This window comes from Streptomyces sp. NPDC085524 (assembly GCF_044541755.1).
GTDB lineage: Bacteria > Actinomycetota > Actinomycetes > Streptomycetales > Streptomycetaceae > Streptomyces.
The window spans coordinates 56626-114296 of sequence record NZ_JBITTH010000018.1; the positions used below are offsets into that span (position 1 = coordinate 56626).

A 57671-nucleotide genomic window follows, 5' to 3' on the forward strand; every position below is an offset into this window, starting at 1 on the left:
CAGCACCTGCTGGTCGGCGGGGTCGCCCTCGGCGGCCTCGACGAGCAGGGAGCCCGCGTGGATCCCGGCCACCCGGCGGATCTGGATCCCCTCGCCGGTGAGCAGTACGCCGCCGACGGCGAGCGCGCGGGCGGCTGCGCCGGGGGTGTCGGCGCCGGTCAGCATCCGCCCGTCGGGGAGCCGGGCCGGGGTGCCGGGGAGCAGCGGGTCCACCCACTGGGCGTGGACGGTGCGGGAGAGCTCCCGGGTGCGGCCGGTGGCCGGGTCGGCGGAGAGCAGCAGGACGCGCTGCTGGAGGCGGTCCTGGACGGTGAGCAGGATCTCCGACGCCGACTCCCATCCCGCGTCGGAGACGTACGGGTAGGTCCCGGAGTCCCAGTCGAGCCGTATCCGCTCCCCGGCCGGGCCCAGCACCCACAGCTGGACGTCGGCGTTGGGCCCGCCCGCTTCGGGGTAGGCGAAGTCCTCCGGCGGCAGCTCGGGGTGGGCGGGATCGGTGAAGTAGCGCCGCTGGAGGCCGGATTCGTCGACGCGGGCGGCCAGCAGGGCGACCCCGTCCGGCGACCACCAGTGGCCCCGGGCCCGGCCCAGCTCCTCGGCGGCGGCGAACTCGGCCACCCCCCAGCGGGCCCCGTCGTCGGGGCTGACCCGGCCGCCGGGGGACACGTACAGGGCGTCGTCGCTGACGTACGCGGTGCGGGTGCCGTCGGCGTTGGGCCGCGGATCCCAGGCGGGGCCCGCGGCCGGGACCTCCTTCGGCGCTCCGGATCCGGCCGCGCCGACCTCGTACAGCCGCCCGTACAGCGCGAAGACGGCGCGCAGGCCGTCGCCGGAGAGGGCGTAGGAGCCGATGCCGGCCGCGACGAGCCGGATCCGCTCGCGCAGCCGGCGCTCGGCGGTGGGCAGGGGGCCCGGTTCGGGGCACAGCCCGCGGGGGTCGGCAAGCCGGGTTTCGGCCCCGGTGGCGGTGTCGAGCACCCAGAGGGAGTCGAAGGCGTCGGTGGGGCCGCCCGAGCGGAGGAACCAGAGGAGCCGGCCGTCGTCCCCGAAGGAGAAGGCGCGCGGGGCTCCGTAGGTGAACCGGGCCGTGTCGGCGGAGAGCCTGAGGAAGTCGTCCATGGATGAAGTTTGACATGTGAAATGGCACTACCCCAGGGTGCGGGACTAGGCCGTTCGAGTGGTGACCCCGTCGGAGCGGGCTTAGCGTCGAAAGGGTGGACGCGAACGCATCGCCGAACACCAAGGGGACCGACGGCAGGGTCCGAGGGAGCGGGAACGGTCTCGCGCTGTTCGTCATCGCCTCCTGCCAGCTCATGGTGGTCCTCGACATCACCATCGTGAACATCGCGCTGCCGCACATCCAGACCGCGCTCCACTTCTCCACCGAGAGCCTTTCCTGGGTCGTCAACGCCTATACCCTGGCCTTCGGCGGCCTGCTGCTCCTCGGCGGCCGGACGGGCGACATCCTCGGCCGCAAACGCGTATTCATCTTCGGCGTCCTGCTCTTCGGGCTCGCCTCCCTCCTCGGCGGACTCGCCCAGAACGAGGGCCAGTTGATGGCCGCCCGGGCCCTCCAGGGCGTCGGCGGCGCCATCGCCTCCCCGACCTCGCTCGCCCTGATCACCACGACCTTCCGCGAAGGCCCGGCCCGCAACCGGGCGTTCGGCGTGTTCGCCGGAGTCTCCGCCGCCGGCGGCGCGATCGGCCTCCTCGCGGGCGGCATCCTCGTCGAATGGCTCAACTGGCGCTGGGTGTTCTTCGTCAACGTCCCGATCGCCGTGCTGATCGCGGTGCTGGCCAGGAAGGTGATCCGCGAGTCCGAACGCCACCCCGGACACTTCGACCTCGCCGGAGCGCTGCTGTCCACCACGGGCATGGTCGCCCTCGTGTACGGCTTCATCCGGGCCTCCCAGGACGGCTGGCGGGACCCGGTCACGCTCGGGTCCTTCGGTGCCGCGGTGGTCCTGCTGACCCTCTTCATCCTCAACGAGCGCCGCTCGCCGCAGCCGATCACCCCGCTCCACATGTTCGCCGACCGCAACCGGGCCGGGACCTACGGGATCATGCTGATGCTCGCCTGCGCGATCTTCGGCATGTTCTTCTTCCTCACCCTCTTCGTGCAGATCGTGCTCGGCTTCAGCCCGCTCCAGGCCGGACTCGCCTTCCTGCCGGTGAGCGCGATCATCGCGGTCGGCGCCGGCGCCACCTCGCAGCTGCTCCCGAAGTTCGGGCCCAAACCCTTCATGGTCACCGGCGCGCTGTGCACGGCCGCGGGACTCGCCTGGCTGACGCAGACCGACATCCACTCCACGTACCTGGGCAGCATCCTCGGCCCCCTGCTGATCTTCGGCCTCGGCATGGGCCTGCAGTTCGTCTCGCTGACCCTGATGGCCCTGTCCAACGTCCCCGACCGGGAGTCGGGCGCCGCCTCCGGACTGCTCAACTCGATGCAGCAGATCGGCGGTTCGCTCGGCCTGTCGATCCTGGTGACCGTCTTCGGCACGGCCAGCCGCAACGAGGCGAGGGAACAGGCGCCGGGCTTCCTGCGCAGCGCCACCCCCGAACAGCTGGTCCAGTTCAAGCGCACGGGGCAGTTCCCGAAGCCGTGGAGCGACCAGGTGCTCACCTCGGGCATCAGCGCGGCCTTCGTGGTGGCGGCCGCGTTCACCCTGGTCGGCGCGCTGATTGCACTGTTCGTCATCCAGGTCCGGCCTTCGGACCTCGAACGGCTCCAGGGCAACCACACTCCGACGAGCGTGTAGCCGCACCGGATGCTGCGTGCCTGCGTGCCTGCGTGCCTGCGTGCAGGCCTGCCGGACCTACGGCCGGAGGAGCGCCCGGAGCCGGACGGCGTCCGCCCGGGTGTTCATCCGCAGCGACAGCCACGAACCGTCCGCGAAGAGCAGGTCCACCCGGGCCGGCCGGCGCAGCAGCGCCGGTACCGCCCGCAGTGCGCAGACGGCGGAACGGCTCTCCCGGGCCGGGTCCCCGCGGCCCCAGGGCGGCCGGACGGTGATCTTGCCCGGGGTCGCGGTGAACGTGCCGCGCGGCCCCCGCGTCTCGGCGTGCCAGCGCGTCCAGTGGAAGCCGTGCAGGGCCAGCGCGAACCGGCCGGCCTCGCTGCCCCAGCCGCCGCGCAGGGCCGGACCGTGGAAGAGCCGCCCGATCAGCCGGGCGGCCCGTTCGAACGGGTCGAGGAGCGCGGCCACCGCATCGGCGAGGTCGTCGGGCAGCGCCTTCAGGAAGCGGATGAGGAAGAAGTCGCCGATCCGCCGCGGCAGCGGCGCCCTGGCCGGCGACCCGGGCAGCAGTGCCCGCGCGGGCCGCCGTACATAGGTGGACAAACGCCCTGGAATCTCCTCGTCCATCCGGCCATGATGGCCGGGCGCCCCTCAGCCTTCCAAGCTCCGGACCCGGCAGCGCGTCGGGCCCTGGGTGACCAGGGTGATGCCCGCGCTGACCGGGATGTCGGTGTCCACGGCCTCGAACTCGTACGCCCGCAGGATCATGGCCAGCGCGATCACCGACTCCAGCATCGAGAAGTGCTGCCCGATGCAGGCGCGCGGACCGCCCCCGAAGGGGAACCACGCGTAGCGCGGACGCTCAGCCTCCGCCTCCGGGGTGAAGCGCTCGGGATCGAAGCGCTCCGGATCGGGCCAGTAGTCCGGGTGGCGGTGCGTCACCCACGGCGCGAGTATCACGTTCGCACCGGCCGGGATGGTGTGCCCCCCGATCTCGGTGGCGGCGACGGCGTTGCGGCCGATGACCGGCGCGGCCGGGTAGAGCCGCATGGCCTCCTTGAGCACCTGGGTGAGGTACGGGAGCCGGTCCAGGTCGGCCGCCTCGGGCGTACGGTCGCCGAGCACCCGGGCGATCTCCTCGCGGGCCCGCCGCTGCTGCTCGGGGTGGCGGGCCAGCAGGTGGAGGGTGAAGGAGAGGGAAGTGGCGGTGGTCTCGTGCCCGGCCAGCAGGAAGATCAGCACCTGGTCGCGCAGCTCGGAGGCGTCGAACTCCCCGTCGTCCGAGCTCTTGGCGGCGGCGAGCAGGCTCAGCAGGTCCTTGGCCTCGCCCTCCTCGGATTCCGCGGCGCGCCGCCGCCCGGAGATGATCTCGTCGCAGACCCCGTACAGCTCGTCCATCGCCGAGGCCGCCCGCCGGTTGCCGGGGCTGGGCCAGGCGCGCGGGATGTTGACGGGGGAGTAGCCGCGGCGCAGCACGTAATCGGTGATGACCGGAAAACACCGGTCCACGACGTCGACGGTGGCCTCGACGTCGGTGCCGAAGAGGATCCTGGCGACCGCGCGCAGCGCGAGGTGCATCATCTCCTCCGACACGTCGACGACTCCGTCGGCGGCCTCCTTCCACGCCTCTATCACCGACGCGGTCTCGGCGGCGACGGCCCCGGCGTAACCGTCCACCCGCCGCTTGGTGAACAGCGGCTGGACCAGGCGGCGCTGGCGCAGGTAGTCCTCGTCCTGGCTGGTCAGCAGTCCGTTGCCGAAGGACTCCCGGATCTCCTGGTAGAAGGGGTTGTCCTTGCGGAAGTTGGCCGACTGCGTGGCGAGCACCTGCTGGGCGCCCTCCGCCGAGAAGACGCAAGTCAGCTCGGCGCGCAGCCCGGGCGGGCCGACGCTCACCCGTACGACGTCCCCGTGCTCCCGCTGCGCCCGCAGGTAGGTGCCCAGCGCATCCGACTTCAGATCGAAGAGCGACCCGACCACGGGCACCCCCGCCAGCACGGGAATCTCCCCGCCGGCTTGCGTTTCCTTCGTACCCACTGCCATGGCCGCCCCCTCGTCCGTACCGAAGCCCCGATTCTGCCGTCCCCCGCCGTGCGTGGCGAGTGCCGTCCCCCGTGAGGCCGAATACCGGCCACGGCCCTCACCTCCCACCGCGGGCGATCTCCCCCATCTCGGCCTCCACGGAGGCGAGTTCCTCTCCCCGCCCCATCACCTCAAGCTGCTCCCGGTAGCGGCCCAGCGCCCCGACGAGCAGCTGCTCCCAGCCCGCCTCCATCCCGCACATCCGCCGCGCGGCGGCGACGCCTTCGGCCCGCAGGGCCAGTGCTATCTCCGGCCGGTGGGCGAACTCCATGCGGCTGTAGTCGTACAGGGCCGGCGCGAGCAGGGGCAGATAGGCGAGCGGACTGACCTGCACGAGGGTGCGGTAGGCGGCCACCTGATGCCGGATCGGCAGCGTCCCGGACCCGAGGAGGGCGACCCGGGCTCGCAGGACCTCGTCATGACTGATGTTCCCCGTGTGATTCATGACGCCGATTCTGAAAGCCGCAAGGGGGGTCGCACCAGGGCAAACGACTATGCCGTTCGTCCTACGAAAAACCCTTCTGACCTGTCATGATTGATACGTCATCACCCCTCCGCCCCCGGCGGGCGAGAGCTCCGGACCAACAGCCCCAGCGCTGGCCCGCGCTGCTGTCGGGACGGCAGCGGATCGTGCGGCCGTTGGCGTCGCGCCCGGACGTACCGGCATCGGCCTTCCGGCACCGCATTCGGACGAACGGACGGGAAAACACCGGGGCCCCGCCACCCTCCGCGTGGAGTGACGGGGCCCAGGCCCTGCGGGGTCCGGTCGTACGGCTGTCGTCAGCTTCGCCGGGGCTCCACCATCACGGCCCTTCTGCACCGTAAGCGGTGCGGGGGGTCGGGCGACGGTGGGTCCGACTGCCTAGATGTCCCTGAAGATCTCGATCTGTGCGCCCACCGAGTTGAGGCGCTCGGCCAGTTCCTCGTAGCCGCGGTTGATCACGTAGACGTTGCGGAGCACCGAGGTGCCCTCGGCCGCCATCATCGCCAGGAGGACGACCACCGCAGGGCGCAGGGCCGGCGGGCACATCATTTCCGCCGCGCGCCAGCGGGTGGGGCCTTCGACCAGGACCCGGTGCGGGTCCAGGAGCTGGAGGCGGCCGCCCAGGCGGTTCAGGTCGGTGAGGTAGATGGCGCGGTTGTCGTACACCCAGTCGTGGATGAGGGTCTGGCCCTGGGCCACGGCGGCGATGGCCGCGAAGAACGGCACGTTGTCGATGTTCAGCCCGGGGAACGGCATCGGGTGGATCTTGTCGATCGGGGCTTCGAGCTTCGAAGGGCGGACCGTGAGGTCGACCAGGCGGGTGCGGCCGTTGTCCGCGTTGTACTCCGCCGAGCGGTCGTGGTCCAGGCCCATCTCCTCCAGGACCGCGAGCTCGATCTCCATGAACTCGATCGGGACCCGGCGGATGGTGAGTTCGGACTCCGTGACCACCGCGGCGGCCAGCAGGCTCATCGCCTCGACCGGGTCCTCGGAGGGGGAGTAGTCGACGTCCACGTCGATGTTCGGGATGCCGTGGACGGTGAGGGTGGTCGTGCCGATGCCCTCGACCTTCACGCCCAGCGCCTCCAGGAAGAAGCACAGGTCCTGGACCATGTAGTTGGAGGAGGCGTTGCGGATGACGGTGACGCCGTCGTGGCGGGCCGCAGCCAGCAGCGCGTTCTCGGTGACCGTGTCCCCGCGCTCGGTCAGGACGATCGGGCGGCCGGGGCTGACGCCGGGCTCGACCTTGGCGTGGTAGATGCCCTCGGTCGCCGTGATGTCCAGGCCGAAGCGGCGCAGGGCGATCATGTGCGGCTCGATGGTGCGGGTACCGAGGTCGCAGCCGCCGGCGTAGGGCAGGCGGAAGCGGTCCATGCGGTGGAGCAGGGGGCCGAGGAACATGATGATGCTGCGGGTGCGGCGGGCCGCGTCCGCGTCGATCGCGTCCATGTCGAGGCGGGCCGGCGGGACGAGCTCCAGGTCCACGCCGTCGTTGATCCAGCGGGTGCGCACCCCGATGGAGTTCAGGACCTCCAGGAGGCGGTAGACCTCCTCGATGCGGGCCACGCGGCGCAGCACCGTACGGCCCTTGTTGAGCAGCGAGGCGCACAGCAGGGCGACGCACGCGTTCTTGCTCGTCTTGACGTCGATGGCGCCGGAGAGGCGCCGACCGCCGACGACCCTCAGGTGCATCGGGCCGGCGTAGCCGAGGGAGACGATTTCACTGTCGAGCGCCTCGCCGATGCGGGCGATCATCTCAAGGCTGATGTTCTGGTTGCCGCGCTCGATCCGGTTCACGGCGCTCTGGCTCGTGCCCAGGGCGTCTGCGAGTTGACTCTGCGTCCAGCCGCGGTGTTGCCGGGCGTCACGGATGAGCTTGCCGATGCGTACGAGGTAATCGTCTGCCATGGGTGCACCGTATCTCAGATATGAGATGTTGATCGCGACGGGTGTGGCATTTGGGTGTTATTGACTGTCAGGTCCCATAGTGGGGCCGCTCATGGCGTGATGCTCGACGAGGCGGCCGAGGAGCCGGACGAGTTGCTCCCGCTCCGGTGCGGACAGGGGGGAGAGGAACTCCTCCTGGGTGGCGTCGAGCAGGTGTTCCAGCTTGCGGAGCCGGCGCCGGCCGAGCGGCGTGAGGGTGATGACGTTGCGCCGCCGGTCCGCGGGGTCGGGGGTCCGCTCGACCAGGGCGCGCTCGGCGAGCTCGTTGATGACGGCGACGAGGTCGCTGCGGTGGATGCCGGTACGGGTGCTCAACGCCGCCTGGCTCACCGGCCCGGACTCCTCCAGGGCGACCAGTGCCGCGTAATGCCATTTGTGTGCATCTGCACTGCCGAGGCTTTCCGTCACCAGCCGCTGCGCCTGCGCCGAGGCCTGGGCGAGCAGTCGGCTGGGCAGCTTGCGCAGGCGCGCCGGGACGGCCTCGTTCTCGTGCGTGGTCATGGGGCGATGGTAGCCCTTGCGTTGGTCCCACTAACGGTTTACATTCGTTCGTGTCACAAACGTTAGTCGCCCGAACGAATACTGGAAGGGGCCTCCCATGGCCACGATCGGCGTGCTCGACTCGACGATGTACTACGAGGAGGCGGGCAACCCCGAAGGCGTTCCGTTCGTCTTCCTGCACGGCAACCCCACCTCCTCCCACCTGTGGCGGGGCGTACTGCCCCGGATCGAGGGGCCGGTCCGCATCCTCGCCCCGGACCTCATCGGCATGGGCCGCTCGGGCAAGCCCGGCGGCGAGTACCGCTTCGAGGACCACGCCCGCTACCTGGACGCCTGGTTCGAAGCCCTCGGGCTGGACCGGGTCGTGCTGGTCGGCCAGGACTGGGGCGGGGCGCTCGCCTTCGACTGGGCCGCCCGGCACCCGGAGCGGATCCTCGGGACCGCCTTCATGGAGACGATCCTGCGGCCGATGAGCTGGACCGAGTACTCGCCCGAGGGGCGCGCCCGGTTCGAGGCGATACGCACCCCGGGTGTGGGGGAGGAGATGGTCCTGGAGCGGAACCTCTTCATCGAGGACAGCATCGGCAAGACGATGATGAACCCGCTGGGCGAGGCCGACCACGCCGTCTACGCCGCCCCTTACCCGACCCCCGAGAGCCGGCTCCCCATGCTCCGCTGGGCCCGCTCCCTGCCGATCGACGGCGACCCGGCGGACGTGGTCGCCGTGGTCGAGCGGTACGACGCCTGGCTGGCCGCCAGCCCGGAGGTGCCCAAGCTGCTCCTCACCTTCGACGGCGGGCCCGTGCTGATGGTCGGCCCCGAGCACATCGCGTGGTGCGAGGAGAACATCTCCGCGCTGGAGACCGAGTACTGCGGCCGGGCCGCCCACCTCTGCCCGGAGGACCGGCCCGAGGAGATCGCCGCCGCGGTCAACTCCTGGGCGAAGCGGCACGACCTCCTCGGCTGAGGACCTCGCCGAAGCCGGCCGCCCCCCCGCGGACTCCGCTTCGCGCACCACCCGTCCGCCCGCCGGGGGCGCCGTGACCCCGGACGCGGCCAGGACACTCTTCGGTCAATTCCCTGACCGGAACCCACCCCGGACGACGGAATCCGTACGATGACCCGCGTGCCAGGACCCACCAACGCCGACACCGCGTGCCGCGGGACCCGCATACCGGGGACCTCCTGCCGGCCTGCGCGGGCCGGGTTCCGGCGTACGGGGAGGCCGGTCCGCCCGTGACCACCGTCACCCCGAACCCGGAGCGGACCGGGGTACCGGCGGTGTCCGCGCCGGTCGCGCCGGTGGAATCGGGGCAAGCGGAAGCGGCCGCTCGGCTGACCGCCCCGGCGGGCCTGCGGGTGCGCGCCTCGTCCCTGCCCCCGGACATGTACTAGAGTTATCTCGACATCGAGATATCTGCCGAAGGCGAACCGCAGCCGCCCCCGCTGGTAAGGGTTACCTAACTTAGCCTTACCTTAGCGGATTGGCCAAGGGGCGTGGCGGCAGGATGCGGTAATTACGCGCGAATTCATGCATGAAGGAGACTGTCGTGTCGGCGAACAGCTTCGACGCCCGCAGCACGCTGCAGGTGGGCGACGAGTCGTACGAGATCTTCCGGCTGGACAAGGTCGAGGGCGCCGCGCGCCTTCCCTACAGCCTGAAGGTCCTGCTGGAGAACCTGCTCCGCACCGAGGACGGCGCGAACATCACCGCCGACCACATCCGGGCGCTCGGCGGCTGGGACTCCCAGGCACAGCCCAGCCAGGAGATCCAGTTCACGCCGGCCCGCGTGATCATGCAGGACTTCACCGGCGTCCCCTGCGTCGTGGACCTCGCCACCATGCGTGAGGCAGTGAAGGCCCTCGGCGGCGACCCGGCGAAGATCAACCCGCTCTCGCCCGCCGAGATGGTCATCGACCACTCGGTCATCGCCGACAAGTTCGGCACGGCCGACGCGTTCGCCCAGAACGTGGAGCTGGAGTACGGCCGCAACAAGGAGCGCTACCAGTTCCTGCGCTGGGGCCAGACCGCCTTCGACGACTTCAAGGTCGTCCCCCCGGGCACCGGCATCGTCCACCAGGTCAACATCGAGCACCTGGCCCGTACCGTCATGGTCCGGGGTGGCCAGGCGTACCCCGACACCCTCGTCGGCACCGACTCGCACACCACCATGGTCAACGGCCTCGGCGTGCTGGGCTGGGGCGTCGGCGGCATCGAGGCCGAGGCCGCGATGCTCGGCCAGCCGGTCTCCATGCTGATCCCGCGCGTCGTCGGCTTCAAGCTGACCGGCGAGCTGCCCACCGGCACCACCGCCACCGATCTGGTGCTCACCATCACCGAGATGCTGCGCAAGCACGGCGTCGTCGGCAAGTTCGTCGAGTTCTACGGTGAGGGCGTCGCCGCCACCTCCCTCGCGAACCGCGCCACCATCGGCAACATGTCGCCGGAGTTCGGCTCCACCGCCGCGATCTTCCCGATCGACGACGAGACGCTGAAGTACCTGCGCCTGACGGGCCGCGACGCCCAGCAGGTCGCCCTCGTCGAGGCGTACGCCAAGGAGCAGGGCCTGTGGCTGGACCCGGCCGCCGAGCCGGACTTCTCCGAGAAGCTGGAGCTCGACCTCTCCACGGTCGTCCCCTCCATCGCCGGCCCGAAGCGCCCGCAGGACCGCATCGTCCTCGCCAACGCCGCCGAGCAGTTCGCCCAGGACGTGCGCAACTACGTCGAGGACGACGACGAGGCGGGCAAGGAGTCCTTCCCGGCCTCCGACGCCCCGGCCGCCACCAACGGCGTGCCGACCCGCCCGACCCAGGTCACCCTGGCCGACGGCACCTCCTTCGAGATCGACCACGGCGCCGTCACCGTCGCCGCGATCACCTCCTGCACCAACACCTCGAACCCCTACGTCATGGTCGCCGCGGCGCTCGTGGCCAAGAAGGCGGTCGAGAAGGGTCTGACCCGCAAGCCGTGGGTCAAGACCACCCTGGCCCCGGGCTCGAAGGTCGTCACCGACTACTTCGACAAGGCCGGCCTGACCCCGTACCTCGACAAGATGGGCTTCAACCTCGTCGGGTACGGCTGCACCACCTGCATCGGCAACTCCGGTCCGCTGGACGAGGAGATCTCGAAGGCGATCAACGAGCACGACCTCGCGGTCACCTCGGTGCTCTCCGGCAACCGCAACTTCGAGGGCCGGATCAACCCCGACGTCAAGATGAACTACCTGGCCTCCCCGCCGCTGGTCGTCGCGTACGCCATCGCGGGCTCCATGAAGGTGGACATCACCACGGACGCCATCGGCACCGACACCGAGGGCAACCCGGTCTTCCTGAAGGACATCTGGCCCTCCGAGGCCGAGGTCAACGACGTCGTGGCGAACGCCATCGGCGAGGACATGTTCTCGAAGTCCTACCAGGACGTCTTCGCGGGCGACGCCCAGTGGCAGGCGCTGTCGATCCCGACCGGCAACACCTTCGAGTGGGACCCGCAGTCCACCTACGTCCGCAAGCCCCCTTACTTCGAGGGCATGACGATGGAGACCACCCCGGTCTCCGACATCGCCGGCGCGCGCGTGCTGGCGAAGCTGGGCGACTCGGTCACCACCGACCACATCTCCCCGGCCGGTGCGATCAAGGCCGACACCCCGGCCGGCAAGTACCTCACCGAGCACGGCGTCGAGCGCCGCGACTTCAACTCGTACGGTTCCCGCCGCGGCAACCACGAGGTCATGATCCGCGGTACGTTCGCCAACATCCGCCTGCGCAACCAGATCGCGCCGGGCACCGAGGGCGGCTTCACCCGCGACTTCACCGTCGAGGGCGCGCCGGTCTCCTTCATCTACGACGCCTCCCAGAACTACCAGGCCGCCGGCATCCCGCTGGTCATCCTGGCGGGCAAGGAGTACGGCTCCGGCTCCTCCCGCGACTGGGCGGCCAAGGGCACCGCGCTGCTCGGCGTCAAGGCCGTCATCGCCGAGTCCTACGAGCGCATCCACCGCTCCAACCTGATCGGCATGGGCGTCCTGCCCCTGCAGTTCCCCGAGGGCGCCACCGCGGCCTCCCTGGGCCTCACCGGCGAGGAGACCTTCTCCTTCACCGGTGTGGAGGAGCTGAACAACGGCACCACCCCGCGCACGGTCAAGGTGACCACCGACACCGGTGTCTCCTTCGACGCGGTCGTCCGCATCGACACCCCCGGTGAGGCGGACTACTACCGCAACGGCGGCATCATGCAGTACGTGCTCCGCAACCTCATCCGCGGCTAGTCACCGCAGAGCAGAGCGGCGCCAAAAGGGCCGTATCCCCGTCAAGGGGGTACGGCCCTTCCGCTTGTGCCGCGGCCGGTCCAGATGACGGACAGGTCTCAACTCGGAAAAGCCGACGGCCATACGTGTGCATGATCTTGCTCACACGAGCGGAAGTGGACTATACCTGTGCGCGTCCGGATCACCGCGAGACGAGCGGCCCGGACCCGGGGGATGGGCGGGGACCTGCGGCGATGTCCGCATGCACGGCAACCGCCGTGACTTCCGGCCTCCTTCACACTTCTGACGAAGGCGAGGACATGAGCATGGGATCCACGGGTGAAGGCCTCGGACGCCGCGATCTGATCAAGCGTTCCGCAGCACTCGGACTTATCACGGTGCCGACGATGAGCTTCCTGTCCGCCTGCGCCTCCGGCGGCGAGGAGTCCACGAAGGGCCCGGACAAGGGCGTCGTCTCCAAGGAGAACCCCTTCGGTCTGGCCAAGGGCAGCAAGGTGGACGTGGTCGTCTTCAAGGGCGGGTTCGGCGACGACTACGCGAAGGCCTGGGAGGCCGCCTTCGACAAGAAGTGGGGCACCACCAGCTCCCACCTGGGCACCCAGGAGATCACCGCCAAGCTCCAGCCCCGCTTCAACGGCGGCAACCCGCCGGACGTCGTCGACGACTCCGGTGCCCAGAAGATCCCCCTGGACGTGCTCGCCAAGGGCGGCCAGCTCGCCGACCTCAACGCGGTGCTCGACGCGCCCTCCCTCGACGACCCGACCAAGAAGGTGCGCGACACCCTGGTGGACGGGGCCGTCGACCAGGGCATGCTGGGCGGCAAGTACGTCGTCCTCAAGTACGTGTACGCCGTGTTCGGCTTCTGGTACTCGGGCAAGCTCTTCAAGGAGAAGGGCTGGGCGCCGCCGAAGACCTGGGACGAGTTCCTCGCCGTCTGCACCAAGGCCAAGGAGGCGGGCATCGGCGGCCTCGCCCACCAGGGCAAGTACCCGTACTACATCAACGTCGTCATCATGGACCTCATCGCCAAGAAGGGCGGCATGGACGCCGTCAAGGCGATCGACAACCTCGAGCCCAACGCCTTCGAGGGCAACGCGGCCGCCCTCGCCGCGGTCGAGGCCGTCTACGAGGTGGTCGAGAAGGGCCTGCTGATGCCGGGCACCAACGGCCTGACCCACACGGAGTCCCAGACCGCCTGGAACCAGTACAAGGCCGCCTTCATCCCCTCCGGCTCCTGGCTGGAGAACGAGCAGCTCAAGCAGACCCCGGACGACTTCGACATGAAGTTCCTGCCGGTCCCGGTGCTCGCCGACAGCAAGCTGCCGCTCGAGGCCATCCGGGCCGGCGTGGACGAGCCCTTCATCGTCCCGGAGAAGGCCGCCAACAAGGCCGCCGGCCTGGAGTTCCTCCGCTCGATGCTGTCCCGCGAGTGGTCGACGATCTTCGCCCAGCAGGCCAACTCCCTCACGGTCGTCAAGGACGGCGTGGACCCGAGCGTCAAGCTCCGGCCGGGCACCCAGTCCGCGGTGGAGGCGCTCAAGGCCGCCGGGAGCAACACCTTCAGCTACCGCTACCCCGACTGGTACAGCGAGATGGACACCGAGATCCAGAACGCGTCCAATGAGCTGATGGCCCAGCGGATCCAGCCCAAGGAATGGATCAAGCGGGCCCAGGCTGCGGTAGACAAGGCGGCCAAGGACCCGAACGCCAAGAACAACAAGCGCAGCTGACCACCCAGGGGACGGACACCATGAGCCATGTAGCCCAGGGGAGAAGGAAGGGCGGCTTCATCGCCGCCTTCCTCTTCGCACCCCTCGCGCTGTACCTGACCTTCGTCATCTGGCCGTACGTACAGACGTTCGGCTACTCCTTCACCAACTGGTCCGGTCAGTCACCGACGTTCGACTTCGTCGGCCTGGACAACTACTCGGCCCTGCTGGACGACGAGGTCTTCCGCGGCGCGCTCTGGCACAACCTGCTGCTCGTGGTGTTCGTCCCCGTGATCACCATCCTGCTCGCCCTCTTCTTCGCCTTCATGGTGAACGCGGGAGGGCGGGGCGGGGCCGGCGGGGTCCAGGGGGTCGCCGGATCGCGCCTCTACAAGGTCGTCTACTTCTTCCCGCAGGTCCTCTCGCTCGCCATCCTCGCCGTGCTGTTCGGGGCGATCTACCGCAGCGACGAGGGCGGCCTGCTCAACGGCTTCCTCGTCAAGCTCGGCCTGATCTCCCCGCAGCACCCCGTCGAATGGCTCAACGAGCCGGACTTCGTCCTGTGGTGCCTGCTGCTCGTCGTCGTCTGGCACGGCGTCGGCTTCTACCTCGTCCTGTTCTCCGCGGCCATGCAGTCCGTGCCCAGGGACATCTACGAGGCCGCACTGCTCGACGGCGCCGGACGCGCCCAGACCTTCTTCAAGGTCACGCTGCCCCTGCTGTGGGACTCTGTGCAGACCTCCGCGGTCTACCTGGGCATCGCCGCGATGGACATGTTCGTCCTGGTGTCGACCATGACCTCGGGCCAGTTCGGCGGCGGACCCGACCACCACAGCGAGGTCATGTCGACGGTGCTGATGCGCAACTTCCTGTACTTCGGCAAGAGCGGCTACGCCTGCGCCATGGGCGTGGTCATGCTGCTGCTGACCATGATCCTCTCCATCACCACGCTGCGCGCCACCCGCCGCGAGCGCATCGAGTTCTGAGCGGGAGACCTCCATGACCACAGTGATCAAGGCTCCGGGCGAATCGGCCGCGGAGCGGTCCGGCGGACCCGGACGGGCGAAGGAGCGGGACGGACGCCGCTCCGAGGGCGTGGTCCTCAACGTCTTCTCGCACGGCTTCCTCGTCCTCTGGGCGATAATGATCGTGCTCCCGCTGATCTGGCTGGCCCTCGGCGCGTTCAAGACCGACGCGCAGATCGGCGGCTCCGCCCTCAGCTGGCCCTCGAACTGGCACTTCGACGCCTTCGGCCGGGCCTGGACCAAGGGGATCGGCGGCTACTTCGCCCACACCCTCATCGTGCTGGTGTTCTCGGTCCCGCTGACCATGCTGTTCGGCTCGATGGCCGCGTACGTGCTGGCCCGCTACCCCTTCACGGGCAACCGGCTCATCTACTACTTCTTCGTCAGCGGGGCGATGTTCCCGGTGTTCCTGGCGCTCGTACCGCTCTTCTTCATGGTCAAGCGCTTCGACATGCTGAACACCTACCAGGGCCTGATCCTGGTGTACGTCGCCTACTCGATGCCCTTCACCGTCTTCTTCATGCACTCGTTCTTCCGGACGCTGCCGACGGCGATCCACGAGGCGGCCGTCATCGACGGGGCCTCCGACACCCGGATCTTCTTCCAGGTGATGCTGCCGATGGCCAAGCCCGGCCTGATCAGCGTCGGGATATTCAACGTCCTGGGCCAGTGGAACCAGTACATCCTGCCCGCCGTGCTGATGCAGCCGCAGTCGAGCTCGGACCCCGAGCGCTACATGCTCACCCAGGGCCTGATCCAGCTCCAGTACCAGATGGGCTACGAGACGGACCTGCCGGTGCTGTTCGCCGGAGCCACCATCGCCATCATCCCGATGCTGGCGGTCTACCTCTCCTTCCAGCGCCAGATCCAGGCGGGCCTCACCTCGGCGACGCTGAAGTAGGGCCCGCGTCAGGAGCCGCCGGCGGTCTTCCGCAGCTCGTACACCTTGCCCGGCCCCGGACGGCCGAAGTCCCGGAGGAGCCGGGGTTCCCGGGCGGTGCCGCCGACGGTCCACGCGGACCAGGAGCACTCCGGGACGCGGACCCGGACCTCCTGGGTCCGGGCGTCGTGACCGGGCTCGTACGACCAGGTGCCGGAACCCGAGCACCGCCGCGACGGGCCGCTCGGGTCGTCGTCGGGGGCGTGCTCGCCGACGCCGTCGGCCGTGACCCGGCCGTCCGGGGTGAAGACCAGCCGTCCGCTCGTGTGGTCGACCCAGGTGCCCGGTACGTCCTGCCGGCCGATCGCCGGCGGTTCGTACGAGGGCAGGAGGCCGACGGCGAGGCCGAGGGCGCCGAGCAGACCCGTCCCCGCGACCACCGCCGTGCCCCACACCGCCACCCGCCGGCCCAGTCCCCTCACCCGGGGCCGGGCGATCAGGGCCCCGGCGGAGAGCGATGCCGTGGCCTCGGCCCAGAAGACCAGCACGGGCCGCGTCTCCACGTGGTTGTACGACGCGAAGGCCCAGATCGGGGGCGCCGCGACGGCCGCCACGGTCAGCGGCACCCACCACCACGACTCGCGGCCGCCGACCCGGCGGCCGATCAGGTCGGCCAGTGCGACGGCCGGCAGTACGAAGACCAGCGACAGCAGGAACGCGATCACCGCGACGATCATCATGAAGTTGACCAGGGCGGCCGTGACGTCGGTCCAGTCGACCGGATGGTTCGGCGGCGGCTGCGTCCGGACGTACAGCAGGCCCACCACCACGGCGAGTGCGACCTCCAGACAGCCCACCATGGTCGAGACCACCAGCATCCGGCCGTACGACCGTCTCTGAGGCATGGTCAACCCCCCTCGTGGCACGGCGGACCAAGCGTCCGGCCCGGCTCGCAGCGGTACGGGTCCCATACTGCCAGCCGGGCTGAACGCGTTCAATTCATTCTCAGAGCCAGGTGTTGAACCTGCGGATGTACCAGGTCTTCACGAGCTGGGTCAGCGTGCAGTACGCGAGGAGCACGCCGACCAGCCACGGGAAGTAGCCCGCCGGCAGGGCGACGAAGCCCAGCGTGGGGGCCAGCGGTGAGAACGGCAGCCAGAGCCCGGTCAGCACCGCGAGGACGGTCATCGCCATCACCGGCCAGGAGGCGCGGGACTGGATGAAGGGGATCTTCCGGGTGCGGATCATGTGGACGATCAGGGTCTGCGAGAGCAGGCCCTCGATGAACCAGCCGGACTGGAAGAGGGACTGGCTCGCCTCGCTGTCGGCGGCGAAGACGTTCCACATGATCACGAACATCGCGATGTCGAAGATCGAGCTGATGGGGCCGATGGTGACCATGAAGCGGAAGATGCCCTTGGCGTCCCAGTTGCGGGGCTTGCGGAGGTACTCCTCGTCCATCCGGTCCCACGGGGTCGCCAGCTGCGCGATGTCGTAGACCAGGTTCTGGACCAGGAGCATGATCGCGAGCATCGGCTGGAAGGGGATGAAGGCGCTCGCCACCAGCACCGAGAAGACATTGCCGAAGTTCGACGACGCCGTCATCTTGATGTACTTGATCGTGTTGCCGAAGGTGGTGCGGCCCTGGAGGACACCCTGCTCCAGGACGGTCAGGTCCTTCTCCAGCAGGATGATGTCGGCCGACTCCTTGGCGATGTCGACGGCGGTGTCCACCGAGATGCCGACATCGGCGTCGCGCAGCGCGGCCGCGTCGTTGATGCCGTCCCCGAGGAAGCCGACCGTGTGCCCGTCGGCCTGCAGGGCCCGCACGATCCGGGCCTTCTGGACCGGGTTGACCTTGGCGAAGACCGTCGTACGGGCCGCCAGCCCGCGCAGTTCCGTGTCGTCGAGGCCGTCGGTCTCGGCGCCGAGCACCACCTGTCCGACCTCGATGCCGACGTCGGCGCAGACCCGGGCGGCCACGAGGTCGTTGTCGCCGGTGACCACCTTCACCGCGATGCCCTTGTCGGCGAGCCCCTGCAGGGCCCGGGCGGCGTCGGCCTTCGGCGGGTCGAGGAAGGCGAGGAAGCCGACCAGGGTCAGGCCGTCCTCGTCGGCGACCGAGTAGGTGTCGCGCGGGATGTCGACCGAACGGGTGGCGACGGCGAGGACCCGCAGGCCGCGGCGGTTGTTGTCCTCGGCGATCCGGGTGACGTGCCACCGCAGCTGCTCGGTCAGCTCGACCGTCTCGCCCCGGTCCCGCATGTGGGTGCAGAGCTCCAGGACCTCTTCGACCGCACCCTTGGTGATCATGACGTGCTCGGGGCGGCCGCGGTCGCCCAGCAGGGACCTGCGGTCGAGGACGACGGACATCCGGCGCCGGGCGAAGTCGAAGGGGATCTCGTCGACCATCGAGAACCGTGCGTCGACGACAACCTCCTCGGCCTCGTCCACGCGGTCGATGACCGCCTGGTCCATCAGGTTCCGCAGGCCCGTCTGGAAGTGCGCGTTGAGGTAGCCGTACTCCAGGACCTCGTCGTCCTCGTGGCCGTGCACGTCCAGGTAGCGGTCGAGGACGATCCGGTCCTCGGTGAGCGTGCCGGTCTTGTCCGTGCAGAGCACGTCCATCGCGCCCAGGTTCTGGATGGCGCCCAGCCGCTTGACGACCACCTTGCGCCTGGACATGGCGACCGCGCCGCGCGCCAGGTTCGCGGAGACGACCATCGGCAGCATCTCGGGGGTCAGCCCGACGGCGACGGCGATGCCGAACAGGAAGGCCTCGTTCCAGTCGCCCTTGGTCAGGCCGTTGACCATGAAGACCACCGGGACCATGACCAGCATGAAGCGGATCAGCAGGAAGCTGACCTTGCGCACGCCGTTGTCGAAGTTGGTCTGCGGGCGCTCCCCGACGAGGGAGCCGGCCATCGAGCCGAACCAGGTGTCGGAGCCGGTGGCGACGACGACGCCGGTGGCGGTGCCGGAGGTGACCGAGGTCCCCATCAGGCAGAGGTTGTCGGCCTCGACCGGGTCCGTGGTCTCCTGCTGTCCCAGGTCGTTCGTGCGGGTGTCGGCCTTGGCGACGGGCAGGGACTCGCCGGACAGGGCGGCCTGGCCGACCATCAGGTCCTTCGAGCCGACCAGCCGCAGGTCGGCCGGGATCAGGTCCCCGGCGGCCAGCTTGACCACGTCGCCCGGGACCACCTGGTCCATCGGCACCTCGAAGGTCGTGGGCGCGGATCCGCTGCCCGCCCGGCGCTGCACCGCACAGGTGGTGGTGACGAGCTTCTTCAGCGCGTCGGCGGCCCGGCCCGAGCGGTACTCCTGCCAGAAGCGCAGCAGCCCGCTGATCCCCACCATCACGGAGAGGATGACGACGCCCGGATCGGCCGGGTCCTGCCAGTACATGACGGCGGCCAGGAAGACCAGGACGCCGATGAAGGGGTTCCAGTACGCCTTCCCCAGCTGGACGAACCAGCGGGGGGTGCGCTCCTGGGCGACGGTGTTGGCGCCGTGGTGCTCGAGGCGCAGTGCGGCCTCGGCGTGGGTGAGGCCGTCCAGGGACGTGTCCACGTCCTGGAGGACCAGGGTGCGCGGGCGGGCGCTGGTCGCGGCGAGGCGCTCGCCGACGAGCCGGGTGCGGGACTCCAGCTCGGCGGCCTTGCGCTCGCGGCGGGCCCGGCCCGGCGGTGCGAGCTTCGTCGGGGTACGGGGGGTGAGCATGGTCATGACGAATACCTCCCTCCACGGTGTCCGGACAGCGTGGAGCCGGCCGGTCACGTGGAGTGGTCATGGGTCGGCGCGGTGCGGCACGGGAGGCCGAGGTCAGCGCCGGCGGGCACGGGTGACACATGCCTGACAGGACAGTCCGGGCATGCGGAGGGAATACTGAAGAGCACGGAAGCGCGGCGTACCGCGGCCGTGCGCAGCTCGATGAAGGGTCAGCCGATCACGAGGGGTCAGCGGACGAGAGCGCAGCGAAGACTTCGATCGGGACTCATCCCGAACACCTCCTCGCATAGCGCCGTCAACACGTGGCGCCCGATCCGGCCGGAAAGGCCGCAGAGGACCGGCGCCTCGTCGACCGTAACACGATCACAGCGGCCGGTTCTCTCCCCTTTTGGCCAGTAACGGCCGTTTCGTGGTGCGTCACCCTCTTGACGTGCCGATGCGCAAAGGCTCGACTTAAGGTTCACAAGTTGGAGAGACGCCGGGGTCTCGGGGCGCGAAGCCGCAACGGTTCCCGGCCGGGGGGCGACGCTGGACGTCGCTTATGGGCAGGAGTGGATGAGTCGTGCAGACTCCCGGATCGCAGTCCTCGCTGCATCGCGCGAATCTCGAACGGGTCGTGCGGGCGGTGCGGCTCTCGGGTTCGCTGACCCAGGCGGAGATCGCCCGCACCACCGGACTGTCGGCGGCCACGGTCTCCAACATCGTCCGGGAACTGAAGGACGGCGGGACCGTCGAGGTCACCGACACCTCGGCCGGCGGGCGGCGGGCGCGCAGCGTCTCGCTCAGCGGCGACGCGGGGATCGTCATCGGCGTCGACTTCGGCCACACCCACCTGCGGGTGGCGGTCGGCAACCTCGCCCACCAGGTGCTCGCCGAGAAGACGGAGCCGCTGGACGTCGACGCCTCCTGGACGCACGGCTTCGACCTCGCGGAATCGCTGGTCGGGCGGCTGGTCGCGGACATAGGCGTCGGCCTGGAGAAGGTCATCGGCGTGGGGCTCGGGGTCCCCGGCCCCATCGACGTGGAGTCCGGGACCCTGGGCTCGACCGCGATCCTGCCGGGCTGGGCGGGCATCAATCCCCGCGAGGAGCTCGCGCGCCGCCTCGGGGTGCCGGTCTACGTGGACAACGACGCGAACCTCGGAGCCCTCGGTGAACTCGTTTGGGGGAGCGGGCGGGGAGTGAAGGACCTGGCCTACATCAAGGTCGCCAGCGGCGTGGGCTCCGGCCTGGTGATCAACGGGCAGATCTACCGCGGACCGGGGGGCACCGCGGGCGAGATCGGGCACATCACGCTCGACGAATCGGGCCCGGTCTGCCGCTGCGGGAACCGCGGCTGCCTGGAGACGTTCGCCGCGGCGCGGTACGTCCTGCCGCTCCTCCAGGGCACGCACGGACCGGAGTTGACGATGGAGCGGGTGGTCGAGCTGGCCCGCGAAGGGGACCCGGGCTGCCGCCGGGTGATCACGGACGTGGGCCGCCACATCGGCAGCGGGGTGGCCAGCCTGTGCAACCTCCTGAACCCGAGCAGGGTGGTGCTGGGCGGGTCCCTGGCCGAGGCGGGTGAACTCGTACTGGCCCCCATCCGTGAATCAGTGGGGAGGTACGCGATCCCGAGCGCCGCGCGCCAGTTGTCCGTGCTCACGGGCTCGCTGGGCGGCCGTGCGGAGGTGCTGGGCGCGCTGGCCCTCGTGCTCAGCGAGATGGGCGATTCGACGCTTTTGTCGGACCATGGAAGTGGAGGGCGAGCTCCCGCCGTCTTGTCTTCAGGTAGATAACGGATGGCACCGTTGTCATCTCGTTAAGGATTCACTCCTTGACGGCAAAACGCGGCCGGGGTTGACTCACATCCACCTCGGCCGCAGTGTTGCGGCCTCGTCAGGGAGGTTCAAGTAATGAACACGCGTATGCGCAGAACCGCTGTTGCCGTCGCCGCCGGTGCCATGGCCGTCTCGCTCGCCGCCTGCGGCAGCGCAAAGGAGGCCGGAGGCGGGACCAAGGAGTCTTCCGGCGCCGCGAAGGGTGACGCGATCAAGGTCGGTCTGCTCCTGCCGGAGAACCAGACCGCGCGCTACGAGAAGTTCGACAAGCCGCTCATCGAGAAGCAGGTCAAGGCGCTGACCAACGGCAAGGGCGAGGTCGTCTACGCCAACGCCAAGCAGGACGCGACCACGCAGAACTCGCAGGTCGACACGATGATCACCAACAAGGTGGACGTCCTGATCGTCGACGCGGTGGACTCGAAGGCCATCGCCGGCTCGGTCAAGAAGGCCAAGGAGGCCGGCATCCCGGTCGTCGCCTACGACCGCCTCGCCGAGGGCCCGATCGACGCCTACACCTCCTTCGACAACGAAGAGGTCGGCAAGGTCCAGGGCAAGGCGCTCCTGGAGGCGCTGGGCGACAAGGCCAAGTCCGGCCAGATCGTCATGATGAACGGTTCCGTCACCGACCCGAACGCCGCGCTGTTCAAGAAGGGCGCGCACTCCGAGCTCGACGGCAAGGTGAACGTCGGCAAGGAGTACGACACCGTCGAGTGGAAGCCGGAGAACGCCAACACCAACATGGCGGGCGCGCTCTCGGCCCTCGGCAAGGAGAACGTCATCGGCGTCTACTCCGCCAACGACGGCATGGCCGGCGGCATCATCACCGCCCTCAAGGCCGCCGGCGTCTCCCCCCTGCCGCCGGTCACCGGCCAGGACGCCGAACTCGCCGGTGTGCAGCGGATCGTCGCGGGCGAGCAGTTCATGAGCGTCTACAAGCCGTACGCCCCCGAGGCCGAGGCCGCCGCCAAGATGGCCGTCGCCCTCGCCAAGGGCGAGAAGGCCGGCGGCACCTCCACGGTCGACAGCCCGAGCGCCAAGGGCGTCGCGGCCGTCCTGATCCCGGTCGTCTCGCTGACCAAGGCCAACATCAAGGACACCGTCGTCAAGGACGGCGTCTACACGGTCGACGAGATCTGCACCGACAAGTACGCGGCCGCCTGCGCCGCCATCGGCCTGAAGTAGCGGCCCCCGCCGCCTCCGCACGAGGCGGCCCCACGTACCTGACCGGCGCCCCGCCCCTCCTTTCCCCGCCACCCGGCGGGGCGCCGGGCAGAAACGTTCCCCCATTCGCCCCGCTCCTGCTCTTCTGCACGACATCCCCGCCGGTCAGGCGGCGAAGGAGATGGTTCATGTGTCCGCTGCGCCCGTGCTGGCGTTGCGAGGGGTCTCGAAGCGGTTCGGCGCCGTTCAGGCCCTGACCGACGTAGAACTCGAGATCCACTCCGGTGAAGTGGTCGCCCTGGTCGGCGACAACGGTGCCGGCAAGTCCACGCTGGTCAAGACGATCGCCGGCGTGCACCCCATCGATGACGGAGTCATCGAGTGGGAGGGGCGACCGGTTTCCATCGGAAAGCCCCACGACGCCCAGAACCTGGGCATCGCCACGGTCTACCAGGACCTGGCGCTGTGCGACAACATCGATGTCGTCGGCAACCTGTTCCTCGGCCGGGAGCTCAAGAAGTACGGAGTCCTCGACGAGGTGGAGATGGAGCGGCGCGCCCGCGAGCTCCTGACCACGCTGTCCATCCGGATCCCCAGTGTCCGGATCCCCATCGCCTCGCTGTCGGGCGGTCAGCGCCAGACCGTGGCGATCGCCCGCTCCATGCTGGGCGAGCCCCAGCTCGTCATCCTCGACGAGCCCACCGCCGCCCTCGGCGTCGAGCAGACCGCTCAGGTGCTCGACCTGGTGGAGCGGCTGCGTGAGCGCGGCCACGCCGTCATCCTCATCAGCCACAACATGGCCGATGTGAAGGCCGTCGCCGACAAGGTGGCGGTCCTGCGGCTGGGCCGCAACAACGGTGTCTTCAACGTCGCCGACACCTCGCAGGAAGAGATCATCTCCGCCATCACCGGTGCCACGGACAACGCCGTGACCCGCCGGGCGGCCCGCACCTCGGAGGCCGGCAAGTGAGCACCCAGAACCCTGCCACCGGTCCACTGGGCAAGGGCCCCGTCGACCAGCAGGAGCACATCGACCCGGTCAACCCGGCGGCCGCGCACGACGCGATCCCGGCCGTGGACCCCCGCCTGCTCGTCAGGGAAGAGGGCCTCGCCGGCTACTGGGGCGAGTTCAAGCACAAGATGAAAGCCGGCGACCTGGGCTCCCTCCCGGTCGTCATCGGCCTGATCATCATCTGGTCGATCTTCCAGGGGCTGAACTCGAACTTCCTCTCCCCGGAGAACCTGACCAACATCGCGATCACGATGACCGGCACCGGCATGATCGCCATCGGCATCATCTTCGTGCTGCTGCTCGGTGAGATCGACCTCTCGGTCGGCTCGGTCAGCGGTGTCTCGGGCGCGATCGTCGCCGTCCTCGCCGTCACCCACGGCGTGAACGAATGGCTGGCCATTCTCCTGGCCGTCCTCGGAGGCGCCCTGATCGGCTGCATCCACGGCTTCTTCTTCGCCAAGGTCGGCGCCCCGGCCTTCGCCGTCACCCTGTCGGGCCTGCTCTTCTGGCTCGGCGCGATGCTGCAGATCCTCGGCAGCAACGGCACGATCAACATCGACTCCGACGGCGTGGTCGGCCAGCTGACCACGTACTTCTTCTCTGACGTGGCCGTCGCCTACGGGCTGGCCGCGCTCGCGGTGGCCGGCTACTTCCTCGCGGCCTTCCTCGACGCGAAGCGCCGCGACGCCGCCGGGATGCCCTCCCGGCCGCTCGCCGAGATCCTGCTGCGCACCGGCCTGCTCGCCCTGTGCGCGTTCGGTCCCGCCGTGCTGTTCAACCAGTACAAGGGCCTGCCGCTCGCGGTGGTGCTCTTCCTGCTGGCCCTGGTCGTCACGGACTTCCTGCTGCGCCGCACGACGTTCGGGCGAAACGTTTTCGCACTGGGTGGCAGCGTCGAGGCCTCCCGCCGTGCGGGCATCAACGTCACCCGGATCCGCATCACGGTCTTCGCGATCTCCAGCACATTCGCCGCCATCGGCGGCCTGTTCTGGGCTTCCAAGATCGCGGCGGCCAACCAGAGCGCCGGTGCCGGCGACCTGCTGATGAACGTGATCGCGGCGGCCGTCATCGGCGGCACCAGCCTCTTCGGCGGCCGCGGTCGCACCTGGAACGCCCTCCTCGGCGTCATGGTCATCGTCTCGATCCAGTACGGTCTGGCCCTGGAGGGCATCGCCACTCCGATCCAGTACATGATCACCGGTGCGGTGCTGCTGGCGACCGTGGTCATCGACTCGGTCACCCGCAAGACCCAGAAGACGGCCGGACGCGCCTGACGGCCACCCCGCCGACGCGTCCGACAGCACATGCCCGGTGCCACCACGTGTGGCGCCGGGCATCTGTGCGTACATATGTACGTACGTCTGTGCGGGTATACGCCCGTATGTGAGGTATGACTTCACGCAGGTGCGTCCATGTATGACAAAGGTGTGACTCCGGCGGGACGGCCCGATGACCGCATCCGCGAGCGGAACATTAGACTCGACAGACCAGCAAGCAACTGCAAGGAGGCACGGGTGCTGCTGACCCGCATCAAGGGACCGCGCGATCTGGACCGGCTCAGCCAGGAGGAGCTCGAACAGCTCGCCGCCGAGATCAGGTCCTTCCTCGTCGACGCCGTCTCCAAGACCGGCGGGCACCTCGGCCCCAACCTCGGGGTGGTCGAACTGACGATCGCCCTGCACCGGGTCTTCGACTCGCCCAAGGACAAGGTCCTCTTCGACACCGGCCACCAGGCCTACGTCCACAAGCTGCTCACGGGCCGCCAGGACTTCGGCAACCTGCGCGCCAAGGGCGGCCTCTCCGGCTACCCCTCGCGCGCCGAGTCCGACCACGACGTGATCGAGAACTCGCACGCCTCCACCGTGCTCGGCTGGGCCGACGGCATCGCCAAGGCCAACGAGGTGCTCGGCCGCGAGGACCACCACGTCGCCGCCGTCATCGGAGACGGCGCGCTGACGGGCGGCATGGCCTGGGAGGCGCTGAACAACATCGCCGCCGCCAAGGACCGCCCCCTCGTCATCGTGGTCAACGACAACGAGCGCTCGTACGGCCCCACCATCGGCGGCCTCGCGAACCACCTGGCGACCCTGCGCACCACGGACGGCTACGAGCGCTTCCTGGCCCGCGGCAAGGACCTGCTGGAGCGCACCCCGGTCGTGGGCAAGCCGCTCTACGAGACCCTGCACGGCGCGAAGAAGGGCCTCAAGGACTTCATCGCCCCGCAGGGCATGTTCGAGGACCTGGGCCTGAAGTACATCGGCCCCATCGACGGCCACGACATCGAGGCGCTGGAGTCCGCCCTGCAGCGCGCCAAGCGCTTCAGCGGCCCGGTCATCGTGCACTGCCTCACCCAGAAGGGCCGGGGCTACGAGCCGGCCGTCCAGGACGAGGCGGACCGTTTCCACGCGGTCGGCGTCATCCACCCGGACACCGGTCTGCCCGTCAGCACCGACGCCGCCAGCTGGACCTCCGTCTTCGCCGACGAGATGGTCAAGCTCGGCAAGGAGCGCAAGGACATCGTCGCGATCACCGCGGCCATGCTCCAGCCCGTCGGCCTGAAGAAGTTCGCGGACGCCTACCCCGACCGCATCTTCGACGTCGGCATCGCCGAGCAGCACGGCGCCACTTCGGCGGCGGGCCTGGCGACCGGCGGCGCCCACCCGGTGTTCGCGGTGTACGCCACCTTCCTCAACCGCGCCTTCGACCAGGTCCTGATGGACGTGGCCCTGCACAAGTGCGGTGTCACCTTCGTCCTGGACCGCGCCGGGGTCACCGGCACCGACGGCGCCTCCCACAACGGCATGTGGGACATGTCCATCCTCCAGGTCGTCCCGGGGCTGCGGCTCGCCGCCCCGCGCGACGCCGAGCAGCTGCGCGCCCAGCTGAACGAGGCCGTCCTGGTGAAGGACGCGCCGACCGTGGTGCGCTTCTCCAAGGGCGTCGTGGGCCCGGCCGTCCCGGCCGTCGGCCGGATCGGCGGCATGGACGTGCTGCGCGCCCCGGCGCCCGAGGTCACCCGTCCGGACGTACTGCTCGTCTCGGTCGGCGCACTCGCCCCGATGTGCCTCGAGATCGCCGGCCTGCTCGACCGGCAGGGCATCTCCTGCACCGTGGTCGACCCCCGCTGGGTCAAGCCGGTGGACGAGGCGCTGGCGCCCCTGGCGGACCGCCACCGCGTGGTCGTCACCGTCGAGGACAACGGCCGCGCAGGCGGCGTGGGCTCGGCCGTCGCGCAGGCCCTGCGGGACGCGGGGGTCGACGTACCGCTGCGCGACTTCGGCATCCCGCAGCGCTTCCTCGACCACGCGACCCGCAAGGAGGTCATGGCCGAGATCGGGCTGACCGCTCCGGACATCGCGCGCCAGGTCACCGGCCTGGTGGCCAAGCTGGACGGCCGCTACGACAGCGAGCCGGCAGCGGCCGTGGACTAGTCCGGGCCGACCGGGAAGCGGCCACTAGATCGCCGCGCGGTTGCACGTCACGGGCCGGGAGATCACTCTGGAGGAGTGGGCCTCCCGGCCCGTTCGCGTGCGTCGACACCTGTTCGGAGGTGTGTCGGTGAGCAGGGATATGAACAGCCCCTTCCGCACCAAGACGGTGGAGCAGTCCATCCGTGACACGGAGGAGCCGGAACACGCGCTCCGCAAGTCGCTCTCCGCCTGGGACCTGACGGTGTTCGGTGTGGGTGTCATCATCGGCACCGGCATCTTCGTCCTCACGGGCATCGCGGCCCGCAACAACGCCGGTCCGGCCACGTCCCTGTCGTTCGTGGCGGCCGGCATCGTCTGCGCCCTCGCGGCGCTCTGCTACGCAGAGTTCGCGTCCACCGTCCCGGTGGCCGGTTCGGCGTACACCTTCTCGTACGCCTCGATCGGCGAGCTGCCCGCCTGGATCATCGGCTGGGACCTGGTGCTCGAATTCGCGCTGGGCACCGCGGTGGTGGCGGTCGGCTGGTCCGGATACATGCGCCATCTCATGCACACCAACCTGGGCTGGGACCTGCCCACCGCGCTGTCCGGCCCGGACGCGGGAGGCCACTTCGACCTGCTGGCCTTCCTGCTGATCCTGGCCCTGACCGCGATCCTGGTCGTCGGGACGAAGCTCTCGGCCCGCATCACCGCGATCGTGGTGGCCATCAAGGTCGCCGTGGTGCTGCTCGTCATCATCGCGGGCCTGTTCTTCATCAAGGCCGACAACTACTCCCCGTTCATCCCGCCGGCCCAGCCGCAGGAGGCGGGCAACGGCCTGCACGCACCGCTGGTCCAGCTGCTGTTCGGGTACGCGCCCACCAACTTCGGCGTCATGGGCATCTTCACCGCGGCCTCGCTCATCTTCTTCGCGTTCATCGGCTTCGACGTGGTGGCGACCGCCGCCGAGGAGACGAAGAACCCCCAGCGTGACATGCCGCGCGGCATCCTCGGTTCGCTGCTGATCTGCACCTTCCTGTACGTCGCGGTGACCCTGGTGGTCACCGGCATGCAGAAGTACTCGGAGATGTCACCGACCGCACCGCTGGCCGAGGCCTTCAAATCGGTGAACCAGCCGTTCTTCTCGGGTGCGATCAGCCTCGGTGCTGTGGTCGGCCTGATCACCGTCAGCATGATCCTGCTGCTGGGCCAGACCCGTGTGTTCTTCGCGATGAGCCGTGACGGACTGCTGCCGCGCACCTTCTCCGTCACCCACCCCAAGTACCGCACGCCCTACCGGGCGACCATCCTGCTCGGTGTGGTCATCGCCGTCCTGGCGGGTTTCACCAGCCTGGAGAAGCTCGCGGAACTGGTGAACATCGGCACGCTGTTCGCCTTCGTGCTCGTGGCCCTCGGCGTGATCATCCTGCGCCGGACCCGCCCCGACCTGCACCGGGCGTTCCGTTGCCCGTGGGTGCCGGTGATCCCCATCCTGTCGATCGCGGCCTCGCTCTGGCTGATGCTCAACCTGCCGGCCGAGACGTGGATCCGCTTCGCCGTGTGGATGGCGATCGGCTTCGTCGTCTACTTCCTGTACGGACGCAGCCACAGCCGCCTCGGCAAGGCCGGCCAGGAAGCGAAGTTCTAGCCGCGCAGCGGTGCGCGCGCACCACGCAGAAGCCGGCCGTACGGTTCACCCGTACGGCCGGCTCCGTGTGCGCGGGCCCCGTGTGCGGGGGCACGGTCCGTCAGCCGGTGCCCTTGGCGGGGGAGTCCTTCGCCGAGGCCGGGATCTTCTCGTCCTTGCGCAGGGCGTCCCACAGCTGGGTGGCCTGCGGCTCGGCGACGACCACGCGGTTCTTGTCCACCTTGTCGTAGGCGACCGGCAGCATGATCGTCTCCATCGTGTCCGGGTCCACGCCCTTCATGCTCTTGGCGAAGTCGGCCAGCGCGGTGAGGGAGGCGAGGTCGGAGTCGGTGGTCAGGGACTTGGTGCCGGCGTCGGCGAGCTTGTAGAGGCGCGCCGGGTTGCCGAACGCGTCCTGGTTCTTGATCTCCTTCAGCAGCCCCATCATGAAGGTCTGCTGGAGGCTGATGCGGCCGAGGTCGCTGCCGTCGGCGTAGCCGTGCCGGGTACGGACGAACTTGAGCGAGTCGGTCCCGTTCAGCCGGTGCTCGCCCGCTTCCAGGTTGAGCCCGCCCTTGATCGGCTTGTCCAGCTTGACGGTCACGCCGCCGAGGGCGTCCACCAGGCCCTTGAAGCCGGCGAAGTCGACCACGACGAAGTGGTCCACGCGGACGCCGGACATCTGCTCCACGGTGTTGACCACGCAGGCAGGACCGGCCACCGGGAAGATGCTGTTGAACATGACGCGCTTCTGGGACGGGACTGCCTTGCCGTCCTCGTCCTTGCACTCGGGCCGGGTCACCAGGGTGTCGCGGGGGATGCTGATCGCGGTCGCCTTGGAGCGGCCCTCGGGTATGTGGATCAGCATCGTGGTGTCGGAGCGGGCGCCGCTGACATCGCCGTGGTCGAGGTCGCCGTTGGCGCCGGCCCGGGAGTCGGATCCGAGCACGAGGACGTTCTGCGCGCCGGCGACCACCTTCTGCGGGCGGTTGTCACCGATCGCCTTGTCGAGGTCGACGCTGGAGATGTTGCCGTCGAGGTGGCTGTACAGCCACCATCCGGTGCCGGCGCCCGCGAGGAGGAGGACGACGAGGGTCAGCAGGACGACCCGCCTGACGCGCTGTCCGCGGGTCCGGACACGCTTGCGTCCGCGGCCCTCGGAGGAGTCGCGAGGAGTCTCGCGGCCCGGTGTCATGACGTCCTGGCTCATCCGGTGAGTCCTCAATGGTGTTGGTCGGCTCGGGCGTTGGGGGCGCGGCATCCGTGACCGGGACGGCGCGCCCGCGCTGGCCGTGCATTATAGACAGTAAATGGGATGGGCGTACGATTTGATGTCCTGATTCATGCGTGCGGACGTCCCACTATCATTCGGCTCGACGGTGGCCCCCGGGCCGTTCGGACAGGTCTAGGGAAGGGTCGCGGCACGGTGAGCGAATTCGTCGTCGACGGGCGCTGGCTCGCCCTGGGCAAGGACGGGCGGCTCACGGCCTTCGTCCGCACCCGCGGCGGTCTGCTGCGGTGGACGGAAGAGGCTCCGGGCGGACCGAAGTGGACCGGCCCCGACTTCGTGGAGACCCCCGAGCTCAGCCACGTCACGGTGGTCCAGGGCGCCGACTGCTACCTGCACATCCTGGGCCGCCGCACCGCGCGCGGCGCCGACGGGACGCCGGTCGTGGACTTCGTCCACGCGACCCAGTTCCAGACGGGGCGCCCGCTCACCGACTGGCGCTCCCTCGGCAACCCCTCCAAGGACCCGGCGCGCGCCGCGGTGGCGGGTCCGCCGGTCGGCACGGTCTCGGCGTCCGGGGCGGTGTACCTGTTCGTACGGCACGCCGGCGCCGGTGTGTCGATGCGCCGGGAGGGCCGCCGGGGCGCCTGGGAGTCGTGGAAGAACCTCCAGGGCCAGCGGGGGATCGACGGCCTGGCCGCGGTGACCGCCTCCACGGGGCTGATCGAGGTGCTGGCCCCCGCGGACAACGGCCGCACCATGCACTGGACGCAGTCGGTGCCGGACGGCGACGTCGAGCGGCGCCCGAACATCCGCATCGCCCCTGCCGCGGGCAGCGCCGTGGCCCTGGAGACCTCGCCGGGCCGGGTCACGTACTACTGGACCGACGCCGAGACCGGCGGCATCCTCGCCCACCGCGTGGGCGACTGGATCATCCCCCTCGGCGGTGCCCCGGCCGAGGGACGGCTCGCTGCCGTGCGGGCCGTCCTCGACGGGTACGACTGCACGGTGCTCGCGCACTGGGGGTACGACGGCCAGGTGATGCTGGCCGCCTGCGGCTCGGAGAACGAGGGCGCGGGCGTGTGGTGGTCGCCGACCGGCGAGGCCACGGTCTGCCCGCCGGCGCTGGCGCTCGACGGCTACGGGCGCGTCGTGATCGCCGCCGTGGACCCGGCCGGAGGGCTGCGCATCGTGCGGCAGAGCGACGAGCCCGGCCTGGTCATGAATCCTGCGGTTCAGGTGTAAATCCGCAGATTTTCCGTTTCGTCCACCTTGTGTGGCCGGAATTCGCCGACTGGATCTTGTGAGCTTGTTCACAAGATATTTGCCAAAGCTTGAACATGTCCTAATTGTGGGCCTGTTGAGGTGTCCGGGCGGCGGACAGTAGATGGACAACCCGTTAGTACAAGTGTGAAGATCCGATAAGCGTCCGGGGGGTCGTGGAGGAGGGGGCAAGCCCGCGGCGCGGCATACCGAGTCCGGAGCGACCGGTCAGATGTGACCACTTGCGATGTGGACGGATGCGGATACGTGGTGAGCAACCCAGAGGCCAGTAATCTCGTGGCGGGCTACCGCTCGCTGGTTCCCGTCCAGGCCCGCAGACGCATCGTGCGCTCGGTGCCCAAGCCCATGCGCACCGGTGTCATGAAGAGCATGACCCTCGTCGACTCCGCCCGCTCCGCCGTCGTCGTACGCGCCATGGGCGGCCACGCGGACCATGCCGGTGCGAGCGAGGACGCCTCCCTGCGCGTCGTCCGCGTCCAGGGCAAGCACGTCCACGCGATGGTCGTCGCCGGCGCCACGGAATGGGCCGCACAGGCCCGCAACCTCCACCTCCTCGTCGGGATGCTCGAGGAAGCCGGCATCGACCACTTCTGCGTCCGCGGCACCGGCAAGCCCAACCCGTGCGTCGCCGTGTCCGCCGCCCAGCGCGACGAGGTCGAGGACGTCCTCCAGTACGCCTTCGGGATCAACCCCGGCTACGTGGCCGAGGGCTCCGGGCAGTACCGGCCGGGAGCCTCCGCCAAGACCTGGCGCCGCAACCGCTCCCGTGAGGTCCTGCGCCTGTTCTGGATCGTCTGCGACCCGACGGGGAACCTGGTCTTCGCGCAGGAGTCCGGCGTCGACCTGGAGTTCTGGGAGGAGTCGGACGGCCGCCTCGTCGCGCCCCGGCCCAACAGCGTGGTCACCGAGGTCCCCGTGGACGGCCCCCGCACCTGGGCGCCGCAGCAGCTGTTCAGCCCGGTGCCCGCCCCCTACTGGAGCGGGGAGGCGCGCACCCTCGCCGAGTTCACCGCCCCGCTGCCCTCCGACCACCTCTTCCCGATCGACGTCGTCTACACCTGGGTGGACGACTCCGACCCGGTCTGGCGGGCCGGCAAGGACGCGGCCCGCCGCGGCATCACCTCCGGGGCGACCGCCCCGCTGCACGAGCAGGCGGCCAACGACGCACGCTTCACCAGCCGGGACGAGCTGCGCTACTCGCTGCGGTCCATCCACCAGTACGCGCCGTGGATCCGCCAGATCTTCCTCGTCACCGCCGGCCAGGCACCGGGCTGGCTCAACACCGAGTACCCGGGCCTGCGGGTCGTCGACCACCGCGAGATCTTCTCCGACCCGGCGGCGCTGCCGACCTTCAACTCGCACGCCATCGAGAGCCAGCTCCACCACATACGCGACCTGTCGGAGCACTTCCTCTACCTCAACGACGACGTGTTCTTCGGCCGCCCGGTGCGCCCCGGACACTTCTTCCACTCCAACGGGCTGTCGAAGTTCTTCATGTCCAAGGCGCTGATCCCGCCGGGCGGGGTCAGCTCCCAGGACCTGCCCGTCAACGCGGCCGGCAAGAACAGCCGCGGCCTGATCGCCCAGCAGTTCGGGACCTTCATCTCCCAGAAGATGAAGCACACCCCGCACGCATTGCGCCGCAGCGTCCTCTCCGAGATCGAGCACGTCTACGCGCAGGCCCACTGGACCACCCAGCACTCGCGCTTCCGCTCCCCGCACGACGTGCCGATCGCCTCCTCGCTGCACCACTACTACTCGTACCACTCGGCCCGCGCCACGGTCGGCGACCTGCGCTACGTGTACATCGACATCGGCGACAAGGCGGCGCAGCAGCGCCTCGACCGGCTCGTGGCCCGCCGGGACTTCGACACCTTCTGCATCAACGACACCGTTGCGCCCAAGGACAAGGACGCCCAGGCGCGCATGGTCGAGCGGTTCCTCGACTCGTATTTCCCCGTACCGAGCCCCTACGAGCTGGCGGACGGGGTGGGTACTCCCACCCGGCGCACCGCCGAGCTGGGAAGCACGCACTACCGATGAAGAATTACCTCAAGAGGCTGCTGCGTTCGCGTGAGTCGTTCGTGGCCGCGCTGGCCCCGCGTCTCGTCGCCCTCCGCTCCTGGCTGATGGTGCACGTCTTCCTGCCCCGGCGCGTCCGCCGGGCCGCAGTGCTGCAGTACGCGCAGGTGCTCGACGGGCACACCATGAACCTGCACGCCGAGCTGCCCGACTCGGCCCCGCTCGGGGAATCCGCGGAGCTGGAGCTGAAGCACGGCCGGCGCTCCTTCCGCACGACGGTGCGGCTCTACGAGGACCGCGAGGACCGGCTGCTGATGGACGCCGCCGTCCTCCTCGGGGCCGGCCCCGGGGGCCTGCCCGTCACCAGCGGCCGCTGGAAGACGACGCTGCTGATCCAGGACGGCCGCAAGACCCGCAAGTACAAGCTCGTGCTGGTCGAGCCGCCCGTGCCCTACGAGGGTCCGACCAAGCCGATGCACGCCTCGCCCGTCGACGGCCTGCGCCACCGCCTCGGCCGCACCGTCGCCGGCAGCCTGACCGTGGTCACCTCGAACCCCAAGCCGCTGGCCGAGGTCGTGCGCGTCGACCTCTCGCACTCCTCGATGGTCGTCGACTTCCGGCTGCTCGGCACCCGTCTCGAGGAGCCCTGGGCCGAGTTCACCGCCTCCCGCCGCCGGCTCCAGCGCCCGCTGGAGCCGCTGCCCGGAGGTGCCTGGCGGGTCGTCGTACCGCTGGAGGAGATGCCGCCGGCGCGCGCCACCGACCACTGGGACGTGTCCGTCGCCTCGAAGGGCTCGCGCGCCCTGCGCATCGGCCGGCAGCTGCACGACGTGCGCAACCCGATGCGCGTCTTCAGCATCAACAAGGCCGTCGTGGCCCCCAGGGGCCTCCCGCCCATGATCGTCCACCCCCGTTACACCCCCGCGGGCAACCTCCGGGTCACCTGCAGCCGTATGCCCGAAGCCGGGCGGAGAGCCTGATGAAGATCACTTTTCTGCTGACCACTGCCGACGCCGTGGGAGGCACCGAACGAGCTGTCTTCAACCAGGCCGCCGAGCTGGCGTCCCGCCACGACGTACGGGTCCTCAGCATCTTCCGCAGCCAGCCCCAGCTGTTCTTCCCGATCGACGAGCGGGTCCGCGTCGACTACCTCATCGACCAGACCGGCCCCGTGCCGCGCCCGACGCGCTCGATGGACCTGGGCGACGAGACGTACGCCGTCCTCTCCAAGCAGTCCAGCAACCTGGTCGACCGCGCCTGGGAGGCAGCGTTCAACCGGCTCTCGGACATCGAGCTCGAACTCGCGCTCCAGCACACCGACACCGACATCCTCATCACGACCACTCCGGCCCTGATGGCGCTGGCGGTCCAGCTCGCCCCCAGCCGGGTCATCACCGTGCACCAGGAGCACCGCGTCTCCGAGCTGCGCGGCACCAGCGGCGAGCCGCTCCTGAAGTACTCGGCGCGCCTCGACGCCCTCGCCGTGCTCAGCGGCCGCACCCGTGACTGGTTCGCCGAGACCCTCGGCGCCAGCGCGCCCCGCATCGAGGTCATCCCCAACGCCCTGCCCACCGGGTTCCGGCCGCGCTCCACCCTGGAGACCCGCACGGTCGTCACCGCCGGCCGGCTCGTCGGCGAGAAGCAGCTCGACCACGCGATCAACGCCTGGGCGCAGATCGCCCCCCGCCACCCCGACTGGGTCCTGCGCATCTTCGGCGACGGGCCGCTCGCCGGAGTGCTGCGCCGCCAGATCAACCAGCTCGGCCTGCACGACAGCATCCAGCTCAACGGCAACACCCCGCACCTCGCCGAGGAGTGGGCCAAGGCCAGCATCGCGCTGATGACCTCCCGCAACGAGGCCTTCCCGCTCGTCCTCATGGAGGCGCAGGCCGCGGGCGTGCCCGTGCTCTCCTACGACTGCCCCAACGGGCCCAGCGAGATCATCCTGGACGGCCGCTCGGGCATCCTGGTCCCGCACGGCGACGTCGAGGCCCTCGCCCTGCAGCTCAACCGCCTCATCGAGGACCAGCAGCTGCGCCACCGGATGGGCGCCGAGGCCGCCCACACGATCCACCGGTTCGACCCGCCGCAGATCACCGCGCAGTGGGAGAAGCTCTTCAAGGAGCTGGCGGGCCACCGCGAGAGCGGCCGCCGCGACGCCGTCAAGGCCGACCGGCTCGCCCTGCACGCCGTCCACAGCGGACTCACGGGCGCGGCCACCGCGGCCGCGCCCGCCCCCGCGAGCCAGTCGCGCTCCGGCAACCAGCGCCAGCTGGAACAGCAGGTCGCCAAGCGCCGCCGCGAACTCGTCCGCGACGGCGGCCAGCTCTGCCGGGTCACCGACTCCGAGTCCCCGTTCGACGTCGTCCAGGCGAACATGGCACTGGCCGCCGACGCCCTCGAAGCGGCCGGGGTCCCCTACCTCGTCACGCGCGACACCATGGTGCGCAAGACCATCGCCGTCCACGCCTCCTACCGCGAGGGCGTGCTGAAGGCCCTGGCATCGGCGTACCGGCAGGAAGCCGTCTACGCCGCGTTCCTCAACGAGCGCCAGGACGCCATCACCACCGTCCTCGCCGGGCTCTGCGAGGACCACCTGCAGCTCCAGTGCACCGGCGTCCGCGTCTACCAGAGCGTCGTGACCACCTCGCGGACCCTGCGCATGGGCGCCGTCTACGGCTGCACCATCTCCTTCTGGGAGACCGACCCCGAGGACCCGGAGTTCGTGCGGACCCCCGCCCGCACCCTCATCGGCGACCGGATCTCCCAGTACTCCATGAACCGCGTCCCCACGGTCCTCGCCGGGCGCACCTACCCGACCATCGAGCCCTTCGCGCAGCCCCTGCACGCCGACGTCAACTTCCCGATCGACGCGGTCTACACGTGGGTCGACGGCTCCGACGTGGCCTGGCTGGAGCGCAAGAACCAGGTGCTGTCCGGGCTCGGCCTGGAGACGGTCGACGCCGCCGCCAGCGCCGCCCGCTTCCGCAGCCGCGACGAGCTGCGCTACTCGCTGCGCTCGATCGACATGTACGCGCCGTGGATCCGGAACATCTACATCGTCACCGACCGGCAGGTGCCGGCCTGGCTCGACACCAACCACCACCGGGTCCGCGTCGTCGACCACACGGAGATCTTCGGCAACCGCGGCGCGCTGCCGACCTTCAACTCGCACGCCATCGAAAGCCAGCTCCACAACATCGAGGGCCTCGCCGAGCACTTCCTGTACTTCAACGACGACTTCTTCATGGGCCGCACCGTGCTGCCCAACCTCTTCTTCGAGGGCAACGGGCAGGCGAAGCACTTCATGTCGCCGACCGCCATCCCGATGATCCCCACCCGCCACGACGACGACTTCAACATCAGCGCGGCCAAGAACAACCGCGCCCTGATCGCCGGTTCCTTCGGGCAGGCCCTGACGCACGGCTTCCTGCACGCGCCGTACCCGATGCGCCGCAGCGTCATGGCCGACCTGCACCAGACCTATCCCGAGGTCATGGCGCAGACCGCGGCCAGCCGGCTGCGCTCGCACAGCGACGTGTCCGTCGCGTCGTCGCTGCACCACTACTTCGCCTACCAGACGAGCCGGAGCATCCCGGGCCGCATCGCCTGCGGGTTCGTCAACGTCGGCCTGAGCGAGCACCGCACCCGGCTCACCCGCCTGATGACGGCCCGCCCGCACGACGTCTTCTGTCTGAACGACTACCACGACGGAGACGTCCCGGAGGAGGAGCAGGACGCGATCCTGGCCGCCTTCCTCCCCAGCTACTTCCCGGTCGCCAGCCAATTCGAGTACGGGGCGCCCCGGAACCAGCGCTACCACGCCGGCCGGATGCCCGAGTGGCCCCTGTAGGGCACTTCGGCATGCGTGGAGAGATCAGCGTGACAGAGGAGAAGTCGTGACCAAGCTGTGCATCATCGGGAATTCCGTGGCCGCCTCCCGGACCCCGAAAGAGGCCCCGTTCGCCGGATGGGGCCAGTTCCTGGGCGACTACCTCACGCAGTACGTCGAGGTGAAGAACTACGCGCGCGACGCGATGACGGCGCGCTCGTACTACACCGAGAAGTTCCTGAGCCTGCTCAACCTGCTGAGCCCGGGCGACGTGGTGCTGGTGGACTTCGGCGGCGTCGAGCAGCGCATCGACAAGCCCGCGCTCTACCACACCCACCGGGAGCTGCGGGAGTTCCTCCACCTCTACGTGGCCGCGATCCGCACCGAGGGCGCCGTCCCCGTGCTGCTCACCCCGGCCGTGCGCTGCGTCTTCGAGGCCGACGGGTCGGTCGCCGACACCCGCGACGGCTACCCGCAGGTGGTGCGGGAGGTCGCCGCCGAGACCGGCACCCCGCTGATCGACGTGAACCTGCTGACCGCGCAGATGCTGCACGAGCTGGGCCCCCAGCGGGCCCGCCAGTACTACCGCTGGGTCGATGCGGGCGAGCACCCCAACCACCCCGACGGGCTGATCGACGCCTCCCACTTCAACGAGCTCGGCGCCCGCGAGGTCGCCCGGGTCATCGCCATCGGGATGGGCCAGACCGGCGGCCTGCCCTACGGGCTGGTGAGCCCGGAGGCGGTCGCACAGAACCCGGCCTACCCGCCGGTGCTGACCGAGTTCACCGTCGAGTCGCCCGAGCGCGCCCTCCAGGGCCCCGGAGGGGCGGCGCCCGCCCCGGTGTTCAGCGGGCCGAAGCCCGGCCAGGCCGTCAGCGCCATGCAGAAGTTCTGGGGCACGGCCGCGCCCGGCACCTCGTACCTGCTCTTCTTCGAGCAGGGCCACTACATCGGCGGCACCCGGGTCAACGCCGAAGGCAAGTGGACCTGGCGCCGGGCGGTCAAGTGGCAGGCGGGCGACCGTCTGGTGCAGGCCGTCGGCATCACCGGCCAGGGCCTGTCCGACCTGGCCCAGCTGCCGTTCCAGGTGTGGGACACCGTCGAGCCCCCCGTCGTGCTCGGCCCCCGCCAGGGCACCATCAGCGGGCCCCGGCCGCGCTTCTCGGGGACCGCGGTCCCCGGCGTCTCGCAGGTGATGGTGCGGGAGGGGCAGCGGCTGATCGCCGCGGCCCCGGTGCAGAAGGACGGCACCTGGAAGGTCACCCACCAGCACGACTGGCGGCCGGGCACCTACGAGCTGGAGTTCGTGGCCATCTTCAGTGCGATCCACTCCAAGCCCGCCCAGTACACCCTGCGCGTGCACGGCATCCCGGAAGGGCACTGGATCCGCGAGTCCACGATGTCCCGGGTGCCGTGCGACGAGAAGTGCGACCACATGCCCTTCGCGGGCCGCTGGTGAGGCAGGCGCCGGCCGGGGCCGTCCCTCCGGGAGGGGAAGGGACGGCCTAGCGGTTGATCCGCACCGTCGCGTAGACCGGTGCGTGGTCGGACTTGCCGTTGGGCGGCATGTCCTCCTCGTTCGGGGTGGTGTCCATCCGGGAGCGGTCGATCCCGCAGCCCGAGAGGGAGGCCTTGGTGCCGTTCTGTTCCCGGCTGACGAAGATGTGGTCCAGGGTCCGGTACACGTGCTTGCCGGCCTTGGCGTCCCAGGAGTGGTGCGTGGTCTGCTCCTCCTGCGTCAGGAGCTTGCACTCCGTCAGCGTGCTGGTCAGCGGGACCAGTTCGGGGGACTTGGAGCTGCGGTTGAAGTCCCCGGTCAGGACGTACGGCTTCCCGTCGGGCGAGATCCGCTCGGCGATCCGGGCGGCCTGATCGGCGCCCCGCTTGTCGCTCGAGGGCAGCAGGTGGATCGTGCAGATCCGGTGCGACCAGCCCTCCACGTCGACGCACAGCAGCGGGGAGACCTGGCCGTAGTTCTCGGCGGGGTCGTCCGTGAGGGTGTTGCCTTCGGTGGACGAAACGATTTTCCCGCGCACCGCGACCGCCACGCCCAGCTCACCGGTGAGGGAGCCGCGGCACTCCGACGCCCCGTCGGGCCGGGTCCCGCGGGCGCGCAGCACCGTCCAGCCCGGTTCGAGGGCGGCCTCCAGCAGGGCCAGGTGGCTGCCCGGTGCGCCGCCGCAGACCTCCTGGAGGGTGACGACGTCGGCGTGCCGCTCGGAGACCATCGCCTTGATCTCGGCCACGGTCAGGTCCGGCCGGTTGCGGTTGGGGCAGAAACCGCGCTGCCCGCGCTGCCCGCCCGCCTCCCCGCAGATGTTCCAGTCCAGGACGTTGATCCGCTTCATAGGGGCCGGAACCGCCGGCCCCTGCTGCGCCGAGGGCGCCTTCTCGCGGGTCATGGCGTATCCGGCCGCCCCGATGAGGGCGGCGACCACTGCGCACAGCGCCGTCACCACGACCGCCGTCGGGATCCTGGGAAAGCGGCCGGAACTGCTGTTGCGCTCGAACATTCCCCGATTATCCGGGGTGGCGTACGGATCCCGGACACCGGGTGGCCGCAAGACGAACGGCGCCCGCCCTCCGGGGGAGGACGGGCGCCGTTCGGGTGGCGGCCGGCGTCATGCCGGCCGCCGACGGCCTCAGGCCGGGACGCTCGCGACGCCCGGGGCCAGGAACTTCTTGCCGTTCACGCGCTCCGAGACACCCTCACGGTCCAGGTACGGCGTGATGCCGCCCAGGTGGAAGGGCCAGCCGGCGCCCGTGATGAGGCAGAGGTCGATGTCCTGGGCCTCGGCCACGACACCCTCCTCCAGCATCAGGCCGATCTCCTGCGCCACCGCGTCCAGGACGCGGTCGCGGACCTGCTCCTCCGTCAGGACGGAGTCGCCCTGCACCAGGAGGGCGGCGACCTCGGGGTCCAGCTCCGGCTTGCCGGAGTCGTACTTGTAGAAGCCGCGCTTGCCGGCCTTGACGACGGCAGCCAGGTTCGGGGAGACGGTGAAGCGCTCCGGGAAGGCGCGGTTCAGGGTCTCGGACACATGCAGACCGATGGCCGGGCCGACGAGCTCCAGGAGCACCAGCGGGGACATCGGCAGGCCGAGCGGCTCGATGGCCTTCTCCGCCGTGACGACCGGGGTGCCCTCGTCGATGACGTTCTGGATCTCGCCCATGAAGCGGGTCAGGATGCGGTTCACGACGAACGCCGGGGCGTCCTTCGTCAGCACCGCGGTCTTCTTCAGCTTCTTGGCGACACCGAAGGCCGTGGCCAGCGAGGCGTCGTCCGTCTGCTCACCGCGGACGATCTCCAGCAGCGGCAGGATCGCGACCGGGTTGAAGAAGTGGAAGCCGACCACGCGCTCCGGGTGCTGGAGCTTCGAGGCCATCTCCGACACCGACAGCGAGGAGGTGTTGGTGGCGAGGATCGCGTGCGCCGGGGCGACCGCCTCGACCTCCGCGAACACCTTCTGCTTGACGGACATCTCCTCGAACACGGCCTCGATGATGAAGTCCGCGTCCGCGAAGCCCTCGGCCTTGTCCAGGACACCCGTCACCAGGGCGGTCAGGCGGTTGGCCTTGTCCTGGTTGATGCGGCCCTTGCCGAGCAGCTTCTGGATCTCGGCGTGGACGTAGCCCACGCCCTTGTCCACGCGCTCCTGGTCGATGTCGGTGAGGACCACCGGCACCTCGAGGCGGCGCAGGAACAGCAGGGCCAGCTGCGAGGCCATCAGGCCCGCGCCGACGACGCCGACCTTGGTGACCGGGCGCGCCAGGCTCTTGTCCGGGGCGCCGGCCGGGCGCTTGCCGCGCTTCTGGACCAGGTTGAAGGCGTAGATGCCCGAGCGCAGCTCGCCGCCCATGATGAGGTCGGCCAGGGCCGTGTCCTCGGCGTCGAAGCCGGCCTGCAGGTCGCCGTCCTTGGCCGCGGCGATGATGTCCAGCGCGCGGTAGGCGGCCGGAGCGGCGCCGTGCACCTTGGAGTCCGCGATGAAGCGGCCCTTGGCGACGGCCGCGTCCCAGGCCTCGCCGCGGTCGATCTCCGCGCGAACGACCTCGGTGGTGCCGTTCAGGACGTTCGCGGTCCACAGGAGCGACTGCTCCAGGAAGTCCGCGCCCTCGAAGATCGCGTCGGCGATCCCGAGCTCGAAGACCTGCTTGCCCTTGAGCTGGCGGTTCTGGTTCAGCGAGTTCTCGATGATGACCGAGACCGCGCGCTCTGCGCCGATCAGGTTCGGGAGGATGGCGCAGCCGCCCCAGCCCGGAACCAGGCCGAGGAAGACCTCGGGCAGCGAGAAGGCCGGGATGGCCTTCGAGACGGTGCGGTACGAGCAGTGCAGACCGACCTCGACGCCGCCGCCCATCGCCGCGCCGTTGTAGTACGCGAAGGTCGGGACGGCCAGCGCGGACAGACGCTTGAAGACGTCGTGGCCGCCCTTGCCGATGGCGAGCGCCTCGTCGTGCTTCTTCAGCAGCTCGACGCCCTTGAGGTCGGCGCCGACCGCGAAGATGAACGGCTTGCCGGTGATGCCCGCGCCGACGATGGAGCCCGCGAGGGCCTCCTGCTCGACCTGGTCGATCGCCGCGTTCAGGTTGGCGAGGGACTGCGGGCCGAAGGTGGTCGGCTTGGTGTGGTCGAAGCCGTTGTCCAGCGTGATGAGCGCGAAGCGCCCGGCGCCGAACGGCAGGTCCAGGTGACGGACGTGCGCGGACGTGACGACCTCGTCCGGGAACAGCTCGGCCGCGCCCTTCAGGAGCTCAGCGGTGGTGCTCACTTGGAGTCTCCCTCGGCGTTGAAGTTCGGGTTCTCCCAGATGACCGTGGCGCCCATGCCGAAGCCGACGCACATGGTGGTCAGGCCGTAGCGGACGTGCGGCTGCTCCTCGAACTGGCGGGCCAGCTGCGTCATCAGGCGCACGCCGGAGGAGGCGAGCGGGTGACCGAAGGCGATGGCGCCGCCGTACTGGTTCACGCGGGCGTCGTCGTCGGCGATGCCGTAGTGCTCCAGGAAGGCGAGGACCTGGACCGCGAAGGCCTCGTTGATCTCGAACAGGCCTATGTCCTCGATGGACAGGCCGGCCTGGGCGAGGGCCTTCTCGGTGGCCGGGATCGGGCCGTAGCCCATGACCTCCGGCTCGACACCCGCGAAGGAGTACGAGACCAGGCGCATCTTGACCGGGAGGTTGTTCTCCCGGGCGAAGTCCTCGGAGGCGATGATCGCGGCGGTGGCACCGTCGTTGAGACCGGCGGCGTTGCCCGCGGTGACCCGGCCGTGCGTACGGAACGGGGTCTTCAGGCCGGCCAGGTTCTCCAGCGTGGTGCCCGGGCGCATCGGCTCGTCGGTGGTGACCAGGCCCCAGCCCGTCTCACCGGCCGCCTCGTTGGTGTTGCGCACCGAGATCGGGACCAGGTCCTGCTGGATCTTGCCGTCGGCGTACGCCTTGGCGGCCTTCTCCTGCGAGCGCACGGCGTACTCGTCGGCGCGGAGCTTGGTGATCGTCGGGTACCGGTCGTGCAGGTTCTCGGCGGTCATGCCCATGAACAGGGCGGACTCGTCGACCAGCTTCTCGGAGACGAAGCGCGGGTTCGGGTCGACGCCCTCGCCCATGGGGTGGCGGCCCATGTGCTCGACACCGCCGGCGAGGGCGACGTCGTACGCACCGAAGGCCACACCGCCCGCGACGGCGGTCACGGCGGTCAGCGCGCCGGCGCACATGCGGTCGATGGAGTAGCCCGGGACCGACTGCGGCAGGCCCGCGAGGATGCCGGCCGTGCGGCCCAGCGTCAGGCCCTGGTCGCCGATCTGCGTGGTCGCGGCGATGGCGACCTCGTCGATCTTCTTGGGGTCCAGGTCCGGGTTGCGGCGCAGCAGCTCCCGGATCGCCTTCACGACGAGGTCGTCGGCGCGGGTCTCGTGGTAGATGCCCTTCGGGCCCGCCTTGCCGAACGGGGTGCGGACGCCGTCGACGAAGACGACGTCCCTGACGGTACGAGGCACGTTGGCTCTCCTCCAGGTACGGGATGGCGCTGCTGCGCGGGGGCATGCTCGGCCTACGTCACTGAGCGCCCGCTCACCCGGCCCATGCTACTTGCGGGTAACCCTTGTGCACACCCCCTCCCCGAACAGCGGCGAAGGTCACACCGCCCGATACCCCGTGAGCCCCCTCGCGCCCCCGCCGTGCGCCCGGCCGATCGGCATGGCGGGGGCACTCGTACGTGTCGCCGGCCGGGCCCGAGCGGCCGCGTCGATGGCATCGGGCCCGGGCTCAGGCGAACGCTGGGCTGACCCGGGCGCCCGCCCGGGCCCCCGGTTACGAGCAACGGAGACCCTCGATGGCGGAAACGACCTCCAAGGACCACTACGTCGAGCACCACTCGACCATCCCGGCCAACGCCGGTGAGAAGATCAAGCTCTTCGTCCGGGAGCGCAGACCCGTGAACGGCCCGCGCAAGCCCGTCCTGATGCTGCACGGCCGGAGCGTCCCGGCTCTTGCGGGCTTCGACCTGCAGTACAAGGACTACAGCTGGGCCGAGCAGCTGGCCAAGGCGGGCTACGACGTCTTCGTGATGGAGCTTCAGGGGTCAGGGCTGTCGGCGCATCCCGCGGAGATGGACGAGCCGCTCAACGTCAGCCCCGTGCAGCGCCAGCTGCTCTCCCCCAACCCGATCCCGTCGGCCGACCTGCCGGACCCGGACGCCCCTGCGAAGTACGCCTTCCAGCTGAACAACTCCCAGAGCGACTGGGACGAGGTCGACGCGGTCGTCGAGTACATCCGCAAGGAGATCGGCCAGCCCACGGCCAAGATCGACCTGATCGGTTGGTCCGCGGCCGCGCAGCAGCTCGGGCCGTACGCGATCCAGCACCCGGACAAGGTCAAGAGCCTCTTTCTGACGGCGCCGCTCTTCCCGCCCAATGGAAGGGCGAGCAAGCCGAACACCGACTTCGGCGCGCCGGTGGACCTGCCGGTGGGTACCCCGGCGGCGGCCTTCGGCTACCCGATGTCCGTCACCTCGAAGAACGGGCTCACGGCGTCGTGGGCCAGGGACCTGAAGTGTCCGGACCAGCGCGAGAACGGTGTGCTCGACGAGGCGTGGAAGGCGATCCAGGACGTCGACGCGATCGGTGCCACGTGGGGCGGTCCGATGGCCGGAGCGCCGACGGGGTTCGTCAGGGTGCGGAACTCGTTCTGGTGGGGGTGGAACTCCAAGACCGTGCCGCTGCACAACGTCCTCGGTCAGACGGTGCCCGTGTGCCTCGTGTACGGGGAGCACGACTCCATCGTGAACACGGCACCGGACCTGGGGCTGCTGTACTTCTCGGTGCCCGAGCTCTACCGGCTGATCCCGGGGAAGAAGAAGCTGATGTTCCGGCTCTCCTGCGCGGGTCACCAGATCGTCTGGGAGCGGGCGGCCAGTCACCTCCACGCCATGTCCGAGGAATGGCTCAAGAACGGCAAGGTGTTCGGCGAGAAGGGCGGGAGCTTCCACCGGGACGAGGACGGGGTCCTCACTTCGCTCGAGTGAGGACCCCGTCGGGCGGGCCTGGTTTCGGCCGCGGGCCGGTCAGGCGGTCGCGGCCAGGGCCGTGACCAGGGCCGGGGTCACCTGCTCGATCTGCCACGGGCGGGCGCCGTAGCCCGCCAGGGCCGCGGCGACCGCATCCGCCTCGAGCCGCTGCGGCGGCTCCCAGCACAGCCGGCGGACCGTGTCCGGGGTGATCAGGTTCTCCTGCGGCAGGTTCAGCCCCTCCGCGAGCGCCGACACGGCCGTGCGCGCCGCCGCCAGCCGGGCGGCGGCGGCCGGGTCCTTGTCCGCCCACGAGCGCGGCGGCGGGGGACCGGCCGGGCTCGCCCCCGGCTGCGGCAGCTCGTTCTCGGGCAGCGCCTTGGCCCGGTCCACGGCCGCCATCCACTGCTCCAGCTGGCGCCGGCCCATCCGCTGCCCGTAGCCGGGCAGTCCCGACAGCGCCTGCGCGTTCACCGGCAGCGCCAGCGCGGCTTCGACGATCGCGGCGTCGCCCAGCACCTTGCCCGGCGACACGTCACGCCGCTGCGCGATCCGGTCCCGGGACTCCCACAGCTCCCGTACGACCGCCATCTGCCGGCGCCGGCGCACCTTGTGCATGCCCGAGGTGCGCCGCCACGGGTCCTTGCGCGGCGGGGCGGGCGGGGCCGAGGCGATGGCGTCGAACTCCTGGCGGGCCCATTCGAGCTTGCCCTGCCGGTCCAGCTCCTTCTCCAGCGCGTCCCGCAGGTCCACGAGCAGCTCCACGTCCAGGGCGGCGTAGCGCAGCCAGGGCTCCGGGAGCGGGCGGGTGGACCAGTCGACGGCGGAGTGGCCCTTCTCCAGCGCGTAGCCGAGCACGCTCTCGACCATCGCGCCCAGCCCGACCCGGGGGAAGCCGGCCAGCCGGCCCGCCAGTTCCGTGTCGAAGAGCGAGGTCGGCCGCATGCCTATTTCGCGCAGGCACGGCAGGTCCTGGGTCGCGGCGTGCAGGATCCACTCGGTACCGGACAGGGCCTCGCCCAGCGAGGAGAGGTCGGGGCAGCCCACCGGGTCGATCAGCGCGGAGCCCGCACCCTCGCGGCGCAGCTGCACCAGGTAGGCGCGCTGGCCGTAGCGGTACCCGGAGGCGCGCTCGGCATCGACGGCGACCGGTCCGGTGCCCGCGGCGAAGGCCGCGACCACTTCGGCGAGGGCGGCGGCGTCGGCGACGACCGGAGGAATGCCCTCACGGGGCTCGAGCAAAGGAATCGGCGGCCCATCGGACGAACTGACGACTTCGTCCGGGGGGCCGCCCCCGGTGGTGGTGCGCAGGTCTGCTGCGGTCTCTTGGGCGTCGGTCACCGCTCAAGGGTATCCGTGGATGCGCCGCGCCCGTCGCCGGAACGTTCCGTCGACGGGCGCGATCGACATGCGGGGAGTTCGCGGGAAGTCTGCCGGGGGGCTCCCGGCCGTCTATCCGGGGGTTCCGGTCGCCCGCGCTCAGTGGATGATCCCGGTCCGCAGGGCGACGGCGACCATGCCGGCGCGGTCGCCGGTGCCCAGCTTGCGGGCGATACGGGCCAGGTGGGACTTGACGGTCAGGGCGGACAGGCCCATCGAGACGCCGATGGCCTTGTTGGACTGGCCCTCCGCGACGAGGCGCAGGACCTCGACCTCGCGGCCGGAGAGCTCGCGGTAGCCGCCCGGGTGGCTCGGGGCACCCGGGGGGCGGCGGTGCATACGGGCGGCGGCGGCACCGATGGGGGCGGCGCCGGGCCGGGTGGGGAGCCCGATGTTGGTCCGCGTACCGGTGACGACGTAGCCCTTCACCCCGCCCGCGAGGGCGTTGCGGACGGCGCCGATGTCGTCGGCGGCGGACAGGGCCAGGCCGTTGGGCCAGCCGGCGGCGCGGGTCTCGGAGAGCAGGGTGAGACCGGAACCGTCGGGCAGGTGGACGTCGGCCACGCAGATGTCGCGCGGGCTGCCGACGCGGGGGCGGGCCTCCGCGATGGACGAAGCCTCGATCACATCACGTACTCCGAGCGCCCACAGGTGGCGGGTCACGGTGGAACGGACGCGCGGGTCGGCCACGACGACCATGGCCGTCGGCTTGTTCGGGCGGTAGGCGACCAGGCTTGCGGGCTGCTCGAGAAGAACGGACACCTAGGCCTCCTGGGGGAGTGGCGGGACGGCCGGCTCGGGGAAGGAAGCCGGTGCGAACCGTGCGGATGGTCACTGACTCCTTCGGCACGTCACCCGCCCGGCTTTAGGGAATGATCACGATTTGGTGAGTAACAATTCGGGCAATTCGGACGCACGATCGATCATAGGGTGATCAGAAGCCCGCAACGGATGCCGTGTTTCGACACCCTGTTGCGGGCTTCGACCGGTTGTTCCCCGGCTCCTCGTACGTCCGTACGGCGCTCTTCGCGCGTCCGTACGGCCCCGCCGTTACGGGTGGTGCGGACCCCGGCGCTGTGGCAGGGACACCACTCCCGTGACCGTGTCCGTCGGACCCACCGGCGGCAGCCCCGCGATCTGGCACAGCAGCTCGCACCACGCCGACAGGTGCGCCGAGGTGTCCGGCACCCCGCCCACCCCCTCGCGGGGCGTCCACGAGGCCCTGATCTCGATCTGCGTCGCCGGACGCCGTTCCGCGAGCCCGCCGAAGTAGTGCGAGCCGGCCATGGTGACCGTGCCGCTCGCCTCCCCGTACGCCAGCCCGCGCGTCTCCAGCGCCCCCGTCAGCCAGGACCAGCACACCTCGGGGAGGAGCGGGTCCGCGGCCATCTCCGGCTCCAGTTCCGCCCGTACGAGCGTCACCAGCCGGAAGGTGCCCTGCCAGGCCTCGTGCCCGGCCGGATCGTGGAGCAGGATCAGCCGGCCGTCGGCCAGGTCGTCCTCCCCGTCGACGACCGCCGCCTCCAGGGCATAGGCGTACGGCGCCAGCCTCTGCGGCGGCTTCGTGGGATCGATCTCGATCCCCGTGCGCAGCCGCGCCTTCTTCAAGCCGTCGACCGCCCGCCGGAACGGGAGCGGGACGGAGGTCTCCTTCGCGCTGTCCGTACCGTCAGCGCCATCTGAAAATCGTCCCTGAGCCGCAGCCATGCCGGGAAGACTAGGCGGAACGAGCGCCCGTACGGCGCAGCCACACCCGCGCCGGGCCGGGCACTTCGTCATACGTGCGAAGATTCGGGTCGTGAGTGCCAACGAGACGCCCCAGGGCCAGCCGAGCCAGACGTACGATTCCGCCTTCCTCAAGGCGTGCCGGCGTGAGCCGGTGCCGCACACCCCGGTGTGGTTCATGAGGCAGGCAGGGCGCTCGCTCCCCGAGTACCGCAAGGTGCGCGAAGGCACGGCCATGCTGGAGTCCTGCATGCGCCCCGACCTGGTCACCGAGATCACCATGCAGCCGGTGCGGCGGCACGACGTCGACGCGGCGATCTTCTTCTCCGACATCGTGGTCCCGCTGAAGGCCATCGGCGTCGACCTGGACATCAAGCCGGGCATCGGCCCGGTCGTCGCCCAGCCGATCCGCCGCCGCGAGGACCTCGCACAGCTGCGCGACCTCACCCCGGAGGACGTCCCGTACGTCACCGAGGCGATCGGCATGCTCACGGGTGAACTCGGCTCCACGCCGTTGATCGGTTTCGCGGGCGCGCCTTTCACCCTCGCGAGCTACCTCGTCGAGGGCGGACCGTCGAAGAACCACGAGCACACCAAGGCCCTGATGTACGGGGACCCGCAGCTCTGGGCCGAACTGCTGGACCGCCTCGCGGAGATCACCTCCGCCTTCCTGAAGGTCCAGATCGAGGCCGGCGCCTCCGCGATCCAGCTCTTCGACTCCTGGGTCGGCGCGCTGGCCCCGGCGGACTACCGCCGCTCGGTGATGCCGGCGTCGGCGAAGGTGCTGGAGTCCGTGGCCTCGTACGGCGTCCCGCGGATCCACTTCGGCGTGGGCACGGGCGAGCTGCTCGGCCTGATGGGCGAGGCCGGCGCGGACGTCATGGGCGTCGACTACCGGGTCGCGCTGGACGAGGCCGTCCGCCGGGTCGGCCCGGGCAAGGCGCTCCAGGGCAACCTGGACCCCGCGGTCCTCTTCTCCACCCCGGAGGCCGTCGAGGCCAAGACGGACGAGGTGCTGGCGGCTGCGGCCGGGCTGGAGGGCCACGTCTTCAACCTCGGCCACGGTGTCCTCCCGACGACGGACCCGGACGCGCTGACCCGCCTGGTGGACTACGTCCACACGAAGACGGCCCGCTAGCCCCTCGCCCCGCCGCTGCGCGGAGCTGCTCCCCGACCCGCCCTTCCTCCGTTTCCCGGGCTCTGCCCGGACCCCGGTCCTCGAACGCCGGACGGGCTGGAAGATCCAGCCCCGGCAGGTGGCACCTCCCGGCGGTAGCCGGGGGAGTTCGAGGGCCGCCCGTACGGCCCGGGCGCCCGGGCCTGTACCCGGCCCAGGCGCCCGCAGCCCACGGCGGACTACACGCCGGCCGCCCGCACTGCGGCAACGGCCTTCCTGGCGGCCACCAGGACCGGGTCCCAGACCGGGGAGAACGGGGGCGCGTAGCCCAGGTCGAGGGAGACGACCTGTTCGACCGTCATGCCCGCCGTCAAGGCGACCGCCGCGATGTCCACCCGCTTCGCGGACCCGGCCCCGCCCACGATCTGGACGCCCAGCAGCCGCCCCGTGCGCCGCTCCGCCAGCATCTTGACCGTCATCTCCGCCGCGCCCGGGTAGTAGCCCGCCGTGTTCGTCGAGCGGATCGTCGCCGTGACGAAGCGCAGCCCCGCTTCGAGCGCGTCCCGCTCGCGCAGCCCCGTCCGGGCGATCTCCAGGTCGCAGACCTTGCTCACCGCCGTGCCGACGACCCCCGGGAACGTCGCGTAGCCGCCGCCGACGCCCGTGCCGATGACCTGGCCGTGCTTGTTGGCGTGCGTGCCCAGCGGGATGTGCCGGGTGCGGCCCGCGATCAGGTCCAGGACCTCCACGCAGTCACCGCCCGACCAGATGTTCTCGTGGCCCCGGACGCGCATCGAGAGGTCCGTGAGGATGCCGCCGGCGGGGCCGAGCGGGAGGCCGGCGGCACGCGCGAGGGCCGTGCGCGGTTCGACGCCGATGCCGAGGACGACCACGTCCGCCGGGTACTCGTCGCCCGCCGCCGTGGCCACCGCGCGGGCCCGGCCCTCCTCGTCGGTGAGGATCTTCGTCACCTCGGCGCGGGAGACCGTACGGATCCCCATGCCGTTCATCGCGCCGTGCACCAGGGTGCCCATGTCCGGGTCCAGGGTGGACATCGGCTGCTCGCCCCGGTGCAGGACGGTGACCTCGTAACCCCGCCCGACCAGGGCCTCCGCCATCTCCACGCCGATGTAGCCGGCGCCCACGACGACCGCGCGGCGGCCCTGCGTGCGCTCCAGCGTGTCCATGAGGCGCTGGCCGTCGTCCAGGGTCTGGATGCCGTGGACCCCGTGCGCGCCGATGCCCGGGAGCGAGGGGCGGACCGGGCGGGCGCCCGTCGCCAGGACGAGCTTGTCGTAGCCCGTCCAGGATTCGGATCCGGTGTCCAGATCGCGGGCGCGCACCCGCGATCCGGCCAGGTCGAGCTCCACCACCTCGGTGCGGGTGCGCAGGTCGATGTCCCGGGCGCGGTGCTCCTCGGGGGTACGGGCGATCAGGTCGTCCCGCCCGGCCACCTGGCCCCCGACCCAGTACGGGATCCCGCACGCGGAGTACGAGGTGAAGTGCCCGCGTTCGAAGGCGGTGATCTCCAGTTCCTCCGGGCCCTTGAGCCGGCGGGCCTGTGACGCGGCGGACATCCCCGCCGCGTCCCCGCCGACCACCACCAGTCGTTCCCTCGCCATGGTCCCTACCGCCCCTTCGCAGCGCCCTCCAGATGGGAACACGCTACGTGCGAACGTGCGTTCAGTCCTGGACCCCGGCCCCCGTTTCCGAAGTCCCCGCCGGGCGGGCCGCCGGGACCTGCACCCTCGCCGGGGCCGGGGCGGCCTTCGGAGCCGCCGGGCGCAGCCGCCGGTACAGCCGGTACCCGAGCCCCGCCACCGCGGCCACCGCCGCGAACGGGAGCAGTGCGCCGACCGCCACCAGCAGGTAGCGCACGAGCTCGGTGAAGACGTCCCAGCCGCCGTGCAGCGCCCCCAGGAACGTGGGCTCCTTCTCCTTCTTCGCCGCCGCCTTCGCGGGCGGCTCCGAGACCTCCAGGGTGATCGTGCCCATCGAGGTCTGGTCCTTCAGCGCGGTCTGCTGCGCCTGCAGCGACTCCAGGTCGGACTGGCGCCGGCTCAGCTCGCCCTCCAGCATCACCACGTCGCCCAGCGCCGAGGCCTTGTCCATCATCTCCCGCACCCGCGCCACACTGGCCTGCTGCGAGGCGACCCGGCTGCCGATGTCGGCCACCTTCTCGGTCACGTCCTGCGCGTCGACCTTGCGGTGCAGGAGCTTCCCGCTGCCCTCCATGGCACCGAGCACCGCGTCGTACCGCTCGCCGGGCACCCGCAGGGTCAGCGTGGAGGTCATCCGGCCGTCCTCGCCGCGTCGGGTGGACTCGGATCCGACGTAGCCGCCCGCCCCGTCGGCCGCCGTGCGGGCCGCCGCGAGGGTCTTCTGCGGGTCCGCCGTCTCGATGCCCAGCGTCGCCGTGCGGATGACGTTCGGGCGGACCGCGGCCGGCGGCTGCTGCCCGTTCTTGTCCGCGGCGGGGGGCGCCGCCGCGCCTGCGCCCCCCTTCCCCTGCGCCGGGGCGGGCGCCTGGGCCGCGCCCTCCCGGGGGGCGACCGCCGCCTTGTCCGCGGAGGTGTCGCTCGAGCCGCCCGCGCAGCCGGTGAGGGCGAGCGCCCCCGCCAGCGAAAGGGCGGCCAGGGTGGCCGCGGAACGGTGTCCGAGTGGTGCGCGCATCGTTGAAACCCCCGAGGATCGGCTGGTGTTGCCGTTTCGACGTGCGCCGGACCGTCGCGGGTTTCGCCCCCGCGGTCCCGGGCCGGTCCCGATGCGGTCACGTTCCGGCCTCGGAGATCGGTCTGAGACGATGTGTCCATGCACGAAGCGGACATGCGTACGGATCGCCCCGGCCCGAGCCGGCACGTCGTCGTCATCGGCGGCGGCATCGCGGGCCTCGCGGCAGCCCACCGGCTGCTCGCCGACGGCGTCCGCGTCACGCTGCTGGAGGCCGGGGACCGGCTCGGCGGCAAGCTGTACGCCGGTGAGCTCGCCGGGGCGCGCGTCGACCTCGGTGCCGAATCCGTGCTCGCCCGCCGCCCCGAAGCCCTGGAACTCGCCCGCGCCGTCGGACTCGGCGAGGCGCTCCAGCCGCCCGCCACCGCCACCGCCCACCTGTGGACCCGGGGCGCCCTGCGGCCGATGCCGCGCGGGCACGTCATGGGCGTCCCCGGCGACCTGGAACCGCTCGCCGCCTCCGGAGTGCTCTCCCCGGAGGGCCTGGCCAGGATCGAGGCCGAGCGGGAGCTGCCGCCCACCGAGGTCGGCGAGGACTTCGCCGTCGGCGAGTACGTCGCCGCCCGGATGGGCCGCGAGGTCGTGGACCGGCTCGTGGAGCCGCTGCTCGGCGGGGTCTACGCGGGCGACGCGTACCGGATCTCGATGCGCGCCGCGGTCCCCGCCCTCTACGAGGCCGTCCGCAAGCACCCCACGCTGACCGAGAGCGTCCGCGCCCTGCAGGCCGGGGCCGCGAGCCGCGCGGCCGCCGAGCGCACCACCGTCACCGGCGCGGCCGCCACCGGCGCCTTCTTCGCGGGGATCGAGGGCGGCATCGGCCGCCTCCCGCTCGCCGTCGCCGAGGCCTGCCGGGCCGCCGGGGCGCGCCTGGTCACCGGAACCCCCGTGCGCGAGGTCGTGGCGACGGCCGGGGGCTGGCGGGTCGTCGCCGGCGGCGAGGCCGTCGATGCCGACGGGGTGGTCCTGGCCACTCCCGCGGGGCCGGCCGCCCGGCTGCTCGACGGCCTCTCCCCGGCCGCGGCGGCCGAGCTGCGGGGGGTCGAGTACGCCTCCATGGCCCTGGTCACGATGGCCTTCCGCCGCTCCGAACTGCCGGCCTCCGTCACCGGGGGCGGCGCCAGCGGGTTCCTCGTACCGCCCGTCGACGGCCGGACCATCAAGGCCTCCACCTTCTCCAGCAACAAGTGGGCCTGGGCCGGGGCCGATCCGGAGCTCTTCCTGCTGCGGACCTCCGTCGGCCGGTACGCCGACGAGGCCGATCTGGAACGGGAGGACGGGGAGCTCGTCGAGGTCTCCCTCGCCGACCTGGGCGAGGCCGTGGGCCTCGCCGCCCGGCCGGTGGCCTCCACCGTCACCCGCTGGGACGGCGGTCTGCCCCAGTACCCCGTCGGCCACCTCTCCCGCGTCGAGCGGATCCGCTCCGCGGTGGCCGCCCTGCCCGGCCTCGCGGTGTGCGGAGCCGTGTACGACGGAGTGGGCATTCCGGCCTGTATCGCCAGCGCCCGCAAGGCCGCGGACGCGGTGACCGGCTCGTTCGGAACGCGTTCGGTACCCCCTGGCACCGACCACTGATCAGCACACGGGACAATAGGCACATGACTGCACCAGAGAAGATTCCCAACGCGGGGAAGAAGGCGAAGGACCTCAACGAGGTCATCCGCTACACCCTGTGGTCCGTCTTCAAGCTGAAGGACGTTCTTCCGGAGGACCGCAGCGGCTACGCCGACGAGGTCCAGGAGCTCTTCGACCAGCTGGCGGCCAAGGACATCACCGTCCGCGGCGCCTACGACGTGTCCGGCCTGCGCGCCGACGCGGACGTCATGATCTGGTGGCACGCCGAGACGGCGGACGAGCTGCAGACCGCCTACAACCTGTTCCGCCGCACCAAGCTGGGCCGTGCGCTGGAGCCGGTGTGGTCGAACATGGCCCTGCACCGCCCGGCCGAGTTCAACAAGTCCCACATCCCGGCCTTCCTCGCCGACGAGGTCGCGCGCGAGTACGTCAGCGTGTACCCCTTCGTGCGCAGCTACGACTGGTACCTGCTGCCCGACGAGGACCGCCGCCGCATGCTCGCCGACCACGGCAAGATGGCCCGCGGTTTCCCGGACGTGCGCGCCAACACGGTCGCCTCCTTCTCGCTCGGCGACTACGAGTGGCTGCTGGCCTTCGAGGCCGACGAGCTGTACCGCATCGTCGACCTGATGCGTCACCTGCGCGCCTCCGAGGCCCGTATGCACGTCCGTGAAGAGGTGCCCTTCTACACCGGGCGCCGCAAGTCCGTCGCCGACCTGGTGGCCGGACTCGCCTGATACCTCCCCTGGGGGGAAGGACCGGAGGACGACCACACCGTTCGGTGAGTTCCTCCGGTGGATCGGGAGGCCCTGCCCCCGAAACGACGCAGCCGGAGATCCCGCCCCGGAAGTTCAGACGACTGGCGACAGCAGTGCCCCGGGAGGTTCCCCGCGGGTGCTCGCCGCCCGGTCGTCCAGCGACACCGGTGCGGGCTCCGGATGCGGCGCACACGTGACACGCGCGCCGCCGTCCTCTGCCGGCGAGGTGTCACCCGTCAGCAGGTACCGCTCCACGTGCCGGTCCACGCAGTCGTTGCGTCCGCCGACCACTCCGTGCGAGCCGGACCCCTTCTCCGTGACCAGTGCGGCCTCGCCGCCGAGCCGCCGCTGGAGCTCCAGCGCGCCCCGGTACGGGGTCGCCCCGTCGCGTTCCGCCGCCACGATCAGGGTGCGGGGGAGCGCCGCCGCCGCGGGCCGGGTCCCGACCTGCACCGGCCGCTGCCGCTCGGCCACGGGCCAGTAGGCGCACGGGAGGTTCAGGAAGGTGTTGGGCCAGGCCTCGAAGGGGGCCCTACGGGCCAGTTCCGTGCCGTCCCGGTCCCAGGTGGCCCAGTCCGCGGGCCAGGGGGCGTCGTTGCACAGCACCGCCGTGTAGACGGCCGTCGCGTTCTCGGCCCCGGCGGCGGCCGCCGGGTCGGGGGCGGCCTGGCGGACCAGTTCCGCCGGATCGCCGCGCAGGAACGCCGAGAGCGCCGCCGCCCGGTCCGGCCACACGTCGTCGTAGTACGCGGCCCGCAGGTACGCGGCCTGGAGTTCGCCCGTGCCGACCCTGCCGCCGGCGGGGGTACGGGCCAGCGCCTCCCGGACCCGCTCGTACGAGGCCTGTACGGCCGCCGGGGAGGTGCCGAGGCGGTACGTGGTGTGGTGGCGGGCGGCCCAGGACCGGAAGTCGTACCAGCGCCGCTCGAAGGCGGCGGCCTGGCCGAGCTGGGAGCGGTACCAGATGCGGGCCGGATCGGGATCGACCACCGAGTCGAACACCATGCGGCGTACGCGGCCGGGGTACAGGGTGGCGTAGACGGCACCCAGGTAGGTGCCGTAGGAGCCGCCCATGAAGGTCAGCCGGGGCTCGCCGAGGGCGGCGCGCAGCACGTCCAGATCGCGGGCGTTGTTCAGCGTCGTGTAGTGCCGCAGCGAGTCGCCGGCGTGCCGTGCGCAGCCCTGGGCGTAGGCCCGGGCAGCGGCGACGCGCTGCCGCTTGTACGCGGGGGAGGGGACGGCCGGGATCCGGGTCGGCCCCTTGAGGGCGGCGGGGTCCTGGCAGGACAGCGGGGCCGAGCGGCCGACGCCGCGCGGGGCGTACCCGACGAAGTCGTAGGCGGCGGCGACCCGCCGCCACTCGGGGAGCCCGGCGGCGAGCGGGAAGGACATCCCCGAGGCCCCCGGCCCGCCGGGATTGTTCACGAGCGCCCCCTGCCGGCGCGCGCCGCCCTCCCCGGTCGCCGGGACCCGGCTGACGGTGAGGCGGATCTGCTGCCCGTCGGGGAGCGAGTAGTCGAGCGGCACGCGCAGTACGGCGCACCGCACGCCGCGCGGCAGCCCCTCGGCCGCGGGACAGGCCCCGAACTCCAGCCGGTCGCCTCCGGCGGGGCGGACGGGGCGGGTGGCTCCGCCGAGGGCCGCGGCGGCGGCGCGGCGGGCCGTGAGCTCGGCTCCGGCGGCTTCGGCCGCGAGCCGGTCGCCTCCGGCGGGGCGGCCGGGAAGGGCGGCTTCGGCGGGCGGGGCGGGAGGGGCGGCTTCGGCGGAGGTCGCAGGCCCGGCCGTCGGGGCCGGGGCGGCGGTGCGGCGGGACGTGGGTTCGGCTCCGGCGGCTTCGGCCGTCAGGCAGGCGGTGGCGAGCACGGCCAGGGAGAGGACGGCGGCTGCGGTGCGGCGGCGGAGCGGGGGTGTGCGCATGGCGGGTCGGCCCTTCGGGTCATCCGATGAGCCGACTCAAGGGGCGGACGGTGCCCGTGTAAAGGAACGGCGGCCGGTGTCGGCCTCATTGGCCCCGTTGCCCCGGGATCCGCCCCCGGTTGCCGTACCGGAGGGCCGCCCGGAGCCCGGGATCGCCGACCGCGCGTACGCCCCGTACGGCCACCGCGGCCAGCGACTCCTCCTCGCCCTGCTCCTCGTCCAGGGCGACGAGCAGCCGCTGCCCGGCCGGGGAGGCCCACGGCGAGTGCAGGTGCCCGTCGAAGCCGGCTATCCCGAGGCAGCCCAGACAGAGGATCAGCGGCAGCGAGAACCAGACCAGCACCATCGTGGTCGTGATCCCCTCGGGCGGTACGGCGAGGGAGGCCGCCGCCATCGCGAGCACCAGCAGGGTCGCCCCCTGGACGCCCCGGATCCCCGCGCCGATCCCGCCCCGTACGCCCTCGCTCAGCGCGAGCCCCGCCTCGCCCAGCCGGTCCGCGAGGTCCCGTACGGCCTCGTCCCCCGCCACCGCGGACCGCACCGCCGGCACCGGCGACTGCCCGTCCGGGCCGAACGCCCCCAGCACCGACCGCTCGTGCGGATCGCGCCCGACGGGGTCGACGACGGTGGCCCAGCCCGTGTGGGCGAGCAGCAGCCGCCGCTGGCGCTGCATCGAGACCAGCGTCAGGTCGGCCACCCGCATCGGGCCGCCGGCGAGGTAGGCGGCCTCGTACAGGCTCAGCTCGTCGTGGTGGTGGTGCGAGGGGGCGGAGCCCGGTGCGGGCTCCGCCGCCCGGGTGGCGGCCCGCAGCAGGCGGGAGCACGACACCAGCACCCCGGCCCAGGCCGCCAGCAGGAACAGGACCCAGAACATCTCAGCTTTCTACAAGCAGATGATGTGCCTGGTCAGGGGGTGTGAACAGCTTGTGATGGGACCGTGATGGGCCGTCAGGAGCTGCTGGAACAGCTGGATCCGGACGAACTGCTGCAACTCGAACTGCTGCAGCTCGAACTCGAACTGCTGCAACTCGAGCTGCTGCCGCCGCAGCTGGAGCCGCTCCCGCCGCAACTGCTGCCCGAGGAGCCGCAGCTCGACCCCGAGCCGCAGCTCGATCCGCTCCCGCCCCCGTCGCCGCCCGCGCACCAGACGACGGGGACGAGGAGGTCGGAGGAGGAGTCGGAGCCGTGCGAGTGGTGCGGGCCGGGCGCGCCGTGCGTACGGCTCCGGGACTGGGCCGCGGCCAGCCGGGTGCCCCGGGCGGCCGGCACCAGCTGCTGGCGCAGGTGCGGGTCCCGCAGACCGCGCAGCCCGGACAGTGAGATCCGCACGTACGGGCTCTGGTCGTTCTGGTAGGCGCGGCGCATCGTGAACAGCGCCCGGACCCCCGCCGGGGTGAGCCGGCTCCTGGCCCGGCGCGCGCCGACCACGCCCATGACGATCCCGCCCACCAGCGCGGGCAGCACCACCAGGATGAACGGCACCGAGTCGGACAGGACGACCATCCCCACGATGGTCAGCGGGATCGACACCGGGACGAGGATCGCGCACACGACGGCCTGGACCACTCCCCAGCGCCGCCGGGACCCACCGGATCCGGGCGGGGAGAGCAGCCCGCGGGCCGCGAGGGCGTCCCCGATCTCCTGCACGGCCGGGTCGAGCATGGCCGCGTACCGCACCTGGTACAGCCACCCCGAGGGCGCCGCCTGGTGGGCCTGGAGGACGGCGCGTTCGGCGGGGTCGTTGCCCCGCGCCCCCGGCCGCACCTGGACGATGCCGGGACCGCCGCCCACCAGCCGCCCGTCCGAGAGCATGGTGGCGAGCGCGGCGTCCACGACGCCGCCCGGCCCGCCCACCAGGAACGCGGCCTCGGACAGGTCGTGCAGCCCGCCCGACGGCCCGCCGGACCGGGGCCGGGGGCTGCGCAGTCCGCGCAGCAGGACGACGGAGGAGGCGACGACTCCGACCCAGACCACCACAGCCAGTACACCGGTGAAACTCATGCCGCCCTCCCGAAGAGCGTCCGGGCCCAGTTCACGACACCGCGGGGCGGCCGCACCCCGGCCCGCTCCCGCCACCAGGCGGTGAGACGCCGCCTCGCAGCCGCGTCGGCGGGCAGGTTCCGGACCAGCAGGTGTTCGGCGAAGTCGAGCGCGTCGCGGCGGTAGCCGCCGGTCATCGGCCGTCCCTTGGCGTACGCGAGGAAGGCCTCG

At 70.9% G+C, this 57671-nt stretch carries 43 protein-coding genes (2 of these 43 only partly in view); 22 read left to right on the top strand and 21 right to left on the bottom strand.

Going from position 1 to position 57671, the window contains the following annotated elements:
* Window positions 1–1119: the 5' portion of a prolyl oligopeptidase family serine peptidase gene (locus ACIGFK_RS26220; RefSeq protein ID WP_386466441.1), read on the bottom strand. It extends 939 nt beyond the left edge of the window; 1119 of the gene's 2058 nt are visible here — the first part of the coding sequence; it begins with the start codon at window positions 1117–1119; the stop codon falls past the left edge of the window.
* A gap of 95 nt (window positions 1120–1214) precedes the next feature.
* Here ACIGFK_RS26220 and ACIGFK_RS26225 point away from each other — a divergent pair, with 95 nt between their 5' ends.
* Complete coding sequence (locus ACIGFK_RS26225; protein ID WP_376658513.1) at window positions 1215–2762, top strand: MFS transporter; 1548 nt, start codon at window positions 1215–1217, stop codon at window positions 2760–2762.
* 57 nt (window positions 2763–2819) lie between these two features.
* Here the strand turns inward: ACIGFK_RS26225 and ACIGFK_RS26230 are convergent, their stop codons facing one another.
* The 5 genes from ACIGFK_RS26230 to ACIGFK_RS26250 form a co-directional block, all read right to left on the bottom strand.
* Complete coding sequence (locus tag ACIGFK_RS26230) at window positions 2820–3344, bottom strand: hypothetical protein (protein ID WP_400053794.1); 525 nt, start codon at window positions 3342–3344, stop codon at window positions 2820–2822.
* 48 nt (window positions 3345–3392) lie between these two features.
* Window positions 3393–4784: a cytochrome P450 gene (locus tag ACIGFK_RS26235; RefSeq protein WP_376658515.1), complete on the bottom strand. Its 1392-nt coding sequence runs from the start codon at window positions 4782–4784 to the stop codon at window positions 3393–3395.
* Between the two features lie 97 nt (window positions 4785–4881).
* Window positions 4882–5268 (bottom strand): hypothetical protein, encoded by a 387-nt coding sequence (locus tag ACIGFK_RS26240; protein WP_400053796.1) that lies wholly within the window; start codon window positions 5266–5268, stop codon window positions 4882–4884.
* A 417-nt stretch (window positions 5269–5685) separates the two neighbouring features.
* Window positions 5686–7215, bottom strand: coding sequence for a helix-turn-helix domain-containing protein (locus ACIGFK_RS26245; RefSeq protein WP_376658517.1), 1530 nt, complete (start codon window positions 7213–7215; stop codon window positions 5686–5688).
* A 57-nt stretch (window positions 7216–7272) separates the two neighbouring features.
* A complete protein-coding gene (locus ACIGFK_RS26250) occupies window positions 7273–7755 on the bottom strand; it encodes a MarR family winged helix-turn-helix transcriptional regulator (protein WP_376658518.1) in 483 nt (160 codons plus the stop codon).
* Window positions 7756–7852: 97 nt separating this feature from the next.
* Between ACIGFK_RS26250 and ACIGFK_RS26255 the strand changes: the two genes are divergently transcribed.
* The 6 genes from ACIGFK_RS26255 to ACIGFK_RS26280 all read left to right on the top strand — a co-directional run bounded on the left by ACIGFK_RS26255 (window position 7853) and on the right by ACIGFK_RS26280 (window position 15655).
* The gene (locus ACIGFK_RS26255) at window positions 7853–8722 is read left to right on the top strand and encodes a haloalkane dehalogenase (protein ID WP_376658519.1); all 870 of its coding nucleotides are present in this window, start codon (window positions 7853–7855) and stop codon (window positions 8720–8722) included.
* 269 nt (window positions 8723–8991) lie between these two features.
* Entirely contained in the window at window positions 8992–9150 is a 159-nt protein-coding gene (locus ACIGFK_RS26260; protein WP_400053798.1) for a hypothetical protein, read from the top strand.
* Between the two features lie 140 nt (window positions 9151–9290).
* Entirely contained in the window at window positions 9291–12020 is a 2730-nt protein-coding gene (gene acnA, locus ACIGFK_RS26265; RefSeq protein WP_376658521.1) for an aconitate hydratase AcnA, read from the top strand.
* A gap of 305 nt (window positions 12021–12325) precedes the next feature.
* Entirely contained in the window at window positions 12326–13750 is a 1425-nt protein-coding gene (ngcE, locus tag ACIGFK_RS26270) for an N-acetylglucosamine/diacetylchitobiose ABC transporter substrate-binding protein (protein WP_376658529.1), read from the top strand.
* A 20-nt stretch (window positions 13751–13770) separates the two neighbouring features.
* Window positions 13771–14715 carry a carbohydrate ABC transporter permease gene (locus ACIGFK_RS26275; RefSeq protein ID WP_376658522.1) on the top strand — a complete coding sequence of 315 codons (945 nt, stop codon included), beginning with the start codon at window positions 13771–13773 and terminating at the stop codon, window positions 14713–14715.
* 13 nt (window positions 14716–14728) lie between these two features.
* Window positions 14729–15655 carry a carbohydrate ABC transporter permease gene (locus ACIGFK_RS26280; RefSeq protein ID WP_376658523.1) on the top strand — a complete coding sequence of 309 codons (927 nt, stop codon included), beginning with the start codon at window positions 14729–14731 and terminating at the stop codon, window positions 15653–15655.
* An 8-nt stretch (window positions 15656–15663) separates the two neighbouring features.
* Here the strand turns inward: ACIGFK_RS26280 and ACIGFK_RS26285 are convergent, their stop codons facing one another.
* Window positions 15664–16539 carry a hypothetical protein gene (locus ACIGFK_RS26285; protein WP_400053801.1) on the bottom strand — a complete coding sequence of 292 codons (876 nt, stop codon included), beginning with the start codon at window positions 16537–16539 and terminating at the stop codon, window positions 15664–15666.
* Window positions 16540–16639: 100 nt separating this feature from the next.
* On the bottom strand, window positions 16640–19360 hold the full coding sequence (mgtA, locus tag ACIGFK_RS26290) for a magnesium-translocating P-type ATPase (protein ID WP_400053802.1): 2721 nt from the start codon (window positions 19358–19360) through the stop codon (window positions 16640–16642).
* Between the two features lie 565 nt (window positions 19361–19925).
* Between mgtA and ACIGFK_RS26295 the strand changes: the two genes are divergently transcribed.
* The 6 genes from ACIGFK_RS26295 to ACIGFK_RS26320 all read left to right on the top strand — a co-directional run bounded on the left by ACIGFK_RS26295 (window position 19926) and on the right by ACIGFK_RS26320 (window position 28413).
* Window positions 19926–21140: an ROK family protein gene (locus tag ACIGFK_RS26295; protein ID WP_376658526.1), complete on the top strand. Its 1215-nt coding sequence runs from the start codon at window positions 19926–19928 to the stop codon at window positions 21138–21140.
* Window positions 21141–21257: 117 nt separating this feature from the next.
* Window positions 21258–22367, top strand: coding sequence for a sugar ABC transporter substrate-binding protein (locus tag ACIGFK_RS26300; RefSeq protein ID WP_376658527.1), 1110 nt, complete (start codon window positions 21258–21260; stop codon window positions 22365–22367).
* A gap of 160 nt (window positions 22368–22527) precedes the next feature.
* On the top strand, window positions 22528–23316 hold the full coding sequence (locus tag ACIGFK_RS26305) for an ATP-binding cassette domain-containing protein (RefSeq protein WP_030651561.1): 789 nt from the start codon (window positions 22528–22530) through the stop codon (window positions 23314–23316).
* Between the two features lie 26 nt (window positions 23317–23342).
* The gene (locus ACIGFK_RS26310) at window positions 23343–24632 is read left to right on the top strand and encodes a sugar ABC transporter permease (RefSeq protein WP_376658530.1); all 1290 of its coding nucleotides are present in this window, start codon (window positions 23343–23345) and stop codon (window positions 24630–24632) included.
* A 240-nt stretch (window positions 24633–24872) separates the two neighbouring features.
* Window positions 24873–26789 carry a 1-deoxy-D-xylulose-5-phosphate synthase gene (gene dxs, locus ACIGFK_RS26315; RefSeq protein WP_376658528.1) on the top strand — a complete coding sequence of 639 codons (1917 nt, stop codon included), beginning with the start codon at window positions 24873–24875 and terminating at the stop codon, window positions 26787–26789.
* 139 nt (window positions 26790–26928) lie between these two features.
* Window positions 26929–28413 (top strand): amino acid permease, encoded by a 1485-nt coding sequence (locus ACIGFK_RS26320; protein WP_376658531.1) that lies wholly within the window; start codon window positions 26929–26931, stop codon window positions 28411–28413.
* A 100-nt stretch (window positions 28414–28513) separates the two neighbouring features.
* Here the strand turns inward: ACIGFK_RS26320 and ACIGFK_RS26325 are convergent, their stop codons facing one another.
* The gene (locus ACIGFK_RS26325; protein ID WP_376661459.1) at window positions 28514–29602 is read right to left on the bottom strand and encodes an LCP family protein; all 1089 of its coding nucleotides are present in this window, start codon (window positions 29600–29602) and stop codon (window positions 28514–28516) included.
* A 216-nt stretch (window positions 29603–29818) separates the two neighbouring features.
* Here ACIGFK_RS26325 and ACIGFK_RS26330 point away from each other — a divergent pair, with 216 nt between their 5' ends.
* The 5 genes from ACIGFK_RS26330 (at window position 29819) to ACIGFK_RS26350 (ending at window position 38217) form a co-directional block, all read left to right on the top strand.
* Window positions 29819–30865 (top strand): hypothetical protein, encoded by a 1047-nt coding sequence (locus ACIGFK_RS26330; protein ID WP_400053805.1) that lies wholly within the window; start codon window positions 29819–29821, stop codon window positions 30863–30865.
* Window positions 30866–31249: 384 nt separating this feature from the next.
* The gene (locus ACIGFK_RS26335) at window positions 31250–32947 is read left to right on the top strand and encodes a stealth family protein (protein WP_376661460.1); all 1698 of its coding nucleotides are present in this window, start codon (window positions 31250–31252) and stop codon (window positions 32945–32947) included.
* Entirely contained in the window at window positions 32944–33906 is a 963-nt protein-coding gene (locus ACIGFK_RS26340; protein WP_376661457.1) for a hypothetical protein, read from the top strand. The genes ACIGFK_RS26335 and ACIGFK_RS26340 overlap by 4 nt, the downstream gene beginning before the upstream one ends.
* Window positions 33906–36779: a stealth conserved region 3 domain-containing protein gene (locus ACIGFK_RS26345; protein ID WP_376661456.1), complete on the top strand. Its 2874-nt coding sequence runs from the start codon at window positions 33906–33908 to the stop codon at window positions 36777–36779. Before ACIGFK_RS26340 ends, ACIGFK_RS26345 begins: the two co-directional genes overlap by 1 nt.
* Window positions 36780–36825: 46 nt before the next feature.
* The gene (locus ACIGFK_RS26350; RefSeq protein WP_376661455.1) at window positions 36826–38217 is read left to right on the top strand and encodes a GDSL-type esterase/lipase family protein; all 1392 of its coding nucleotides are present in this window, start codon (window positions 36826–36828) and stop codon (window positions 38215–38217) included.
* Between the two features lie 46 nt (window positions 38218–38263).
* On the opposite strand, the gene ACIGFK_RS26355 is transcribed toward ACIGFK_RS26350, so the two are convergent.
* The 3 genes from ACIGFK_RS26355 to ACIGFK_RS26365 form a co-directional block, all read right to left on the bottom strand.
* The gene (locus ACIGFK_RS26355) at window positions 38264–39271 is read right to left on the bottom strand and encodes an endonuclease/exonuclease/phosphatase family protein (RefSeq protein ID WP_400053808.1); all 1008 of its coding nucleotides are present in this window, start codon (window positions 39269–39271) and stop codon (window positions 38264–38266) included.
* A 129-nt stretch (window positions 39272–39400) separates the two neighbouring features.
* The gene (locus ACIGFK_RS26360; protein WP_376656963.1) at window positions 39401–41530 is read right to left on the bottom strand and encodes a 3-hydroxyacyl-CoA dehydrogenase NAD-binding domain-containing protein; all 2130 of its coding nucleotides are present in this window, start codon (window positions 41528–41530) and stop codon (window positions 39401–39403) included.
* Window positions 41527–42753, bottom strand: a complete 1227-nt coding sequence (locus tag ACIGFK_RS26365) for an acetyl-CoA C-acyltransferase (RefSeq protein WP_030234769.1) — start codon at window positions 42751–42753, stop codon at window positions 41527–41529. The genes ACIGFK_RS26360 and ACIGFK_RS26365 overlap by 4 nt, the downstream gene beginning before the upstream one ends.
* A 335-nt stretch (window positions 42754–43088) precedes the next feature.
* Between ACIGFK_RS26365 and ACIGFK_RS26370 the strand changes: the two genes are divergently transcribed.
* A complete protein-coding gene (locus ACIGFK_RS26370) occupies window positions 43089–44279 on the top strand; it encodes an alpha/beta hydrolase (RefSeq protein ID WP_376656962.1) in 1191 nt (396 codons plus the stop codon).
* A gap of 39 nt (window positions 44280–44318) precedes the next feature.
* Here the strand turns inward: ACIGFK_RS26370 and ACIGFK_RS26375 are convergent, their stop codons facing one another.
* The 3 genes from ACIGFK_RS26375 to ACIGFK_RS26385 all read right to left on the bottom strand — a co-directional run bounded on the left by ACIGFK_RS26375 (window position 44319) and on the right by ACIGFK_RS26385 (window position 47348).
* Window positions 44319–45602 (bottom strand): HRDC domain-containing protein, encoded by a 1284-nt coding sequence (locus ACIGFK_RS26375; RefSeq protein ID WP_376656961.1) that lies wholly within the window; start codon window positions 45600–45602, stop codon window positions 44319–44321.
* Window positions 45603–45740: 138 nt separating this feature from the next.
* Window positions 45741–46403: a response regulator transcription factor gene (locus tag ACIGFK_RS26380; protein WP_007267191.1), complete on the bottom strand. Its 663-nt coding sequence runs from the start codon at window positions 46401–46403 to the stop codon at window positions 45741–45743.
* 288 nt (window positions 46404–46691) lie between these two features.
* Complete coding sequence (locus tag ACIGFK_RS26385; RefSeq protein WP_376656960.1) at window positions 46692–47348, bottom strand: DUF3000 domain-containing protein; 657 nt, start codon at window positions 47346–47348, stop codon at window positions 46692–46694.
* 91 nt (window positions 47349–47439) lie between these two features.
* Between ACIGFK_RS26385 and hemE the strand changes: the two genes are divergently transcribed.
* A complete protein-coding gene (gene hemE / locus ACIGFK_RS26390) occupies window positions 47440–48504 on the top strand; it encodes a uroporphyrinogen decarboxylase (RefSeq protein ID WP_376656959.1) in 1065 nt (354 codons plus the stop codon).
* Between the two features lie 218 nt (window positions 48505–48722).
* Here hemE and ACIGFK_RS26395 read toward each other — a convergent pair whose 3' ends face one another.
* Window positions 48723–50105 (bottom strand): FAD-dependent oxidoreductase, encoded by a 1383-nt coding sequence (locus tag ACIGFK_RS26395; protein WP_376656958.1) that lies wholly within the window; start codon window positions 50103–50105, stop codon window positions 48723–48725.
* A gap of 61 nt (window positions 50106–50166) precedes the next feature.
* Window positions 50167–51156, bottom strand: a complete 990-nt coding sequence (locus tag ACIGFK_RS26400; protein ID WP_376656957.1) for a DUF4349 domain-containing protein — start codon at window positions 51154–51156, stop codon at window positions 50167–50169.
* Between the two features lie 138 nt (window positions 51157–51294).
* Here ACIGFK_RS26400 and hemG point away from each other — a divergent pair, with 138 nt between their 5' ends.
* Window positions 51295–52785, top strand: a complete 1491-nt coding sequence (hemG, locus tag ACIGFK_RS26405; protein WP_400053812.1) for a protoporphyrinogen oxidase — start codon at window positions 51295–51297, stop codon at window positions 52783–52785.
* Between the two features lie 23 nt (window positions 52786–52808).
* Complete coding sequence (gene hemQ / locus ACIGFK_RS26410; protein WP_376656955.1) at window positions 52809–53522, top strand: hydrogen peroxide-dependent heme synthase; 714 nt, start codon at window positions 52809–52811, stop codon at window positions 53520–53522.
* Between the two features lie 114 nt (window positions 53523–53636).
* Here hemQ and ACIGFK_RS26415 read toward each other — a convergent pair whose 3' ends face one another.
* The 4 genes from ACIGFK_RS26415 to ACIGFK_RS26430 form a co-directional block, all read right to left on the bottom strand.
* A complete protein-coding gene (locus ACIGFK_RS26415) occupies window positions 53637–55460 on the bottom strand; it encodes an alpha/beta fold hydrolase (protein ID WP_400053814.1) in 1824 nt (607 codons plus the stop codon).
* Between the two features lie 85 nt (window positions 55461–55545).
* On the bottom strand, window positions 55546–56334 hold the full coding sequence (locus tag ACIGFK_RS26420; RefSeq protein ID WP_376656953.1) for a TIGR04222 domain-containing membrane protein: 789 nt from the start codon (window positions 56332–56334) through the stop codon (window positions 55546–55548).
* Window positions 56335–56408: 74 nt separating this feature from the next.
* Window positions 56409–57461: a TIGR04222 domain-containing membrane protein gene (locus tag ACIGFK_RS26425; protein WP_400053817.1), complete on the bottom strand. Its 1053-nt coding sequence runs from the start codon at window positions 57459–57461 to the stop codon at window positions 56409–56411.
* A protein-coding gene (locus ACIGFK_RS26430) for a DUF692 domain-containing protein (RefSeq protein ID WP_400053819.1) crosses the window boundary here: on the bottom strand, window positions 57458–57671 show its final stretch. 1139 nt of this gene lie beyond the right edge of the window; the window shows 214 of its 1353 coding nt (coding positions 1140–1353); its start codon lies off the right edge, out of view; its stop codon occupies window positions 57458–57460. The genes ACIGFK_RS26425 and ACIGFK_RS26430 overlap by 4 nt, the downstream gene beginning before the upstream one ends.

What these genes read in the sequence shown, in the direction of transcription:
- ACIGFK_RS26385 (WP_376656960.1), bottom strand. Translation starts at nt 47,348, where the DNA reads ATGGCTGCGGCTCAGGGACGATTTTCAGATGGCGCTGACGGTACGGAC.
- ACIGFK_RS26305 (WP_030651561.1), top strand. Translation starts at nt 22,528, where the DNA reads ATGGTTCATGTGTCCGCTGCGCCCGTGCTGGCGTTGCGAGGGGTCTCG.
- ngcE (WP_376658529.1), top strand. Translation starts at nt 12,326, where the DNA reads ATGGGATCCACGGGTGAAGGCCTCGGACGCCGCGATCTGATCAAGCGT.
- ACIGFK_RS26425 (WP_400053817.1), bottom strand. Translation starts at nt 57,461, where the DNA reads ATGAGTTTCACCGGTGTACTGGCTGTGGTGGTCTGGGTCGGAGTCGTC.
- ACIGFK_RS26345 (WP_376661456.1), top strand. Translation starts at nt 33,906, where the DNA reads ATGAAGATCACTTTTCTGCTGACCACTGCCGACGCCGTGGGAGGCACC.
- ACIGFK_RS26325 (WP_376661459.1), bottom strand. Translation starts at nt 29,602, where the DNA reads ATGAGCCAGGACGTCATGACACCGGGCCGCGAGACTCCTCGCGACTCC.
- ACIGFK_RS26280 (WP_376658523.1), top strand. Translation starts at nt 14,729, where the DNA reads ATGACCACAGTGATCAAGGCTCCGGGCGAATCGGCCGCGGAGCGGTCC.
- ACIGFK_RS26235 (WP_376658515.1), bottom strand. Translation starts at nt 4,784, where the DNA reads ATGGCAGTGGGTACGAAGGAAACGCAAGCCGGCGGGGAGATTCCCGTG.
- mgtA (WP_400053802.1), bottom strand. Translation starts at nt 19,360, where the DNA reads ATGACCATGCTCACCCCCCGTACCCCGACGAAGCTCGCACCGCCGGGC.
- ACIGFK_RS26415 (WP_400053814.1), bottom strand. Translation starts at nt 55,460, where the DNA reads ATGCGCACACCCCCGCTCCGCCGCCGCACCGCAGCCGCCGTCCTCTCC.
- ACIGFK_RS26400 (WP_376656957.1), bottom strand. Translation starts at nt 51,156, where the DNA reads ATGCGCGCACCACTCGGACACCGTTCCGCGGCCACCCTGGCCGCCCTT.
- acnA (WP_376658521.1), top strand. Translation starts at nt 9,291, where the DNA reads ATGAAGGAGACTGTCGTGTCGGCGAACAGCTTCGACGCCCGCAGCACG.
- ACIGFK_RS26285 (WP_400053801.1), bottom strand. Translation starts at nt 16,539, where the DNA reads ATGCCTCAGAGACGGTCGTACGGCCGGATGCTGGTGGTCTCGACCATG.
- ACIGFK_RS26335 (WP_376661460.1), top strand. Translation starts at nt 31,250, where the DNA reads ATGCGCACCGGTGTCATGAAGAGCATGACCCTCGTCGACTCCGCCCGC.
- ACIGFK_RS26420 (WP_376656953.1), bottom strand. Translation starts at nt 56,334, where the DNA reads ATGTTCTGGGTCCTGTTCCTGCTGGCGGCCTGGGCCGGGGTGCTGGTG.
- ACIGFK_RS26370 (WP_376656962.1), top strand. Translation starts at nt 43,089, where the DNA reads ATGGCGGAAACGACCTCCAAGGACCACTACGTCGAGCACCACTCGACC.
- ACIGFK_RS26255 (WP_376658519.1), top strand. Translation starts at nt 7,853, where the DNA reads ATGGCCACGATCGGCGTGCTCGACTCGACGATGTACTACGAGGAGGCG.
- ACIGFK_RS26300 (WP_376658527.1), top strand. Translation starts at nt 21,258, where the DNA reads ATGAACACGCGTATGCGCAGAACCGCTGTTGCCGTCGCCGCCGGTGCC.
- ACIGFK_RS26355 (WP_400053808.1), bottom strand. Translation starts at nt 39,271, where the DNA reads ATGTTCGAGCGCAACAGCAGTTCCGGCCGCTTTCCCAGGATCCCGACG.
- ACIGFK_RS26395 (WP_376656958.1), bottom strand. Translation starts at nt 50,105, where the DNA reads ATGGCGAGGGAACGACTGGTGGTGGTCGGCGGGGACGCGGCGGGGATG.
- ACIGFK_RS26250 (WP_376658518.1), bottom strand. Translation starts at nt 7,755, where the DNA reads ATGACCACGCACGAGAACGAGGCCGTCCCGGCGCGCCTGCGCAAGCTG.
- hemQ (WP_376656955.1), top strand. Translation starts at nt 52,809, where the DNA reads ATGACTGCACCAGAGAAGATTCCCAACGCGGGGAAGAAGGCGAAGGAC.
- ACIGFK_RS26240 (WP_400053796.1), bottom strand. Translation starts at nt 5,268, where the DNA reads ATGAATCACACGGGGAACATCAGTCATGACGAGGTCCTGCGAGCCCGG.
- ACIGFK_RS26245 (WP_376658517.1), bottom strand. Translation starts at nt 7,215, where the DNA reads ATGGCAGACGATTACCTCGTACGCATCGGCAAGCTCATCCGTGACGCC.
- ACIGFK_RS26275 (WP_376658522.1), top strand. Translation starts at nt 13,771, where the DNA reads ATGAGCCATGTAGCCCAGGGGAGAAGGAAGGGCGGCTTCATCGCCGCC.
- ACIGFK_RS26340 (WP_376661457.1), top strand. Translation starts at nt 32,944, where the DNA reads ATGAAGAATTACCTCAAGAGGCTGCTGCGTTCGCGTGAGTCGTTCGTG.
- ACIGFK_RS26320 (WP_376658531.1), top strand. Translation starts at nt 26,929, where the DNA reads ATGAACAGCCCCTTCCGCACCAAGACGGTGGAGCAGTCCATCCGTGAC.
- hemG (WP_400053812.1), top strand. Translation starts at nt 51,295, where the DNA reads ATGCACGAAGCGGACATGCGTACGGATCGCCCCGGCCCGAGCCGGCAC.